Below are 53,182 nucleotides of genomic sequence, written 5' to 3'. Positions count from 1 at the left end.
GACCCTCGCGGTCGTGGGGGAGTCCGGCTCTGGGAAGTCGACGTTGGGCAGAACCCTCATAAGGCTCTTGAAGCCGACTGGCGGAGCGCTGTACTTCGACGGGAGGGACGTGACGAACGCCGAGGAGTCCGAGCTGAGGGGCTGGTTCAGGAGGAGGGTGTCTATAATCTTTCAAGACCCCTACTCGAGCCTGCACCCCTACCACAGCGTGGGCTTCATCCTCGAGGAGCCGTTGATAATACACAAGGTGCCCAAGGAGGAGAGGGCGGAGAGGGTTTACAAGGCCCTCGAGGAGGTCAAGCTGACGCCGCCCGAGGACTTCATAAACAAATACCCGCACATGCTCTCAGGCGGCCAGAGACAACGCGTGGCGATAGCGCGCGCCATAATCCTAGGCCCCGACTTCGTGGTGGCGGACGAGCCGGTCTCGATGTTGGACGTGTCGGTTAGGGTGGAGATCCTCAATCTGCTCAAGGAGGTCCAGAGAAGGCACAACGCGGCCTTCCTCTACATCACCCACGACATATCCACGGCCAAGTACTTCAGCGATAACATAGCGATAATGTACGCCGGCAAGTTAGTCGAATACGGCCCGTTCCGCTCCGTCATAGGTGAGCCGGCCCATCCCTACACGCAAGCGTTGATAGAGGCGATACCCGACCCCGACCCCAAGAACAGGTTGAGGACGAGGAAGGTGGCGCCCGGCGAGCCCCCCAATTTGGCCAACCCGCCTCCCGGCTGCCGTTTCCACCCTCGTTGCCCATTCGCCATGGATATATGTAAAAGGGAAGAGCCCCCCATGGTGGAGGTGAGGCCCGGCGTCTACACGGCGTGTTGGCTCTACGTCAAGCGCTGAATTGGCGGGGGCCGCGTATTGGGTTCAAGTGCGTTCTATGCGGCGAGTGCTGCCGCCTTTATTGGGTGCCCTTGACGCATAAGGACCTCTTAAGGATCAGCAAGATCGGCCTCGACCCCCGCGAGTACGCGACGCACGTCCCCAAGGACGCCGTGGGCGAGTGGGGAGTCCCCTCGTTTCTCCTCTCCGACGGGCGGGAGCACTACTTGGTGTTGAAGAAACGACTCGACGGCTTTTGCGTCTTCGTGAGGCTGAGGAACGGCCGCTTCGTCTGTTCTATATACGACGCGCGGCCGATTACCTGCCGCTTCTACCCCTACGTGTACGTCCCAGGCGACGTGATCAAGTTCGAGCTCGCCGAGGGGGCCGCGGAGTTCTGCCCGGGCATCGGCAAAGGCCCTGTCAACGACCTATCCGCCGAGGCCGAGGCGGCGCTTCTCAGAGAGGAGGAGCTTGAGGAGTATAAGGCCTTCGTGAAAGAGTGGAACTCCTTCGCTCAGTCTAGGCCCGAGGAGGCGTCGTTTAGGCGCTTCCTCGAGGAGGCGTTGAGGCGCGCCGGCGGCGAGGGGGCAACGCTTTAATCGAGCCCCGCTCGGCTGGGCGTGGTGAGGAGGGGCGAATGGGTCCTCTTAGTGGCTGAGGACGGCTACAAGCTCGTGGTGAGACACACTGGCAGGAGGATAGAGACCATAAAAGGCTTCGTGGAGGCCGCGGCGTTGGACTCGGCCGAATACGGTAGCGTGGTCCCCACGTCGTTGGGGCATAGGCTTTACGTCTTGAGGCCTACGCTGTACGACGTGCTGCCCCGCTTGAGGCACGCTACACAAGTCGTCTACCCGGCCGACGCCGAGTTCATATCCCTAGTAGCCGGCATAGGGCCCGGCTCCGAGGTCGCCGAGGCGGGGACCGGCTCCGGCTACCTCGCGTGCATGTTGGCGTGGAGGGTGGGCCCGCAAGGCAGAGTGCTCACCTACGAGGCGAGGGAGGACTTCGCCGAGATAGCTTGGGGCAACATAAAATCGCTGGGGCTCGAGGGAGTCGTCGACTTGGTGGTCTCCGACGTGACGAAGTCGGGCTTCGGCGCCGAGGGGCTAGACGCCGTGGTCCTCGACATGGGCGCTCCTTGGAATGCGCTGGACGCGGCCCTCGAGGCGTTGAGGCCCGGCGGCGTCTTGGTCGTGTTCAGCACGAGCGTGGACCACGCCCAGAAGAGCCTAGCCGCCATGAGATCCCGCGGCGTCCTCGACGTGAACATGGCCGAGCTGTTCGTGAGGCCTTGGAAGGCAACGCCCGGGGAGATGCGGCCTGAGACCAGGGCCGTGGTCTTCACGGGGTTCGTGATCTGGGGAAGGGCGCCGCCCGCTCGCGGACCACACACATTTTTAACCCGCTCGTGACGAAGTCCATGCAGTTGATCAGAGCCGCGAGGCCCCATCCCAGGGACAAGCTGAAGAGCAATCTGATGGAGTGGTTCCACTGGCTTCTGCGCGAGGCCGAGATCTACGATATAAGATACCCCGTCAAGGGCGCCTTCGTCTGGAGGCCTTACGGCATGAAGATAAGAAGGCTCGTCGAGTCCATAATAAGGGAGTTGCACGACTCGACGGGACATCAAGAGGTCCTCTTCCCCGTGTTTATCCCCTACGAGTTCTTCAGCAAGGAGTCCCAACACATAAGGGGCTTCGAGTCCGAGGTCTTCTGGGTCTCGAAAGGCGGCGAGGCTGGGGAGAGGCTGATATTGAGGCCCACGTCGGAGACCGCCATAATGCCCATGTTCAAGTTGTGGATACAAGACTACAAGGACCTCCCGTTGGCCGTGTACCAAATAGTCAGCGTCTTTAGGGCCGAGACCAAGATGACGAACCCCATGATAAGGGTCAGGGAGATAAGCATGTTCAAGGAGGCGCACACAGCGCATGCGGATAGGGAGGACGCGGAGAGGCAAGTCAAGCTGGCGGTCGAGATATACAAGAAGATATTCGACACGCTTTGCGTTCCCTATTTGATATCGCGGAGACCCGACTGGGATAAGTTCGCAGGCGCCGTCTACACCATAGCCTTCGATACCATATTGCCTGACGGCAGGACTCTGCAGATAGGCACCGTCCACTACTTGGGCACGAACTTCTCCAAAGTCTTCGAGGTCACTTACCTCAAGCCCGACGGGAGCCACGACTACGTCCACACCACGTCGTACGGGATAAGCGAAAGGAGCATAGCTGCTATGTTGATAATGCACGGCGATAACGCCGGCACGACGCTCCCGCCGGTCGTGGCGCCTATCCAGGTAGTGATCGTGCCGATAATATACGGCGAAGAGAGGAAAGTCGTCATGGACGCGGCGACGAGCGTCCTGGAGAGGCTGAAGGCCGCGGGAGTGAGGGCGCATCTGGACGACAGAGAGGACAAGACGCCCGGCTGGAAGTTCTACTATTGGGAGCTGAAAGGCGTGCCGCTGAGGATCGAGATAGGGAAGAAGGACTTGGAGACGAAATCCGTCGTGGTGGCCAGAAGGGACACGCTCGAGAAGTACTCGGTCGCGCTCGACGAGCTGGAAGACGCCGTGAGGAGGCTCTTGGCAGAAGTCGAGGAGAGCTTAAGGCGCTCTGCTTGGGAGAGGCTTAAGGCCTCTGTGGTCAAGGCCGAGGGGCTCGAGGACGCCAAGAAGGCGATAGAGGAGGGTAAAGTCGTCGAGGTGCCCTGGAGCGGCGATAACGACTGCGGCTTGAGGATATCCCAGACGCTGGGGGCCGACGCCTTGGGCGTTCCGGTCGACTCGCAAGCCGATGTGGGCGGCGGCGATCTGCGCGACTTGGCATGCCCCGACAAGAAGGCCAGCTTCTGGCTTAGGCTCTCGGAGCGCTACTAGTTATCCTCTTGGCCACATACACGGCGCAGGTCCAGCTCAAATACGGCAAAGGCCCTATCGAGACCCACTTGGCCTTGCCCCTCAAGAACTCCTCGTCCTCCCTCGACAAGCCGTCTTGGTCCCCGACTATTATCAACGAATCCCGGGTTATCTCGACCTCGTCTATATCGACGCCCGATTCGTGTAAGTAATAAACCGGCCCCCTCCAGCTCGCCACGAGCTCCCGCAACGACGATTTATACCGCTTCAGGCCGAGGAGCTCCTGCGCCAGCTCCCTAGCGCTTCTAGCCCGGGCCCTCTCTACCTCCACAACGACGTCGTCGCAGAAGAGGAGATAGACCTTGACGGCCCCGGCCCTCAACGCCTCCAAGGCGAAGTCCAAGAGCACGTCGGCTCTGCCCTTGACCAACGGCTCCGGCGGAAAATCCCGCCAACAAGCCGTATCAGACTTTATCAAGAAGCTCAAACCGCTAGCGGCGCCCTCTTCTTCCTCTCCTCCCTGGGCCTCACCTTGATCAAGCCGAAGAATATGGCGCAGTTTATGCAGTAAGTCCTCGTGATGTAGTACTTGGGTATTATCGCGCCTTGTTTTTCGAGCTCTTTCGCCAGGTCGGGAGGCACGGGGCTATAGGGGATCGTGACCCTCACGGCCTTGGATCTCGGCATCAGCTTTCCGCAGTTGTCGCAGTGCACTACGGGCTCGTGCCCTTTATCGCCCTTATGTCGACCTCGATTTTTCCTTTTCTTAGGCATACGGCGCCCAGACAGCTGGAGTTTTTTAAAACTTTCGGGCGCCAGATCGGCGTACTAGTATTAATAACTAAGTTCGAGGCGGTCCCGTGATCGAGAAGCTTAGGAAGTACGTGAATTTGGACAAAATCGGCTCGTATATACCGTTGCCTGCCGACCTCGTCACGGCGTTGTCCTTGGCCGTGGCGCTGGGGGGTCTGCCGCTTGTCTGGATATACGGAGTTCCGGCGTGGCTCTTGATAGGCGTAGTGGGCCTTCTCGACGTGCTGGACGGCGCCGTGGCGAGGGCCAAGGGCACCGCGGGGAGGCCGGGCGCTTTGTTGGACTCCGCCCTTGATCGTTACACGGACTCCGTGATATTGCTCTACTTCTACTGGGCCGTCCCCCCTCTTATAACCTACGCCTCGCTCGTGGGGACTTTTCTAATAAGCTACGTGAGGGCCAGGGCGGAGTCGCTGGGCCTCTCCATGCGCGGCGTCGGCTTCATGGAGAGGGCCGAGAGGCTGATCTACCTCATATGCGCGTCCCTCCTCGGCGTTTTCGACAAGGCCTTGTTGGTCTGGGCTCTCTACCTATACGCAGTCTTGGTCAACGTGGCGGCAGCCCTCCGAATCCTCTTAGCCTATAGAGCGCTTAGGCGATGAGCTTATTTACCGAGCTCATCGCCATCCTATGAGCTTGGTGGCGCGGATATCAAACGGCAAGGTCGTCGAGAAGAAGGTAGTGGAGGAGAAAGTCGTAGACGCCGTGAAGAGGGAGGGCGCCCAGCTGCTCAATAAGTGGAACCCCGCGCTCTCCGACTTCATAATATTGAGGGACTTCGTCACGTTGAGCTTCCAGGCGCCTATAACCAGGGAGTTGTTGGAGAAAATAAGGGAGTTCTCGCCGAAAAGAATAGGCGATAGGATAGAGGTCACCGTGCCGGTCTTCGAAGTGGTCTACAACAGCACGTGGACGGGCGACATCATGAAAATCGACGACGCGGTGGTGATAGCGCCCCATATCGACGACTCCTCCGACGAGCAGATCATAAACTCCGTACTGCAAGAGCTGGCGGAACCCGCCGAGGAGTAGCCGAGGCGCGTCTCGCCGACAAGGCTTGCTGGTCTTTCTTCAACCGCCGTTATCCGACCAGCTTGGTCACGCCTCTCAATTCCTCCATGGTGAAGCCGAGCGCCTCGAGCACTTGTTCTACTGTCGTCGCCATGAGGTCTATGTACTTCTTCTCGTCTATCTCGTCGATTCTAGCCAACTGCACCGGCTTCACGCCGAGCGCGTCGCGGGTCTTGATATAGGCAACGACGTCTCCTTTGCCCAACTTGATCCCTGCTACTTTGCTCAAGATCTCGGCGGCTTTCACGTGTTGGGGCTTGTTCTTCGTGTACTCGTCCAAGTCCTTGTTGAGCGATGTCTTAATGGTCAATTTATCGAGCGTTATCCTCCTCTCCCTGAGCCTCGTTTCGTAGTCCTTGACCAGCTCGGATATCTCCTCTCTGACCTTGAACAAGTCGTCCAAGCTGTTAACTGCCTTGAGCTTCTCCACTATCTCGTCCAAAAACTCCTTGACGAAGATAGGCGCGTTGCGCTTCTTCCCCACAAGCCCCTTTATCACCACTCCGCCGTCTGCCGTAACGCCCAGATAGTTCTTCTTCCTCCCGCTGAATAACACAAACCTATAGACCTTGTCTAGGTCTATATCTATGCCGAGCTTCGCGGCGTAGTCCATCAACCCCTTCACCTTCTCGTCGCTCGCCCCGAGGAGGAACAAGCTATCGGTATCGCCGTATATGGGCGCCATGCCCAGCTCTACCGCCCTCAACACAGTGCTGGTCATGACGTACCTCGCGAGGGCGGTCGTCAGCTCGGCCACGGGCGGGCAGTAGAGCGGGAACGTCTCAGCCCCGAAAACGCCGTAGGAGGCGTTTATGAACACCTTCATGGCGCTCTGGACCACGTCGTAAAGCGCTCTTTCTTGAGGCGAGGGGGCGCTCTTGGCCAGCTTCTTATACACGTGCACCCTCAAATCGCGTAGTATCCCCACGAGGAGGCTGGTTATCCCCCTCCGCTTCTTGCATATCCAATGCGGCAGCTCGGCTATGGGCCTCTCGGCGTTCTCGTCGTTTTGGCAATTCACGGTCTCGTACGAGAGGTTCCATTTGCTGATAACAGAGGGGTACAAGGACGCGAAGTCCAACACGTAGATGTTGAAGAAGACGCCCGAAGGCGGGTCCAAAACGACGGCGCCGGCGTATTTCTTGCCCTTTATGACCGCCTTGGTGTACGTCTTCCCCCTAGACGCCAAGATGTCCTCTTGGTTGGGTATCAGCCAGCCCCTCCTCCTGTGTTCGTAATACAGCATATTCCTGATCCACGCCGATACTTGAGACCTCGTCAAGTCCTCGGGAGGCAGCTTGGCTATTCTGGACAATAATACAATCAGCTTCATGACGAGCTCGTCGTTGTACAAAGTGAAGTAGAGCGTAATGAAGGCGTCGCGGAAGTTGTACTCGGCCAGCTCGTCCAACGGGAGCGAGGATATAACGCCTTGTCTTTCTACTTTGCCTACGCCTAGTATGGCCGAGGCTATTGCGTCCAGCCCTCTCTCCCCTCTGTAGACGCCGCCGAAGGCGTAGACCTCGACGGCCTTTATGGCGAAGAACTTATAGAGGTCTATGTGAATGCCGGGGGCGACCGTCACGTAGTCCCTCCTGGCGACTATGGGTATCTCCTCCTTCTTGAAGCCGAGTGCCAGAGCTCTGTTGTAGAGATACGGCAGATCGAAGTTGTCGCCATTGAAGGACACGACTAAGGGGTATTGGACCAATGTCTTGAACACCTCGGCGAGTAGGTCGTATTCGTTATCGAAGAAAATAACGTCGAAATCCGCGTCGACGAAAGCGCTCAAGTCGACCTCCACGCCGGGCCTCTTGAGGAGGAGGACTCTGCGCAAGCCGTCGCTACCCACGAGCGCGACGGAGACCACCTCGTACTGGGCGTCTTTGGGGTTCGGCACCTTGTTCTCCTGCGGAGTGAAGACCTCTATGTCTATCGCGACTCGTTTTATGTGGGGCACGGGGGCTTGGAAGAGCGGTATCCAGTTGGAGGCCTCGGCCCTCTCGTCGTCGGAGGAGAAGACCGAGGATAGGCTCTTGGCGACCTCTTGCGGTATCTCCACCTCCACGGGGACCAAGCCGTTGCCCTCGCCTCTATACCACATGCCAGGTATTATCCCCTTGTCGAAGAGGTAGCTGTGGTGGTACTTTATCTTGGACTCCCAAGTCTTGGGCAGTAGGTCTCTGATGGACTTCCTCCCGCCTCCGATGGACAAGGGGTCCTTGGCGTAGACCTTGCTGACGACTACTTTCCTGTCGGCCAACGCGTCGTACTTCTCTACTACTTCTATGTGGCTGAACCCTTGATGCTTCAACACCTCCGGGAACTTCTCGGCGATTACTTCGGGCGGCAGATCCGATATCAAGTAAGGCCTATGTCCCGTGTTGTCGTACCAATAATACACGACGTCGTTGGCTGGATCGTATAGCTTCACGAGCGCCTTGCCCTCAGCGCCGTCGTAGGTGACCGAAAGGACGATAGATGGAGGTATCGAGGAGGAGACAACGCCTTTTATCCTATACTCGGCCACTTCCTCCTCCTCGAATTCGCGAGTTTCCTCCTCCTCTTCGAGGAAGACCTCCTCTTCGCGCACTTATCCTACTACGAGACACGTTAAAAACTGAGCAACGGTATTATCGGCCAAGGCCGAGACATCGCGGTGAAAACATTTAAAGGGCTACGCAGAGCACCATATATGGTCATTTACGTTTCACCGCATAAGAACGACGCGAAGACGACCATGTCTACGGATCTCAAGAAGATCTTATTGACAGAAGTCATAGGCGAAGTTATACAAGGGGTTACTATATTGGACTCGCGAGGAGTGCCAGTAATACACCATTTACCTAACACCCTAACCGCTAAGACCTTGAGGCAAGTCTCTAACCTAATCGAGCTGGTCAACATCATCAAGCAGAATCAAGACGAAAGTCTCGGCGATTTCCAATACGTCATGGTGAAATATATGAACTATAAAGTTGGTATATTCGAGTTGCCCAATAAAAAAGGTTGGCTCATAGTTTTTATAAATCCGCTTTGGCATATAGAAAACGTAATCCCAAAAATAAGACAATTTTCTTACAAGATAGCACAAGTAATTACTTAGAACGGCCTAAGGCTTGATGGGCCCTCGCAAGCTCGTCTCTGGCTAGGGCCACTATCAAGTTCAACTCGCCGGCCAACACCGCCGACGCTACTATCTCGGCGAACTTCAACGCGTTCGTGCCCGGCGGATCTCCAGATCCCGCCACGCCCAATATCGACAACGCCTCGCGCTGCGTGGGCAGCCAAGTGCCCCCGCCGACGGTGCCCACCTCGAGGCTAGGCAACGTAACCGATATGTAGAGCCCCTCCTCCCTGGGCTCGGTCCAAGTTATGCCCATGCTAGACTCGACGACTTGCGCCACGTCTTGGCCCGTCGCTATGAATATAGCCGCTATTATGTTGGCGAAATGAGCGTTGAAGCCATACGAGTGCGCCAACGCCGAGCCGAGCAGGTTCTTCCTGACGTTGACCTCGTGGACCGCCTCCGGGGTGACGCCGAGCTTGGAGAGGACGTCGCGCCTCACGAGGGCCTCCGCGATCACGGTCTTCCCCCTCCCCATGAGGAAATTCACCGCGTTGGGCTTCTTGTCCACGCACATGTTGCCGCTGAGTGCCACGAGCTTGGCCTTGGGGAAGTTCTCTTGTATATACGTAGCGGCGGCCTCGGAGGCTATAGTGGCCATGTTCATCCCCATGGCGTCCCCAGTCTCGAAGACTAGCCTAAGCCACACGTTGTTGCCCACCACGAAGGGCTGGATATCCTTCAACTTGCCGTGCCTAGTCGTGGACTCAGCGGCCCTCTTTATCTCCTCCCTATGGGCGTTAACCCACTCTAAGAACTCCAAGGCGTCGGCGAGCGAGGGGAGCTTGAAGAGGGGGGCTCTCGCCATTCCGTCCCTCAGAACTCGGGCGCGAGCTCCGCCCGACTCCGTGACGAGCTTGGCGCCTCTATTGACCGAGGCCACGAGGGCGCCCTCGGTGGTTGCCAACGGTATGTAGTAAAGGCCGCGGGCGTAGGCGCCCTCGATTAGGAGAGGCCCCGCGATCCCTATTGGTATTTGGGCCGCCCCTATCGGGTTCTCTATGTTCCTCCCCACGGCCTTGTTGAAGTCGATGACCGTCGACCCTATTGCGTCGAGCTTCACGCCCAGCTTCCTCTCCAAGTACCTCCTCCTGTACTCGGCGGCCTTATTGGAATCGCCTAAGGCCTTGTCCAGCTCGTGTAGCTTCAGTTTCCCGTTATCGATCGCCTCGTAGACCTCCTCCACTCAACGTTTTAATACATTGTCTTATTACGTTTTCGATGCGAGACGTATGGATAAACGGCACGGCTATGGCCCAGACGGGCCGCCACTACGGGCTTAACGCCGACGAGATGGCCGCGCGGGTGTTGGATGAGGCCCTCAAGGACGCGGGCTATCCGGAGATCGAGGCCTTGTTCGTCGCCTCGGCGACTGCGGAGCAAGCCGATAAACAACAGATGTTGGGCGCCTATATAGCGTCCCGCCTAGGCCTCGACAAAATAGCCACGTACAGAGTCGAGAACGCGGACGGCTCGGGCGGGGCCGCCCTCATGGCGGCGGCCATGGCCATACGATCCGGCCTATACAGTTGCGTGGGCGTCGTCGGCGTAGATAAGCCCAACGACGTTTTGTCCAACCAACAACAAGATATATATTCAACTGCCACGGATACAGTCTACGAGAGGTATTTCGGCGCAACGCCGGCGGCCCAAGCCGCTATAATGGCCAAGGTGTACTTGGCCAAGTACGAGTACAAGTACGAGGACCTCGCCTTGTGGCCCGTGTTGATGCACAAGAACGGGGCCTCGAACCCGTACGCCTACATGAGGAAGCAAGCGAAGGTGGAGGACGTCCTGGAGAGCGAGCTCGTCAGCGATCCGCTGAGGCTCTACGACGTCGGCCCCATGGCCGACGGCGCTGCTGCCGTGGTGCTGTGCGATAAAAGGGGCGTCGCTAAACTGTTAGGCATGTGGACCGTCACCAACGCAATTCCCTTCAACAACAGGCCCGACTACGACGTGTTGTACTCGGCGAAGGAGGCCGCCGAGAGGGCCTACAGAATGGCCGGCATAACGCCGCGCGACGTAGCGACCGCCGAGGTGCACGACTCCTATTCCATATTCGGCGTGTTGGCCGCCGAGGCGCTCGGGCTGGCCCCCCGCGGCGGTCTGCTCGCGGCGCTTAAATCCGGCTCCGATCTGAAGGTTAACTTAAGCGGAGGGCTGAAGAGCAGAGGCAACGTCATGGGCGCGACGGGCGTATACCAAGCCGTGGAGGTGGTCTGGCAGCTCCTCGGCCGAAGCCCGTTCAAGAAAGCCGATGGATCCATAGGCGTGATCCACTCCATGGGCGGCGTCGACAAGGTGTCCACAGTGGTCGTGTTGGGGGTATAGGACGTCATGCTCGATATCGACTTCTGACGTTATGGAATATAGCAAAATATATAAATAAGGCGCGTACGGCAGTACATGGAACACGAGTCGGTGCCTCTGTATTGGCGCAACATCACAGCCTATTATAGGCTGGTCGCCAAGCGTTGTAAGAAATGCGGCGAGGTGTACTACCCGCCGGTCCTCAAATGCGCCAAGTGCGGCTCCGCGGAGCTCGAGGACTACCAGCTGCCCCACGAGGGCGAGCTGGTGGAGTTCACGGTGCTGAGGTCCGTCCCCACGGATTTCGTGAAGCAGAAGCCGCTCGTCATAGGGCTAGTGAAGCTGGGCCCCGTGAAGGTCTTGGGGCAAATAGTAGACGCTGTGCCCGAGAAGCTAAAGCCGGGCCAGAGGATTGAGGTGGTCTTCAGGCGAGTCGTCGTGGACGGCAAATACGGCCTAGTCATGTACGGCTATAAGTTCAGGCCGAGGCCATGAGGACCGGCATAGTGAGCTGGGGGGCATATATACCGAAGTACCGCATCAGGACAGAAGATATAGCGGCTACGTGGGGCGACGACCCGCAGAAGATAATCGACATGTATCTGGTCTACGAGAAGTCCGTGGAGGGATACGACGAAGACGCGGTCACTATAGCCGTGGAGGCCGCCAGGAGGGCTCTGAGGAGGGGCGGCGTGGACCCCAAAAGGATAGGGGCTGTGTACTCGGGCACGGAGTCTAAGCCGTACGCGGTCAAGCCCATATCGTCTATACTGATAGACGCCTTGGGCTTGCCCAACAACGCCTTCGCCGTCGATATGGAGTTCGCCTGCAAGGCGGCCTCGGACGGCATAGTGGCCATAACGGGGCTCGTGGAGTCGGGTAGGATAGAATACGGCTTAGCGGTCGGCACGGACACCTCGCAGGGGGAGCCCGGCGAACACCTCGACTACTCGGCCAGTAGCGGAGGAGTCGCCTACGTGATAGGCAAGGACGGCGTGGCGGCCGAGTTCGAGGCCATATACACCTACAACTCCGACACCCCGGACTTTTGGCGCAGAGAGGGCTCGCCGTATCCCATGCACGGGGAGGGCTTCACGGGGGAGCCCGCCTATTTCCGGCACGTAGTCGGCGCGGCCAAGGGGGTCATGGAGAAATACGGCTATAAGGTCTCGGACTTCGCCTATGCTGTCTTCCACCAGCCCAACGGCAGATTCCCCATGAGGGCCGCGGCTATGCTGGGCTTCCCCGCCGAGAAGGTAAAGCCGGGCGTAGTCGTGACCCACATAGGCAACACGTACAACGCCTCAGCCCTCATGGGGCTAGCGAGAGTCTTGGAACAAGCGAAACCGAACGACAAGATTCTGCTAGTGACCTTCGGCTCCGGCGCGGGCTCCAACGCCTTCGTGTTGAACGTAACCGATTTGATCCTCGAGAGGCAGAAATCCGACGTGCCCAAAGTCGACGAGATGATCGCGGATAAGATATACATAGACTACGCCATGTATTTAAAGAATAGAAAGATGATAAAGCTCTTCGAATAACTCCATCCCCCTTTTAATACAGAGGGCGTTGGCTGGAGGCGTGCAAGCGGCGGGCCTACGTCGTTTCTATTCCGAGAGGCCGACGGCCTTACGCAATACGTCGACGGCGAAGGCTGTTGAGCCGAACGCGGAGTTCTACGAGGACGAGCCGTGGCGTTTTCGGGCATCTAGAAGAATGCCAACACGACGAGCGGGCTCTCGTCGGCCGCGCCACAGCGCTGTGGACCCCTCTCGGCCTCGGATTTCCCCTTCCGAGATGTTAGCAGCTCGCCGAGGCGCTAGGGCTTGTGGACATATATCGGATATCCCCGCGGCCCAGCGACGCGCGGAGCCCTTCGCGCGCAGGGCGCGGGCGATAATATCGTTTTTATAGACTTTTAAGTTAAAAATTCGTGCGTAGAGTTGTCTATGCCCCGCAGGCCTACCGACAAGGTTTTACAGAGGAAGGACCAGATAGTGGAGTTGTTGAAAAAGCACGGAGAGCTCACGACCAGCGCTATAATGAGGCTCACGGGCATGAGCCACTCGCAGATCTTCTACGTCTTGAAGATACTAGAGCGCGAGGGGGTGATAAAGGAGGTGAGGCGCGGGAAGATAGCGTATTGGCGCCTCAATGTTGAGCAAGAAAGCGGACTTAAAGAACAGTGAGCTGATAGGCGTACTCGGGGCCTCTATTATCTGCGCGAAACAAGGCTGCGAGGCGGACGGCCCCGAGATCCGCATAGGGCCCCACACCATTAGGCTATACCAAGGCCCGCCCAAGGCGGAGGCTCCGAGGAGGGAGAGGGGAAAACAGTTGAGCTTGTTCGACCTCACCAAGAGCGCAACGCGCGGGGCGGTCGAGGCCCAAAGGCGACCCGGCGTGGGGGAAAGGCCGAGGAAGCCCGAGGCCAAGAGGGAGGAGGCGCCTCCCAACAAGGAAGAGCAACCTGCGGCCGCCGCGAAGCTCGAGCGGCGGGAGGCCTTGCGGGTCGAGGATGTCTCCGCGGTCCAAGCCCCCCAGCAAGAGTCGGGGGATCGGCTCGATCGGGCCAGGCTAGTGGAGAGCGTGGCGGGCGCCACGGGCCTCAGCCCCGTCGACGCGGAGCGCGTGCTGAACGCCATCATGACGTACCTCTCCAGCTACCCGAGCGTGGGCGTGTTGAGGCTTCTAGACGATATTAGGAGGAGCGCCAAGGTGGACCCCGATATTGTCAAACGTGTCTTAAACGTATTGAGGGCCTACGACGTAGTGGAGCTACACGAACTCGGGGTAGTGAACTTGAAGAAGAGGGTGGAGTTCAAAACGGAGACGAGGCTCTAGCTGGCTGCCCTGCGCGCAGGCACGTATGCCTCCGTTCTGTGCCCCTTGACCGCCAATACTAGATCGCCCCTCTCCTTCAACGCCCTGAGCGCTTTTTGGGCCACAGTCATCTTAACGCCGTATTTGTTAGCGACGTCGTACACAGTGACGACGGGCATCGACTGAACGTCCTTGGCCAACGCCTCCAGCAACTTGTCGAACGCGGATTGGGCTTGCCTCTTGGCGCCCCCCTCCTCCTTCTTCTTAGCCTTAGCTTGCGCTTGTTGTTGCTGTTGTTGGGCTTTTTCGGCCTTCTTGGCCAATTGGCTCAAAGTCGGCCTCTTCTTGCCGCCCATGAGGTATTGGGTATAGCCTATTTATAAGCTTAAGCCGTCAGCGTATACGTCGCCGACGTGTAGCCTTGAGTCCTCTAGGGTTTTTCACAACTACGTATTTAAATAGGGTTTAAAAAGTGGGTATGGAATCTTCTAAACGCCACGGCCCCTCTCACAAGATAGAGAACATCGTAGCCACGGTGAACCTCGGCGTCGAGCTGGACCTAGAACAACTGGCTGAGCGCTTGCCCGTGGCAGAATATAACCCCGACCAATTCCCCGGGCTAATCCTCAGGCTCACTAAGCCGAGGATCTCTGCTTTGATATTCCGGACGGGCAAAGTGGTGTGCACGGGGGCTAAGAACGAAAGCGACCTCAAAAACGCCGTCCACGCCTTAGTGAAGTTGTTGAACGATCACGGCGCGAACGTGCCGCTTAACCCCGAGGTCCAAGTACAGAACATAGTGGCCTCGGGCAGCCTCAACGCCGAGGTCGATCTAGAACAAGCAGCGCTCTTGCTGGAGAACGCTATGTACGAGCCAGAGCAGTTCCCCGGCCTCATATACAGGATGACTAATCCGAGAGTCGTGGTCCTCATATTCGGCTCCGGGAAGATAGTCTGCACCGGCGCGAAGTCTGAGGAGGACGTCGCGGTGGCCGTCCAACAGCTATACGACAAGCTGAAGGATATCGGCGTGTTGTACGTGGAGGAGGGCCGCGAGGTCGAAGAAGAGGTGGAGGAGGGCGAGGAGGAGTGATCGGGCTGTATGCGGATCGCGTAATAGAGACGGACCTTCCTCTACTCGTCCCCATCTGCGAGGCGGTTAGGCCTAACGTGGTGCCCTACGTCGGCGAGAGCTTGGGATGCGTCATGGCCGCCTTGAGGACCGCCTATTTCGCGATAGCTATTAGGACCAAGAACAAGGTATTGGTGAAGATGGCGCGCGAGATAAGGCCCGACCTAACCGTCCTAGTCGACGGCTTAGCGATAAGAAGCAAGAGGACGAGGCCTTTGTTGAGGCCCGGCGCGGGCTTAAGGGGCTACTACTTGGTGGAGGACGTCGCCCAGCTCAGTAGGCTTGACCCGGGACTCGTGGAGGGGCTTTTCGTGAACGCCGGCGCGTTCAGCCCGAAATGGGTAGAGGAGGTCTTGCGGGGGCGCCTCAAATGCGATAGGTGTACGCGTTGCACGCCCGTGGAGCTCTTGTCGTGCGACTCCTACAGGGAGCTAGAGGTGCTCTAGATCTTCAAGACCTCGCCCGGCTTCATGACGTAAACCTTGCTGTTGGACACGGCCTCGACTCTGTTCTTGAAGTCCTCGGGGTCTTGTTTAATGACTGGGAACGTGTTGTAGTGCATCGGCACCACCGACTTGGCCCTCAAGAGCTGGACGGCCCACGTCGCCTCGCGGGGGCCCATGGTGTAGAAGCCGCCTATGGGCAGAAGGGCCACGTCTATGTCGAACATCCTCCCTATCAACTCCATATCGCCGAAGACGCCCGTATCTCCGGCGTGATATATAGTCCCCTCGGGCGTGGAGATGACGAAGCCCGTGGGCGCGCCGCGATTGGCCGTATGTAGCGCCGGGGTCATGTAGACCTCGACGCCGTCGCCGAGCTTCACGGTGCCGCCTATGTTCATGCCTATGGTCTGGGCCTCCGGCACTCCCTTTTCGGCCACCTCGAGGGACAGCTCGTAGGTGCCCACTATCGGAGCGCCCGTCCTCTTGGATATGTCAACGGATTCGCCCAAGTGGTCTAGGTGGTCGTGCGTGACTAGTATATAATTGGGCCTCAGCCCCACTACCTCGTCTACCGTCGTGGGCGAGAGCGGGTGGGTCGCCCACGGATCCACGAGTATCTTGAGCGATCCGGCCTCCACTAGGAAGAACGCGTGTCCGAACCACTTCACTTGCATATGCGGTCGAAGCTGGCGTTTTATATCTCTACTTCCGGAGATCTAGGCGGATCGCCCGCGCGTGGGGCGCATATACGCTCACTTGATAGCCGCGAGCCTCGGCGGCGGCTGCGATCTCCCTAAGCGCCGAGAACGGCATGGGCTTTAACAAGACGAGCTTGAGCCTATACGTCTTGGTTTTTGGATCGTAGAGTATTTTCGCGTATTTCAACGGATCCCTCGCCTTGGCCTTGGCGAGCTCCAAGAGGGCGTTTAGGTCCTCTGCCACGCGTCTACCTGGGCGTTATATTAATTGTTTGTTGAAGATCGAGAGCAATAAGTGCTCCAACGCGGGCGCGTCGTCGTAGGCCTCGACGCTTATGTCTACGTCGCTCGGCTCGACCACCTCGAAGACCTTCCAAGGCCCTCTTCCGAACTTCACTAAGACATAGGCCTTGCCTCCCGACCGCGCGGCGAACTCGAGAAGCCCTTCTATTTTCTCCCTCTCCACTCTCACCTTAGTCCTCTTGGCCCTGTATTTGAGCTCCATAACGAGCACTTTGCCCGCGCATATCGCCACCACGTCGGGGACGAACCTCTTCCTGACGCCGCCGCCCGAGGAGCAACCGCGCAACACGGCGCATCCCCTCTCCCATAACGTATTCGCCACAGACCTCTCCTTGGATGCGCCCTTGGCCTTAGGGCTCGTCACAATGTAGGCGGGATCCGCGTTAATATCAGTAGCCTCCACATTTGTATCGGATTAAGGAGAATGCTTTAAATAGGAGAGGCGATGTGGGGGCATGTCGGAGCTCTACGATGTCGTCGTCGTCGGCGCGGGCACCGCCGGCGCTTATACTGCCTACAACCTCGCCAAGAGGGGCTTCAAGGTCGCCTTCATGGACTCCAAAAGCGGCGATAAGGTCGGCGTTAAGACGTGCGGCGACGCGTTGGGTAAACACCACGTCGATAGGATGTCCCGTTTCTTGACCCCAAACCCCAAGATATTTGTAAACGACATAAAGGGCGTTGAGCTCTTCAGCCCCGACATGAAGACGAGGTACCTCATAGCGGGGGAGGGCTATATGCTCGACCGCTTCAATTGGGGGAAGTGGCTCGTCAAGGAGGCCATCAACGCGGGCGCGACGTTTTTCGAAGGCCATACGGCCGTGGCGCCTGTGTTGGAGAACGGATATGTGGCGGGGGTCAAAGCCGTCGATAACAAACAAGGCGTCCACAAGGAGTTCAGGGCCAAGGTCGTTGTAGACGCCTCGGGCTCAGTCGGAGTGATAAGGACCAAGTTGCCCGACACGTGGCCCATCTCCGAGAGGCTACACCCCGAGGACGTATCCCACGCGTATAGGGAGGTCTTCTACATAGACGGCGCCGTCGAGAACCCCCAGTATATCAAGATATACTTGGACCAGTTGATATCCCCGGGCGGTTATTGGTGGGTCTTCCCCTACTCGTCCGACTTCCTCAATGTAGGGCTGGGGATATGGGGCGTCTTGAAGATAAACCCCAACGCCAACTACAAGAAGTACCTAGAGCCGAGGTACAAAATACGCGGGAAAGTCCACATGGGCGGAGGCTTTATACCGACTAGGCGCCCTCTGAAGTCCCTCGTGTGGAACGGGGTATTGGCCGTGGGCGACGCCGCCGCCGCCGTCAACCCCATACACGGCGGGGGTATAGGACAAGCGTTGTTGACGGGAGAGCTCGCCGCCAAGACAATAGAGAAGGCTTTCGCCGCCGGCGAGTTCGACGCCAAGGCCTTATGGAGCTATAACTTGGACTACATGAACGAATACGGCCATAAACAAGCCCAGCTGGACGTGTTGAGGCTGATGTTGCAGACCCTCGACAACGACGACTTGAACTTCGGCCTCTCGAGGAGGCTCTTGACCGAGGAGGAGGTCCTCGACATATCCTCCAAAGGCGTTAACTTGTCCCTCGTGGACAAGATGAGGATAGCCCTCCAGTTCGCGACGAGGCCCGGCCTCCTCATGAAGCTCTACACCGCTATGCAGTACGCGAGGAGGATAGGCGATCTCTACCTCGATTATCCCAGATCGCCCGAGGGCCTCGACAGATGGCACGAGAGGGTCATGGAAGCCTACGGCGAATACAGGAGGAAGATCGGCTTGGGCCCGATGCCGGCGTGATAGAGGAGGAGATCGTCGAGTACTACAGATTGCTCTACTTTAGAGGCCAGACGACGCTCTTGAGCGGCAATATAAGCGCTAGGGCGGGCCAATACATCGTGATAACCCCCTCGTCGATGCCCAAGCCCTTGCTCAAGCCATCAGACCTCGTGTATATAGACCTCGAGGGCCGCGTCGTCAAGGGCGATAGGGCTCCTTCCTCCGAGTGGCGCATGCACGTGGCAATATATCGCAAAAGGCCCGACGTGGCCGCCGTGGTGCACACCCACGCCGTAGCGCCCACTGTGTTGGCCGGGAACATAGACGTGGACCTGCTCGCCGAGAGCGAGTCGTATCTGGGCGGAGGCATAGCATTGGTCCCCTATATAAAGCCCGGCACTTGGGAGCTCGCCCACGCCGTCGCCGACGCGCTCAGCAAGGCCAACGTGGCCATCTTGAGCAGACACGGAGTGGTGGCGGTGGGGCCTAGCTTGGCAGAGGCGGTGAACCGGGCCGAGGTGGTGAACGATCTGGCTTGGGCCACTCTAATAAGGCTATGGACGAGCAAAGGCCCATAATCTTGGGGTACCTCTTGTATTTGGCCAAATCTGAGGGCTCCACGCCGGCTGAGGCCGCGAAGGCGCTCGGGATCTCTAGGCAAGGGCTCTACAAGGCCTTGAAGAGGCTCAGAGCCCTCGGCTACGTAGAGGAGGGGCCTCAGATAAGGCTGAGCGAGAGGGGCCGCGAGGTGCTCAGAGGCGCTCTCAGGGACTTGATGAGCTATTTCGGCATGTCGGCCATAAGGCTGGAGGGGTACGTGGCGAGGGGGCTGGGCGAGGGCGCATACTACATCTCGCTGGAGGGGTATAAGAAGCAGATAGAGGAGAAGCTGGGCTTCACGCCCTACCCCGGCACGTTGAACGTGGTGCTGACGCCCGACAGCCTCATATATCGGCGTTATCTAGAGGCCCTGCCCGGCATAACGATAAGCGGGTTCTCGGACGGCGTTAGGACCTACGGCAGCGTCAAGGCTTTTAGGTGCAAGATGCAGGGGATCGACTGCGCTCTTCTAGTGATAGAGAGGACGCACCACGGCCCCGAAGTAGTCGAGATAATAGCGCCGATTAGGCTCAGAAACGCGCTGGGCCTCAAGGACGGCGATTTCGTCTCCATCGAGGTCCAACTGCTTTAGGCGATAGGCTAATTAATACGTGGGCCTTGACCCTAGTGTCGTCCGTAGAGCTGGGCATCGTGGCCAGCGGCGCTACTATATCCTCAATACCCGTCCAGATATATAGACAAGCCGAGCGCTACGCACAGGAAGAGCAGATGGTGGCCGTTAGGGACCCGGCAGATCCCGACGTAGTAGTGTTGGGCTTCTTGAGACGGATCACCAAGCTGGAGCCCGTAGTGAGGGATAAGGTCAGAACTCCCTATGTGGACAGGCCCGATATGCTCGACTACGGCGTCCTGCTCCCCTACACGACGGCTATAGTGAAGCCCTACGCCGAGCTCGACCGCTCGGGGTCCTTGAGGGAAGTGGAGCACGTGCCCACGCCGGGATCGCGCGTCTACCTCATGAAGGGGGGCCCGCCCTTGAGGATCCCCGCGGAGAGGGCGGTACACGTCGGCGTGCACAAATACTCGGGCTGGGAGGTCCCGCTGGACCTCGCCTTTATATCCCACCACGTGGGGGTTTTCGGCGCTACGGGCATGGGCAAATCTAGGCTGATAAGGGCGCTTTTAGGCGAGTTGGCCAAGAGGAATATGAGGATCGTGGTCTTCGACCACACCGGCGTCGACTACGCGCCGTATTTCGACAATGTGGTGAGGTCCTCCGAAATAAGGATACCGCCGAACGTCCTCGCGTCGGTCATAGCCAAGCTGGCGGAGCTCCCGTGGCAGACTTACGGAGAGTACATAGAGATAGCCACTATGACCTTCGAGGGGCAATGGAGCAAGGAGGCCTTCCTCTCCCACGTCAGGAGGACCATGAAGAGGCTCAATGCTCGCGACACGACCACGGAGAGGGTGGAGCTCTTCATAAAACAGCTAGTGGATCCTGACTTCTTCGCGGCGTTGAACAACAGGACGAAGACCCCGGCCGACGTGTTGAGCTCAAAGCCCTACCCCGTCGTCGTCGACTTGAGCTACGACACGGAGCTCGCGGTGAAGCAAGCCATAGTGGCGTCGGTGATAGAGGAGGCTTGGGCCGAGGTCAGGAGGACGAGGGAGCCTAGACCGACTGTTTTCGTAGTAGACGAGGCGCAGAACTACGCCCCGTCTAATTGGGCCATCTCTAAGGACCCCATAGAGACCACTGCTAGAGAAGGGCGCAAATGGGGCCTCTCGTTGATATTGGCCAGCCAACGCATAGCGGGCGATATAGATCCCTCTATAAGGGCCAACTTAGGCACTGTGTTCTTTAGTAGATTAACGGCGCCTACAGATCTCAGGGAAATAGCCGCTTACTTGGACCTAGCCGACGTGAGCGAGGGCGTCTTGACTCAGTTGCAGCCCAGGGAGTTCTTCGTGGCGGGCCTCATGAACCCGCTCAGAAAGCCCATACTCTTGAGGATAAAGGAGGTCTAAAAAGAGGGCTTTAAGGCGTGTTCGACGACGGGCCGTTACGATGATTTCTCTTTCTTCTCCTCCTTCTTCGCCTTGCTAGGCGGCGTGCACATGCGAACACAGAAATATATACTTTTTAAAGGTTACTTCTCAATGTGCTTTTTGCATGCGCAATGCTTTTAAATAGACGCTAAGGCCCGGCCATGCAGGGGTGCCCGAATGTCTCCCTCACATCGAAAAGCTCATAAGAGAGGGCCGCTACGTAGCCGACGACAGCTCCGCCCGTTGTTTCTCGGGGATATTCTTGAGGGAGGTCAAACCCGGAGAGGAGCTGAGGATCGAGGAGCTCTACCCCGTCCCCGACTCATACAGAGTTTACGGATCTCCCCTGGAGTTGTTGACGAGGGGGTGGCCGACGCCCCTCCTCAAGGTCGGCGAGCCTCCCAAGGAGGCTTGGGCCAAGCTTGAGTGGTACAACCCCTTCAGCAGGAGCATCAAGGACAGGACCACTTACGCGCTGATTAGATCAATTAACGGCGATCGGCTCGTGGAGGTCTCCAGCGGCAATGTGGCCATAGCCCTCAGCGCCTTGGGCGTCCTGATGGGGAAAAGAGTTAAGATATATTTGCCCTCCGCTGCTAGGTACGTCGAGCCTGCCCTCGACGTCTTGGGCGTAGAGCACGAGGTCTTGGACGTGACCATGACGGTCGAGGCGCTGGAGCACATTAAGAGCGACGTGGCTAAGGGCGCGGTCCACACGAACCAGTTCGAGAACGACGCCAATTTCTTCATCCACATAAGGACCGCGGTCGAGATGGACTGGCAGCTCTCGTCTAGGGGGATAAGGCCTAGCTACGTGATAGCGGGGATCGGGACGTCGGGCCACTCGGCCGCCTTGGGTTTCTACTTCGGCGTCAAGTACGGGGCGAGGCTCATCGCGGTGCAGCCCAGCGACTGGATACCGGGCCTAAGGAGGATAGAGAGCGGCATGAAGTGGATAAAGTACGTGTCCGCGGAGCTTGTCGACATATCGTTCAAGGAGGCCCTCGAGGGGGTCAAGGCTCTTGCTAGAAAATACGGCGTGCTCGCCGGCTTGAGCTCCGGGGCCGTGTACTACGAGTATATAAGGCGCAAAGCCGAGGGGGTCTACCTCATGGTATTCCCCGACGATTTGTTCAAGTACTTGGGGCTTCTCGAGGTGGCGTAGGGCGGCACGAAGAGGACGTGCCTCCAGTAAAACTCGGCGAATCGTAAAGCCCAGGCGTCGCCTCTTCGCGCATAGAGCCGAGGGAGGGCCTTCGTATATGCCGCCTCCTAGACGCGACCCCTCCGATATCGTCGATCCCGATCGGCGGATAGGCTCCTAGCTTTTGAGCTCGGCCGCTCCCTGCCTTGCTCATTTCTCGAGCAACAACACGAACACCTCGCCCTCCTCTGAGCCCAATATCTTAACGTCGTTTAGCGCGGCGAGCCTCCTCAAGAATAAATAACACGTATAGTCGTCTGTCAATACCTTGAACTGTGCCCCTTGCGGGGCGGCGGCCAACTTAGCGGCGACTTCTTTTAAGGGATCCGGACAAGTCTTCCCCCTCACGTCTATTACCTCCATGGCCTAGAACGCGAGCTAGTTATTTACGCTTTTCAACTAGGATCTGCCGGAGTCGGGACCTCGACGCTCCCAGCCCTCAGGCGTCAGCCTTACACACTCTCCTCAAGCGCGCGTGGTAGCGACTCCGTCAGCGGCGAGTCATCGCTCAAGCGACACAACGGGGCCTCTCATCGGCCTAGACGCGGCCAGAGGAGCGGGGCTCAAAAGGCCTATCTCCCGGATAGGAGCTTGCCCAACTCGCTGAACGCCCTCCAGAACGGATCCTCACGTGGATGCGTTATGGGCTCGGCCGAGCCGTCCCTCTTCCTGAGCACCACCCCTGGGCCTCCGGCCTTGACCTCCCCTATTATGGCCGCTTCTATGCCCTCCCTCCTCAACGCCTCGACGACTTCATCGCCGCGGTCCGTGGCTATTATGAGGGTGCCCTCCGATATCAAAGTCCACGGATCTATACCCACGACTCTCGTCAGCTCGGCCACCGCCCTTTTCATGAACAGCCTCTCCTCGTACACCTCTATCCTCACGCCGCTCGCCTCAGCGATTTCGACAAGCGCGCCCCACACGCCGCCCTCGGTCGCGTCGTGCATGGCGTGTACTCCCACGTTAGACGCCACGAGGCCGTCTTTCCAACACGACATCTGCCAGTAGAGGTCGTAGGCTTCTTGGAAGACGTCGGGCTGTAACTTCTTCTTGAAGTAATCGGGATAGAAGTTGGCCAAAAGCGCCGTGGCCTCGATGGCCGGCCCCTTGGTCATGACCACTTGGTCGCCCGGCCTAGCGCCCTTGGTCGTAACGAGCCTCTCCTTGGGGCCTACGCCGAACATGGCGAAGCCCCCTAACATGGGGTAGTCCGTCCCCTCGTAACGCCCTGTGTGGCCCGCGACTACGGACACGCCTATCTCCTCCATGGCCTCGTGTAGCCCCTCCCACATCTCGGCGAATTGCTCGTCCGTCATTGAGACCGGCAAGTTGAGGTCGATGGCGGCGTATTGCGGCGGTATGCCCGACGTCATGACGTCGCTTGCCAGGATATGTACGGCGAACCAAGCCGCCTTCTTGAAGCCGAACTGGGGCACTATGAACACGGGGTCTGTCTTGACCACGAGGACTCTCCCGTCGCCGAGATCCACGGCGCCTACGTCTACGCCGTGTTGTGGAGGCACGACCACTTCCCGTCTCCTGGCGCCCAGCCTCGGGTATATCACCGAGCTGAACACGTCGCTGGTTATCTTCCCGAGCTTCATGAGCGCTCCTCGTTTACGCTTTTTAAGAAAACACATATATAAGCGGGGTAGGCACTGCGCCATGAACAAGCTGGCTATAATCATCGCGATAATCGCGGCGGCAGCGATAGGCGGAGCCCTCGCGTATTATCTAGCACGAGGCGGCCAAGGCGGCGGAGTCGGCATAGCCTATATCTGCGCCGGCTACTCGCCAGCCCCTCTTCAAGCCATAGGGCTGGTCGAACGCGGCGTCTTCCAGAACTCCATCGCGTACCAAGGCCAGACGCTCTGTATCGGTGTCAGGTTGTCGGAACAACAAGCCCAATATCTGAAGAACTTGACGTCTACCTCGTTCGTGGTCGGTTCGAGGAACGCGAAAGTGATCGTCATTGAGTACTTGGACCCCACGTGCCCGTACTGCGCGTTGTTTGAGGCCGACTACGGCCAAGCCCTGAGGCAATACGTGCAGAACGGCACCGTCCTATACGCGGTCAGATTCTTCCCGACCCACGTACTAGGATACCTACAAGGAGGTCCTCAACAGAGCTTCATGGCGGGCGTCGAGACGTGGCTAGGGCTGACGTGTATATACAACAAAACGGGGGCCGCCCAGTTCTACGACGCGCTCTCCTCCATCTACGATCTAGCCGTCGCGTACATAGCGGAGTATATCCAAACGCGCAACTCCACCCTACTCGACGTATATCCCCTCGCCCAGTTATCCTATATCCAATCAAGGTATCCGCAGTGCAGTATCAGCGCACAGCCCCAACAACTAATCGCCTTGACGCAGAGCGCGGTCAATGCAGTGTCGTCGGAGGCGAGAACGTTGGGCATACCCGACAACATGTTGGGGACGCCCCTCTTCGTTATATTCAGAGAATAGAGGGGAAAACGTATATCTAACCGTAAGTGATGCACGTTGTGTCCACCACTAGGCGGTTATATGCATATTCTACTGCCCAGAGCTTTGCTAATAATCTATACAGCCCCTTCGTGGGCTTCGTGGCGGCCTCTACCGGCGTCCCGCCTTTGATGTTGGGGCTAATCACATCCGCCGGCACGGTCTTCAACAACATCTCGGCCTTCCTCGTCTCGTTCAAGAGGTGGCGCCCGTTGAGGATGATCTTGGCGGCCAACCTCTCCTCGGCCGCGGCGCTTGTGTTGATGGCGGCCTTCGCAGAAGTCCACGCGGCCTATACGGCCCTCTACGTGGTAGTGACGGCCTCCCTCGGCATTTCGGGATACGGCTGGTCCCTCATAATGGAGCAATATAGCAGACGAAGAAGGGGCGTTTCGCTTGCGGAGTTCTCGTTTTACTCAACGCTGGGAGGCTTGGCGGCGACGCTTATAACAGGCTTCTTGATCAGAGATAACCCCTTGGCCATAAGGCTGGCGCTCGAGGCCGCCGCCGCGCTCACGGCCGCTAATACTGTGCAGCTCTACAAGCTCGGCGTCGAGTACGACGAGGGGCCAAAGCCTCCGCGGGGCAAAATCGACAAACGGCTCCTCAAATTCTACGCGGACAACTTCGCCTTCATGGTCACTTGGTCCTTCGCGTGGCCTCTATTTCCCCTCGCGCAAGTCTACGTGTTCCACATGACAGGCCTCCAAGTGGCTATAGTACAGATAATCACCGTGGCCTCCAATTTGGCCTTTCAGAGGGCCATGGGCAAGTTCGTGGATAAACACATGCGCCTATCCCTTTTCTTGGGGAGGGCCACCTTCACGTTGTGGCCTCTCATATACGGCGTTGCCACAAACGTCAACCAGATCTACGCCGCTTATCTCTTCTACGGGTTCGGCGGCTCTATATCCAACATAGCCTATTTCGCCTATTTGGTGGACAACGCAGAGGATAGGCGTAAGGCCTTGGGCTATTACAACTTAGTCAACGCGGCGGGGGCCCTCGTCGGCGCCGAGCTCTCGAGCGCTATTTTGGCCCACGCTGGCAATTACAGCGAGAGGTTCATACGCGAGATGATGATAGGCGCAGCCTTCGCGCGGTTGGGCACGTCTTTCTTGTTCTTGTTCTAGGTCTGCGCGAGCGCCACGGCCCTGGCCAAGAGCCCCCTCTCTACGACCTCGCCGACAGCCTCGAGGTATTCCTCCTCGGGCGGCACATCGGCGCAGGCCGCGCAGCAGAGATCCCCTATCGGGACGCCGCCGTAGATCCGGCAGACATCGGGCTCTAGGCCGGACCCCAAGCGCGCCGTCACGCAACATTCGAGGTCGCCCAGCCTTTGTCTACTCGAGGCGATGGCCTTGGCCAAGGCGTATGCCTCCCTCAACAAAACCCACGCCGACTCGGCGCTAGGACCCGACGCCAGTTTGCTGAGCACGTCCGCGCATCGCCAACAGTTGCCCAACAAGTAGGCCCTAGCCAAGATCCTCAGCACAGAGACGACCTTGTCCACGTCTAATTAACGATATTATGAACATATTTATCGTCGGGGCTTGCAGAAGGCCTGACGCGGCCATCACTGGTTTACCGTTCACGTAGCCTACTAGGGCCGGAACCCCCATTATCCCCAACTGTTTGATGTGGCCGGGCGCGTTGTCGGAGTACGCCTTTATGCAACAAATGCTGGAATAACCCTTGCATATCGCCTTGAGCATCTTCTCGAAGCTGATGCAGACAGCGCACTGACGGCCGCTGAAGAAGACGAGCGCGAGCTCGCACCCGGCCAGAGCGCGGTCCAGCGCGGCGTCGTCGTCGACTAGGACGAGCTCCACGCCGAGGGGCTACGCGGGCCTTATAAGATTTAAGGGCGTAGCGGACGGGCTGGCGTGAGGACCCGGATCAGTTTGCTTATAGCCCTAGCGGTCTTGGCCGTCGCGGCAACGCGGTATTTGGACAGACCGGCCGCGCTCGTCGTCGGCGTTGTGGACAAGGGGAGTTGCGGCGTGTTCTCGTACAGCTACGCCACGACGGGGGTTATGGGGCTTGCCCATATCGACGAGGCCGTCTTCCGCTCCATTGGCCCGAGCTCCCCAATAAACGTCATCTCGTTGCAGCTAAACGCCTTCGCCGAGTCGGGGGATGCCGAATATTGGGTCCAGGACATCCTCTTGATTACATACTTGAACGGGACCTACTACTTAGCGGCCGCCGATTACATCTTCAACATAAGCAATTACGGCGACATGAAGGCCAAGGGTAGCGGCAACATCGTGGTGTATCAAAAAAACGGGCGCGTCGTGGCGGCCTATCAGAGCTCTTCGACTATAGGCGAGGTCGAGCTCCCGGCGGATTTCGGCTTAACGATAGAGGCCAACGGCTCGGCCCTCTATTTCTACTACGAGGTGAACGGGGTGCGGCGCCTTTACGATGTCGTGGAGCTCCCCGGCGCCGTCTTCTTCTACGTGGCCCCGGGGCGCGAGCTGGAGTGGGTGGTCGCAGGGCCCCGCGAGGGCTACACGGCGTATGTGGCCAAGTGGAGGGGCTGGATGGCCCTCTATTATGAGGCGGAGGGCAAGTGGTACGCGTCGCCGTGCGCTTACTCTGGCTCCGAGTCGCCGGCGACGGCCGAGGGGATAAGCCCAGTGGAGGGCTTGGCCGAATACGCCGAGGGCGATAAGGCCGTTCAGATAGCAGGGAGATCCGACGCGATGCTCTTGTGGAGCCCCCAGGCGTCCGTGGCGCGGGCGGCTGGAGGCGTCTCGGTGATCTTAACGCCGCCGAATGGGCAGTGGACTGTCTTGGTCAACGGGACGAGGATCGGCGCGGGCTACGCGGCGTTGGCGCCGGGCGTCTATAACATAACAGCCGTGCTCAAGGCGAATGGCGCGGAGATCTATCGCCGTTATATCTTTGTGCGAATCTCCTCGTGATCAGCTTGAGGACGGCGTAGAGCACAGTCGCCGTGGAGAAGACGGCGAGCGCGGCGAGGACTATGCCTAAGAGCCCTCCGCCGACTGCGGCCAAGGAGCCCAACACGGCGCCTATGGCCATGCCGACGCCGAGGACTACGCTGTAGAGGCCCATGGCGGTTCCCCTCATGGTTATAAGGGCGCGGTCGCCCACGATGGCCAACACCGATGGGGCTATTGCGGAGGCCAAGAACACCAAGGGCGACGCGATGGCCACGGCCTTAAGCGGCGATATGTTGAGCGCTAAAAGCCCGGCGAGTACTATTAAGGCCGTCATGACGCCCATTATGCCCAAGTTCAAGGTCCTCTCCCTGCCCCATCTATCCGAGAGCCTCCCGAAGATGACTGCGCCGATGCCGACGACGATGAGCGCGCCCGCTAGCAAGACCCCCGACTGTAAATGGGCGAACCTCGAGGAGGACGACAAGGCGTTGGCTATGGCTCTGCCCGAGTATATCCCCATGCCTATGAACGTAGTTAGGGCAAACCAGAGCGGTATGGCGGGCCACGTGGCGGGCGGAAGGCCCTTGAACGGGTTGAGGGGTATCTCGAGCCCCCTCATAGGCGCCGTCTCTGCCATCGCGAGGACCGCCGGGGTCAAGACGGCGGTGAAGACCGTCAAGGCCGCGAAGGATCCGGCCCCGCCCAAGGCTTGGAACATCCCGGCGCCGGCCACGTAGCCGATGGCGTAGCCCCCCAAGTTGGCCAGCTCGAACGCCCCCATGCCCAGCCCTCTGTTGTGCACCTCGGTGAGGTCGGTCACCATGGCCAAGGAGGAGACCAAGATGAAGGACGTGAAGAAGCCGGCGGCCGCGTTTATGATGCCGACCTCTAGAGGGCCCCAGCCTCGTTCCAGCGCGAGGTACATGAACGCCATTGCGGCTAGCCTGGCCAAATAGCCGAGCACCATGGCCGGCCTCCTGCCGAACTTATCCGCGTACCTCCCAGCGACGAACGAGCCCAAGGCCTCCAGGAGCGGGTAGACGGCCAATATGGCGCCGACCGCGAGCTCTTGGCCGGGGAATAGGAATGAGGTCACCGCCGCGCCGGCCCCCGATCCGAACCTCGCGATTAAGACCGGCAAGTAAGACGCCGAGAGCCTCTTCATTGTGAGGAGTGAAAGACCTTCTAAAAATGCTTTCGTCAAAATTGAGAGGCTAAGGCCTCTAGGGCGGCGCCTAAGTCGGCTTTATAGCCCAGATCGGCCAAGGCCTTGGCCAAGGCCGTGAAGGCTACGGCTAGATGGGCGTAAGAGGCTTGGACTCCCATATGTCCTATTCTGAGGACCGAGCCCTCTAACTTGCCCCAGCTACCGCCTATCATGACTCCGTATTTCTCCCACGCAACACGCCGCACGTCCGACGGCTTGATCCCGCCCGGCGCCAAGAACGCCGACACTGAGGGACAAGTGCAAGAGACGTCTACCGGATAAGGCTCTAGCCCCATGGCCTCTAGAGCGGCCCTCGAGGCCCTCCTGGCGGCCTCGTGCCTCGCGAAGACAGAGTCGAGGCCCTCCTCGAACAGAGCCCTTAGCGATTCGTCCAGCGCGTAGAGGAGGACGTCGGAGAAGGTGTAGGGGAAAACGCCCCGTTCGTCCAACATCTCCTTCCAGAGGAAGGGGTTCTCGTAGAAGGAGCCGCGGGAGACTTTCTTGAACCTCTCCCAAGCCCTCTCGCTTATCGCCAAGATCGTGAGGCCCGCGGGTGCGTTGAGGGCCTTTTGGCTACCTCCTATCAACACGTCCACGCCCCAATCGTCGAACTTCACCTCGGCGGCGCCTATGCTGGACACGGCGTCCACCACCAAGATAGGCCCGAAGGACCTCACGATCCTCCCCACCTCCCTCAAGTCGTTGAATATGGCGGAGGGCGTGTCGCAGTGCACCAACGTGACCACCTCGACGTCCTTGTTTACCTCGAGGGCCCTCTCCAGAGCGTGTAGATCCACCGACCTCCTCCAGTCTAGGCCCAGCGCGATGGGCTTGCCGCCGTACAGCTTGACCAAATCGGCGAACCCCTCGCCGTAGACTCCGTTGTCAACCACCAACACCTTGGTGCCTTCCTTGACCGTGTTCGCCACGGCCGCGTCGAGGCCCAACATGGCCTCGCCGACCCACACGTAGAGGTCCGCCCTCTCGGCGCCTATGAGCTTCTTGAGCTTGGCCCTCGCCGAGTTGTAGAGCTCGAGGAATTGGGGATCGAGGTCAGGGTTCGTGGTCTCTTTAATGAGCGCGGAGCGGATTCTGTGCGGGATCTCCGTGGGGCCGGGCGTCATTATGAGCCTATCGGTGTACGGCCGCATGGACTACCGGGGAAGGCGTTATATATTTCATGCTCGCGTGTAATAGATGCTAAAAGGCATCCGCCCGAGCAAAACGTGAGGCGGGAGGTCCTCGACTGCGATATCATCGATTTCGATAAGTTCTCGGCTCTGCCCGAGGACGTCCAGCGGAAGGTGCTTGAGGCCTTTAGCTGCCCATGTGTCGACGCCTCTACCAAGCTCCTCCTCTTGCGCTTGGAGAAGATGGGGATCTTGAAGTGCCTATGATCTCGTTGATGGACGCCTTGAGCATGTTGAGGAGGTTCAAGGGCTATCTAGCAGGCGCCGGCGGGATCTCCGACATGGTCAACGCCTTGCACTGGAGCGTCTGGTATGCCGTGAAGTGGTGGGAGGAGGCCGTGGCTGCTGGGAAGACCGAGGCGCCGACGGCCAAGGCCCTTTATAGATCGTTGTTACATCATGGCTATATAGACGAGAAGGGGAGGGTGATCAAGAGGTTGGATATGCCGGAGACTCCCAGAGGTCCATACGCCCAGGAGTGGCTCGCCCTTCATAAGTCCTTCGACGCCGTTTTCCGCAAAGTGTTGGAGGGCGATTTAGAGGCCGCGAGGGCTTTGTTCGAGGCCATGCAAGCCCAAGGATGGTACAAGCTCTGGAGGGACGAGTTCCTCAAGGCGGCCGGCTTCAAGGGGAGGAGGGTCTTCGAGCCCAAGATGAGGGGCGGCCACAACGCCGTGGACATATACGCCAGCTATGCGCCCGAGCTGTACGCGGGCTACGAGGCCGAGGAGGGGGCGGTCGAGGCGCTCCTGGAGGTCGCCCCCAACGTGTCCGTGGGAAGTTGCCCCGGCTTCGGGATATGCGTCTTCGAGGCCGCTACCGCGTGCGAAGTGGCCGACGTGTTGGCCGGACTAGCGGTTGAGGAGGTGCTCCTCTTCAACGTCTTGCACTGGATGGAGGATCCCGTCGAGGAGCTCATCTGCATTAAACGCGCCGCCCCCAACGCCTTGATGTACGTGGGGCAACCAGTAGTGGAGACCATGCCGGGCTTCTTGGCCATAAACACGGCGGCGGGAGCGCTCCGCGTGTTTTCGAGGGAGGAAATAGAGGGGGTTCTCGAGGCGGCGGGGTTGAGGAGGAGGCGCTTGCTCCTGAGGGAGATGCCGTTCTACGCCTCTGTCTGGGCTTGAGCTAAACGCTCCAGCGCGTGCTCGGCCCCCCTTCTAAAGTGGGAGGCTATCCAAGGCTTCAGGGGGAGAAACAAGGGGTGTAGGAGGATATCCCAATCGCTGGCCAACACGCCGTTTTTCGCGGAATTTCTCACCACGCCGGTGAAGGGCCCTCTTATGTAATTAAGGAGGACCTCCCTAGCGGCCTCGTCCACGACGGCCTCGGCGTATCCCTCGTTCGAAGGGCCCGGGAAGGCGAACTTTATCCTCAAGGAGTAGATCCCCGAGTTGACCCCGATAACCTCGACGCGTTTGTGGCCGCCCCAGTACTTGGGCATATCCTCGAGCCTGGAGAGGCGACGCCACGCTGCTTCGCTATCGTCGACCCTGCGCTCTACCTTGAACTTTATCGCCCTCAGCACCGCCCAACGTATGCACGGGTAAAAAGGCTTTATGCCGACTAGAGGCGAGCGCCGGTGCCGACTCGACGATTACGCCCCGGCCCGCAAAGCGGGCGCTAAGGCGTTGCGGAAAAGCTTAAATTCCACTTATATTTTAACGGAAGGGGCCCGTAGCTTAGCTAGGTAGAGCGCCCTGGGACGTAGTCCCGGCCGTCCCGCGCAAGGCTCATAACCGGGAGGCCCCGGGTTCAAATCCCGGCGGGCCCACTATTTTCATCGAAATGTGGATCTGTCCCCGGCCTCCTCACGTCCATGAGGCGCATCGACAAACCGAGCCGCCAAGTCGGCCGACGTCGCGCACCGCATCGATATTTAAAATACTGGCCAATTCAAGCGTGTGTACATAGCCCTAGAGGGGCCCCAAGAGTTCGTGGGCAAGGACGGTAGGCGTTATGTCATCCGCGAGTTCAAAATGCAAGACCTCAACGCAGTGGTGTCGATAAACAGGAGGGTCCTCCCCGAGAATTACCCCGAGTGGTTCTTCGTGGAGCACCACATGTCCTTCCCGAGGGCCTTCATAGTGGCCGAGATGAACGGCGAGGTGGTGGGCTATATGATGAACAGGGTGGAGTACGGCTGGAGCTATATAAATAAGGGCAAAGCCGCCAGGAAGGGCCACGTGGTCTCCATAGGGGTGCTCCCCCACGCGAGGAGGCTCGGCATAGCCACTAACATGATGCTCAGGGGCATGAAGGCCATGAAGGTCTTCTACGAGGCCGAGGAGGTCTTCCTAGAAGTACGCGTGAGCAACACCCCGGCCATATCCCTCTACAAGAAGCTCGGCTACGAAATCGCCGGGAGGATACCGCGATATTACAGCGATGGCGAGGACGCGTATATAATGGCCAGATCGTTGGCGGACCTCTAGCGAAAAGCTTGAAATTATTTATTATTATTACTGGGCCGGACCGCCGCGCGTCGGCGCGGCTGAATGAAAGGCCCGCCCGCGGCCGAGCCGCATACTACTCGCCGAACTTCTCGCTCAGCCCCAAATAGCTGGCTATTGTGGGCATTACGTCGATCCCCCTTATTCTGCCCAAGGCGCCGCGCCAACAAGTGAGCTCGCCGAACTTCCCCACGTCGTCCCTCACCACGTCAGGGCCGTAGAGCATGATGGGCACAGGCTCTCCCGTGTGCTCCCTCACCAACACGGGCGTCGCGTGATCCGAGGTGACCACTACGTAGTTCTCCTCCAAGACCGCCTCGTAGGGCCTCAAGGCGGCGTCCAGCCTCTCTATCACGTCCACCTTCCCTCTGAAATCCCCGTCGTGGCTGGCGCTGTCCGTGCCCTTGATGTGTAGAAAGACCAAGTCGTATTTCTTGAGGAGCTCCACCGCGAGCTTTACGGCCTCCTCGAATTTGTCGAACTTAGTACCGGTGAGGCCCTCGGCGTTGTAGAGGTCCATGCCGACCGCCTTGGCCACGCCCCTTATGAGCGCGACGCCGGCTATGGCGGCCCCCCTTACGTTGTACCTCTTCCGCAAAGGCTCTATCTCCGGCATGTATCCTGCCCCCCTCGCCAACACGGCGTTTATGAGGGGCTCGCTCTTAGAGGCCCTCCTCTTGTTCGCCTCGAGCTCCTTCGACAGCTCTGTGAAGGCCCTCGTTATGTAGTTCACCACGTCGGCCGTGAGCTTCGCCTCGTTGGAGCCGTCCAAGGGCTGGGCCAGCCTAACGGCCTCGCCCACTACGTGCGGGTCAGTGTCGGAGACTTTGTGGGACACCGCGCCCCTCAACACGAGGACTCCTCTGTGCTCTACTGTCGACTTGTACACCACTGAGACCCCGAACTTCCTCTCGACGTCCTCGCCTATCTTGGCCATGAGCGATTCCACCTCCCTCGCCTCCTCTGGGGCTATGTACCTCCCCGCCCTCCTGTCGACGACGATCCCCCTAGCGTCTACTGTGGCGAGGTTTGTCCTAAACGCCACGTCGCCAGGCCTCAGCTCGAGCCCGGCGCCGAGGGCCTCGAAAGCCCCCCTGCCCGTGTAGTACCTATATGGGTCGTAGCCGAAGAGGGCCAAGTGCGAAGTGTCCGACCCGGGCCTAATGCCGGGGGATATCGGGTCCATGATACCGCAAGAGCCCAACGACGCAAGCTTGTCTATGACGGGCTTCAAAGCGACGAAGAAGGGCGTAACGCCGTTCTTGGGCCTATCCCCTCCTCCGTCGAACAATATCCACAACACCGAGGGCATGGCGTCTAGGCGTTCCGTATTTAAATATTGGTAGATTCATCGATCCACTTCAAGTACTCCGGATCGCCCTCGACTATCGGCACTGCGATTATCTCGGGGACTTTGTACGGATGTATAGATCTGACCTCGGCGATTAGCTCCTTCATTTTATCCCTCCTGGTCTTGACCACGAGCAAGACCTCCTCGTCCCTCTCCACGCGCCCCTCCCATCTATACACGGAGGTTACTTGTGTTATGTTCACGCACGCGGCCAGCCCCCTCTCCACTAGATATGCGGCGATCCTCTCGCCGTGTTCCCTCGGTGCTGTTATGTACACGACGACGCGCTCCATGCCCAATAGACCTCCCTTATTTATCTCCTCGCGCGAGCCCGCCTCTACGCGGCGCGGATTCTCCTAGAAAAGGAAAATTAATTTTATTTAAGAAATACTGGAAGTATAAATATTGAGAAAATTAAATTAAATAAAACAATTGAAGTTATAATAACATAGATATAATTCTTCTCGCGCGCAAACTGGGCGAGGCCCATGACTACTCTCAAGACCGGGGTGGCTATCAACACCACTAGGCCCAAGAGGATTATGTCGAGGCCGTTGAGGCCCTCCGAGCCGCTCGCCACACTCATGGGGCTGATCGACGACGTGTTGATTGACGATCTCGGGTTGGCCAGCTGTGATATCAGCCCAGGCTTGGGGGGCCTCACGACGAGGAGGACGAGCCCAGCTATTATGAGGGCCACGCTGACCAATACGCCGATTCTGAGGGTGTACCCGATAACGTCCTCGAGCTCCATATTAGTAAAAGCCTAGCCCCCTCAACAACATCTGGACGCCCAGCGCCGCCAGTATCGCCATGAATATATAGCGGATAGTGACGTTCCTGAGCCTGAGCAACACCTTGCTCCCTATAAAGGAGCCCATAAGCACGCCTATCGCTGTGGCGGCGGCGAAGAAGGGCTGGATGTAGCCGAAATGCCAGTATATGGAGCTGCCTGTGGCCGCCGTGACGCCTATCATGAAGTTGCTGGTGGACGTCGAGACCTTCATGGGCAAGTTCATGGCCCAGTCCATGCCGAGCACCTTCAACGCGCCGCTGCCGATGCCTAGGAGTCCTGATATAACCCCAGCGATGAACATTATCAATTCGCCGAGCCACCACCTAACGCCGTGGTATTCCACTTCCCTGCCCAGCGCCGGGTCGTAGTAACGCCCGTAGAGCTGAAGCCATTTGGTCCACCGATCGGGCGGTTTCGGATCGGGGAGCTCGAACTTGGACCTAGTTATCTGCGTATAGATAGAGCCCAGGAGGACTACGGCGAAGACCACGTAGATCACCCGCTGTAGGTGGTGCGCGTAGACCCAAGCCGCAGTGAGGGAGCCCACTATGGAGCCGCTCGTCGTGGCTATCTCCAAGGACATGCCGATCCTAACGTTAGTTACTCTATCCCTAACATAGGCCGAGCCTGCGCCGCTCGAGGTGGCTATGGTGGAGATCAAACTGGAGCCTGCCGCATATTGTATGGGTATGCCCAAGAAGAGCACGTATATAGGTATTAGGAATGTGGCGCCCCCCAGTCCCGTGAGCGATCCCATAAAACCTGCCGCGACGCTCGACGCAACTAAGAGCGCGAAGAGCGTAAGCGCGTCGATCACGTGGGAATACCTGGGCGTTTTTATAAACTTAATTACCTAGCAATTGTTTATATACCAGACGTGCTGGTGTGAGTGGTCGCGTTGGAACAACTCTACGAAGTCGGCGTAAAGCTGATAGACGAGGCTCTCCCTAAATACGACAAGGTCGTGAAGGCGTGGGAGCTCCTCACCTCTGACGAGGAGATAGAGGCCTACTTGGAGATGTCCAACGTCTTTGCCGTTAAGAGGCTCCACTACAACGACCACGGCCCCGTCCACAGCAGGATAGTCGCCGGCAGCGCCATGGCCATATACAAGGTGCTCTTAGACAAGGGCTTCCAGCCCAGCGTCGTGAAGGACGGAGTAGGCGATTTAGAGGACTCGCTCGTCGTGACGTTAATAGGGGCATACCTCCACGACATAGGCAACTCGGTACACAGGACCCATCACCCCATATACTCTGCTCTTTTGACCGATAGGCTGGCTTTCAAGATCCTAGAGCGCATATACGGCGCCGCGAAGAAGGCGTATATGCTCAAGCAAGAGGTTATGCATATTGTGTTCTGCCACGACGAGGCGTATACGTGTCTAACCTTCGAAGGCGCCGTGGCCAAGATAGCGGACGGCACCGATATGGCCGAGGGGAGGGCCAGAATGCCCTACGAGATAGGCAAGAACGATATACACGCCTTGTCGGCTCTCGCAATACGGCGCGTCTACGTGGGTAGAGGAATCGATAGGCCGTTGGCTATATACGTCCATATGGATTCGGAGACCGGCATATTCCAAGTGGACGAGGTGTTGGGGAAGAAAATAGCCACGTCGGGCTTGGCGCCATACGTCGAGGTCCGGACGTTTGTACAAGGAAGGCCTTGGATAGTCCGAACGTTCGAAACGACCCACGTAATAAGATAACACCGGGCCTCGCGCCTATTAATCGTCGTGGGCTTTCCGCCCTCTAGGCGCTCGGCGTCAAGGGCGCGCCGATGCTTGCCTAGACGAGGCTACGGCGACCGGCTTTTGGTCAAGGACAGCAGCCTTGAACCGCGCGGCGGTTTACGCCAACTTCATAATCCTGGAGGCCCTCTCTAGATCCGCCCTGATGACCTCGACGAAGGCCTTCGCATTATAACAAGGCGGTTGCCCCTCCAATATCGGTATGATCTTCATGTAGAACTCGTATTGCCCCTCTCCCGCCAAGCCCTCCAAGCTCTTGGAGACGTCCTTGAGCTTATCTATACGGCCGCCCTCCACCGGATCGGCCAACACGACGAGCCCCACCAACTTCCCCGTCCCTCTCACTAACACGTCGTAGAGGCCCTCCTTGACTTTAGCAAGAGTTAAATGTATCGGGAGTATCGATATGTCGAGCTTCTCGAATAGGTCAGAGGCGTCGTGTAAGGCCCTTTCGACTAACGCCTGCCCGCAAGCCGAGATCGACGCCTTGTCGACGCAGTTGAAGCTACAAGGCGTGCAGGGAGGGTGCACTAGCTTGATAAGCTCGGCCGTGTACTTGAGTTCATCGGATCTGGGGGATTTGCCGTAGCTCCTCAACGCCGACTCCACAACGCCGGCGAGGTCGTCGCACGATTCGCCTAGCTTCTCGATAATGTCGCGCAATACGCAGTTCTTGAGCGCGGCGGCGCGGAGCGCGGCCACTGCCTCGCCTCGCTTCCCCTCGTACACGAGGCGCCCCGCCTCCACCGCCAGCCTCGAGAACACGCCGTTTGTGGACAAGCCCAACGCGCTCAACGTCGGCGTTATGGTCCTCACGAGGCTTTTGCTCAAGCCCAGCCTTTCTAGATACTTTCCCACTACGAGGGCCACAGACACCTCGCCTTTGGAGTGGGAGAGGTAGGCCTCGGCCAATATCTCCAACAGCCTATCGGGAGGGATTCTGATGTACCAAGAGTTGTAGGAGCATCTATCCTCCAACGCGGCCCGGAGCTCTCTGCAAAACGCCTCCAGCTCTGCTTGGCTTTTGACCTCGTAGACCCTATCGCCGACCCTAACCTGCACGTTTTTATCAATGGGCTAAATTATAGAGCGTGAGGCAGGCAGGGGAATATATGGATATTGTCGCGAAGGTCTTGGCCGAGAAGGACGTCGAGGAGGCCAAGCGGTTGTTGTCGGAGATCCATAAAGAGAAGGCGTTTTTGTTAAGCGATTATTACCTAGGCGCCGACGTCTTGGGCGAGGCGGCTGGGCTCCACGCACTCCACATAGCGCTGATATCGTTAATATATGGCGAGGTCGAGGCGGGCGGCGTCACGGGGCTGGACCTATCCTTGGCGGCCTCGTTCTCGAGGGCCTACGCCAATTGCGGGCGCGTGGAGCTACCCGCCGTTCCCGACGAGTTGGCGGGCTTCTACAAACAGGTAGTGGAGGGGCTGAACGAGCTGGTGAGCCGCCTATGCTCGAGGAGCTGATTAAAAAAGCGGCGGAGATCGCCAAGAGGAGCGGCGGGCGCGGCTGGGCCTTAGTGAGGCTCTCCGACCTCTCCGTAGTGGGGTTCTTCAAGGCGCCCGCCGAGGCCAAAAAGGCCGCCCGGGAGCCTGGGCTGTATCTATTAATCGAGGTACAATAGCTTATAAGCCGTCTTAGCGGTTGTTTTATGATCTTCGTACGAGATGTGGATAAGCTGGTCGACGCGCAGGAGCTCGTGGAGGACATAGCGACGGCGTTGAGGGCGCGGAGGCAAGTCCTGCCGCGCAAAGCCCTGGAGATCGGCTCCGTCTGGTTCGCCCCCATGACCGCCTACGTGGAGGGGATGGGCATAGGGGCTAAGCTCGTCGGCATATATCCTCGCGGACGGCCCCCCGTCAAGGCCTTGGCAGCGCTTATAGATGTGGATACGGGTGAGCCCCTCGTCTTGGCCGACGGCACTAAGCTCACTGCTTGGAGGACCGCCGCCGCTAGCGCCTTGGCGGCGAAGCTGTTGGGAGCCTCGCCCGATACGCTCGGCGTTATTGGGGCCGGCCTACAAGCGGAATACCACATAAAGGTGTTCAAGGAGGTGTTCAAGCCGTCGCGGGTCCTCGTGTATAGCAGATCGCGCGCCCGGGAGCTGGCCGCCAAGATAGGCGCGGACGCCGCCAGTTTGGACGAGGCGTTGAGGGCCGACGTTGTAGTATCGGCGACGAACAGCCGCGAGCCCGTTGTGCGAGGCCAGTCTCTTAGACCGGGCGCCTTAGTGATATCGGTCGGAGCCCCTAGGCCTGTGCGGGAGCTCGACGACGTGGTCAAGGCGAGGGCCAAATGCGCCGTGGTAGATAGCCCCGAGGCCCCCGAGGAGACCGACGACGTGGCCGGCGTAGAGCTCGTGCTCCTCGAGGACTTAGTAGCGGGGAGGGGCTCGTGTCGTAGAGGCGACATCGCGCTCTACAAGTCGGTGGGCTACGCCCCCTTCGACGTAGCCGCCTTGTACCACATCTACAAGAGGCTCAGCCCGTCTCTTCCTGGCGTCATCGATCTATCCATCGACCCTGTCATCACCAATTATCGTGATTAGCGGCTATCTTAAATTAATTCCGATATATATTCGATATATAAAAATATAGTTTTTCTACTTTATAAACTTTTGAAGTTCCGCTATGGCCATAACGTTTATTAATAGGAAACCAAAAAAATTATAATGCCGTGGGAGTTCGTCCTCACGGCCGATAGGTCCTCTTTCACTGATTACGGCGGCAACTCCTCGATGGGCTACGTCGCGTGTATGCCCGCCAGGCTCGTCCCTCGTCTTTTCATGGACAAGTTCTTCACGCCGCCGATGAAGGCCGACAGAGACGGGAGGGCGCTCTACGCGCCGTACGCGCTCAGGAAAGTGGAGGCCGTGCTCATCAACGCGGGATATAAGGACGTCGCGGTGGTCCCGCCCGAGCGGCTGGAGCGCGCGGTGGGGCCCAAGACCAAGCTCCTCGGCGTCAGCGCTGGGCACGACCCCTACGGCCTTTCGCCCGTCAGCACCTTTCTGACGACCATCTTGGGCGGCGGGGAGACCTGGACGGCGCGATTCTTCAGAGAGCTCGGGGAGAGAGTGGAGAGGCTCAAGGAGAAGTACGGCTTCAAGGTAATACTCGGAGGCCCCGGCGTAGAGCAGTTGATGAGGGCCGGCAAGCCTAGATGGGCCGACGTTATATTCATAGAGGACGTGGAGGTCACGTTGCCCAAGTGGCTCCCCAAGATACTCGCCGGGGAGGAGGTCCCGCCCGTCATTAGGCCGGGCGTCGACGAGTACCCGGCGGCCGAGGACATACCGGCCATCGTCAACCCCGCGCGTCTGGGCGAGGTGCAGATAACAAGGGGCTGTCCAAGGGGTTGCCAGTTCTGCTCCATCACGCCCGTGACCTTCCGCTCTATACCTATATCAACCGTGGTCAAGGAGGTCGAGGTCAACTTGCGGGCGGGCTGGACGCAAGTCGACTTGATAACAGACGACGTTTTGTTGTACGGCACATCGCCTTACGGCCCGAACAGGCTTAAGGTGAACCACGAAGCGATAGTGAAGCTGTACGAGGCCATAAGGTCCGTCGAGGTAGGCGATATGAAGGTGCGGCACATATTCTTCAGCCACGTCTCGGCGGCGCCCGTCGTCGAGTCGCCCAAGACTGTCAAGGCCATCGCCGAGCTCGGCGGCTTCGGGCCCGACAAGGGCGACACGCCGGTCATAGGCCTCGAGACGGGCAGCTTGAGGATCCTCAACAAATACATGAGGAATAAAGCATACCCCTATCCGCCCGAGAAGTGGCACGACCTCATACTGGAGGCCACGGCGATCCTCAACGAGAACTACATCTACCCCGCGTACACCATGACCATAGGATATCCAGACGAGACCGAGGAGGATACGAGACAGACCCTCGAGCTCGTCGAGAAGATCATCGACCACGACTTCGTGGCTTGGGTCTTTCCGCTTCCCGTTATACCTATGTACACCTCGGCCTTGCGGCACTTAAGGCATCCCACCTTGGAGTACTTGCCGGAGGGCTTCTGGGACATCCTATACGTCAGCTGGCGGTATAACTTAAAGGTCACGAGGAGGTTGGCGCCTGTGCTGCTCCAGAACTCCCGTAGCAAAATAGTGAGCAAAATAGTGAGCTATATGATAGACAAGATATTCAACTCGATAGAGTGGATGTTTCAACAACTCAAGGAGACCAGGGGGAGGTCCTCGTTGGCGTTATCGTCGATTCATCTGGACAACGCGTTGGGCGTGCTCAAGGCCGTCTACTGGCTGACCAGGATATCCTTCGGCGCCAAGGAGTGATCAGAGGAACTCGTCGAGCCTCCTAGGCGTTTTGATCGATAACGGGTCCCTCCCCACCAACGCGACGTATTTGCGGTACTCCTCGTCGATGGGCCTCAGCTCGATGCGGCGGATGGTCTCCCTTATTTGCCAATTGCCGACAGACACGTAATAACGTTCGCCTATCCATCTAACTATGGAGACCATGCCGCTTCTGCCCATGGATGCCAGCTTCTCTAGCACGGCCAGCCTGGCCGCCTCGTAGCCTCCGTCCATGGTGCTCCTCTTGCCTCTGGGGTCCTCCACCACCTCTATCTCGGCGACCTTTCCGCCATACGTCCACCTCTCGACGTAGAAGAACCGCAGAGGGCCCGGCGCCACGACGACCAGATAGCGGTTGTCTAAATATTCTGCGTATCCGTACAAGACCTCGGAGACCTCCGGCATATGCCTAACCCTATCCGCTAAGAAGTCGCCTATGCGCACGTCGACCGCCGTTATGCTCCAACGCGTTGGAACGAGCCTCCTCCTATGCCGGGCGCCCAGCATGCCGAGGGCGAAGGCCCTCTGTATGATATACAAGTCGACGCCTTTTCTGTACAACTCCACCGCGGCCTCGCCGGCGTTCACGTCGTCGGACATCATCTTGTCCACAGCCCTAGGCACGGCGGGATTGCCGTCTATCCTCAAGGCCTCTAGAGGCGCTCTAGGGCCCATGGGCTTTTCCCTCAAGTCGAATTTGAGCGAATTCACGGGGGGTTTAGCCAAGCGCATCTCGACGTCCACGGGCCTCTCGGAGACGGCCAACAGAGGCAACTCGCCCAGCTCCCAAGGGCTGGAGGATTGCTTAAAGCCAAATGCCATATAGCTCCTGAGCCTCAGTATCTCCTCGAGCTCCCTCCCCCAGAGCAGTTTGGGGTCGTCGTATGCCCTCGCCTCATCGCCGACGACCTCGGGCGGCTCGCCTATGTATACCCTCACGCGCGGCCACCCGGCCTCCCCCACGACGGCGCTGGGCGGCGTAGCGCCGAACACTTCGCGTCCCCTGATCTTGAAAAGGGAGGACTTCACGGCCTTTATCCTCTCCACGATCGGGCATCTGGGCAAGCCGCACAACATCTTCCTGCCCTGGCACTTGGCGCAGATAGAGTACATCTCTCAACTACTGCCGCTTTGGATATAAACCTCTCGTTCCACTCACCACAAGTGAGTACGATATTTCTAGCCGAGCGAGCTAACTGGCATGTTCGAGGGTTTTCAACTAGCTTGGAGGGCGTTGTGGGAGAGGAGGGGGAGGACCGCGGGCGCGATAGCGGGCGTGGCGATAGCCTTCATAGCCTTGTCCGTGGCCTTGTCCGTCGGGAACTCCTTCCGCGCGTCTACTCAGTCGTTTTTCGCGAGTAGCTTCGGCGTGAACAACATCTACATCGTGGGGCAGAGCTTCACAGACGCCGACGTGGCCGCGATAGCTTCCTACATAGCTCCATACGCCACGGCGGTGGTCCCAGTGGCCTCGGCCCCGGCCATAGCCCAGCTGCCTGGCGGCAGCAGCGTAGCCGTGACGTTGTACGGGGTGCCGGCGCAGAACATATCGGCGCTGGTGCCCAACACCGCCCTCCTCTCCGGGACCAACGCCGTGGCGGGCCCCCTAGCGCTTATGGGCTATTATGTGGCGTTCGACGAGGCCACGGGGGCGCAACGGCTCTATTTGGGGATGCCTGTGGCGTTGAGCTATCGTGGCAAGACCTATACCTTGGTGACCGGCGGCATAATAGCGTCGGGCACGCCCAACCCTGCGTTGAACACGATGACGGCCGTGATAGTCGACGTGAACGAGTTCAGGACTATCACGGGCATCGACGCCTACCGCACCATCGTGGTGACCTTGAAGGACCAGAGCTACCTAACGCAAGTACAGAACATCCTCAAGGCCGCGTTCCCCAACGCAGAAGTCTTCTCGCCGCAGTCCATCGCCCAGACCATAACTGCGTTCTTCACCGGGCTTGAGCTCTTCCTGGGCCTAGTCTCGGGCGTGTCCACAGTCATCACGGCGCTTTGGCTCTACGACACCATGACCATATCAGTGATACAGAGGACCAAGGAGTTCGGCATATTGAGGGCGGTGGGCTTCAAGAGGAGGCAGATAACGGCCTTAATGCTCTACGAAGCGCTCATGGTGGCCGTCCTGGGCATAGCGGTGGGGGCCATCGCGATGGCTCCGTTGGGCTTTGTCAAGATAAACTTCTTCTCGTTGGCTGGGCAAAACGCTCAAGGCGTTGTCCAGACCACCACTACTACGGCGAGAGGGGCCTTCAGAGGCTTCGGCCCTCCCGGCGGGGTTAATACGTTCGGCTCCATCACGCTATCGCCGGATCCTCGAATAGCGGCGTTCACGGCCTTGGTAATACTCGCCGTGAACTTACTGGGCGCCTTGGCGCCCGCCGTTAGGGCCGGCAGGCTCAACATAGTGGACGCCTTGAGGTACGAGTAGGCCTCACTCATAGTGAGTTATTTTTTTAGATGCTCCCGCTCTAGCGCCCATGAAAAAGGTCGTCGTGATCGCGGCCCTCCTTTTGGTCGCCTACGGGGCACTAGCGGCCAGCCCCTCGTTGATACGGATAAGCTCGGCTGGCTCCTCGGGCGGGGACTGCTCGACGTTGCAGTTGACCCTCCTCAACGCCCAGTGGACCTCCCTTCCTCAATACAACGGCAGCTCGGCGGCCATAACCCTTACGTTCTACTCCTCTTGTACCTACCACGCCGTGACGTTTACCCTCCAGCCCCAGTGCCCCTACATAGCCCCCGGACAGCCCGCCTTCGTCCAGAGCATAGCGGCCAACTCGATATTCGCCGTGCAGATGCAGCTTTACGCGGAGCAGCTCAACGCCACTTGTCCTCTGGAAGTGGTCGCTAACGCCAAATACGGAGCGGATCTAAGCCGCGTCTTGAACGCGGCCGGCGCCTTCTTCCTCACAGTCTTCATCCCGCCGTATCCCGTGTTCTCCGCGTCGCTCCAGGGCGTAGCCTATGTGGGCATGCCGAGCAAGCTCTCGTTGCAGATATCGGATCCCTATTCTTTCCCGGCCCAGATATCCATCTCGGGCCAATCGGCGGCCGTGCTCTCGCCGGCAGCACCCGTCGTCTTGCAGGGGAGCTCCTCGGTGCCCATCGTCGTCGTGCCCTACTCCACATCGGCCGCCCTAGTGGTAACGATAAAGTCCCAGGACTACTTGGGCAATCCCGTTTCCTACACATACACGCTCCCGATACCCGCCGTGAGCCCGCCTCCTCCAACGATCTCTATATCGCCGAGCGTGTTGTACCAAGGCCAAGTCAACCAAGTGCTCCTCACTATCGCCGTCCCCTTCAACGCTAACGGCACCGCTGTTGTGTCCATATCCGGAGCCTCGGCGCCCTCAGCCCCAGTAATCGTGCCCATAAATAACGGCGTCGGCACAGCGGCGATCTCGGTAATCCCACTCCAACAAGCCGTCGTATTCCAAGCCTCGGTGAACTATTGGGTACAAGGCTTTCAACAATCAGCCCAGACGTCGGCCACAGTCGAGGCGGTCCAGCCCTCGTCTGCGCTCGCCTACCTCTCGATATCGCCCCAGATGCTCATAGCCAACGCGGCTAACAACGTCACGATAACGATAACGGCTCCCGGCAACTTCAGCGCTGCCATAACGGTGTCCGGCGCCTCGGCCAACGCGCCGATGCCAGTGTACATATCCGGCGTCGGCCGCGCCGCGTATTCGCTGGTGTTGTACCCCACGTCTCAACAAGTCGCCGTCTCGGCAACTATACAGACCTCGGCGGGCACGCAACAATACACTGCGAATATACCCGTAGTCTCGTCCAACATCTTCCTCGCAGTGCCGATACCTACATCCGTTGAGGCCGGAGGCAATAGAACTATCGTCGTGAGGCTGGTGAACCAAGGCGACGTGCCCGTAGAGAAGGGCGTGTTGGTAATAGCGCCCGCCTCGAGCTCGCCGGCGCTTATGGGGACTGTGGTGTATAACTTCTCCTCGTTGCCGCCTCTCGGCTACGTCGAGGTGCCCATAAGCTTCGTGGTGCCGGCAGGTCAGACGGGCTCTCTGCCGTTCCAGTACACCGTGTATTACGTGACGCCGCTCGGCTCAGGTCAAGCCCAAGGCGTTTTCTACGTCCAGTCCTTCCAACGGCCCTCTATATTGGTCTCGTCCGTCACAGTCACGCCCCAGAGGCCTCAGCTGGGCCAGCCCTTCTTCGTGTCGATAACCGTCGTCAACAACGGCTTCGTATCGATCAACAACCTACAAGTATCCTTGAGGGCGCCTCGAGGATTAACCCCCATAACGTCCACTTTGAACTACATCGGCAGCTTATTGCAACAACAATCGCAGACGGCCACCTTCTCGTTGAACGCCACGATGCCCGGCAGGTACAACGTGACGTTGGTCGTGTCGTACCAGGACCAATACGGGAACAACTACGTGCAGGATGTCCAACTGCCCGTGATCATCGGCGGCAACTTCACGCGCATTGCGAGGAGCTCCGCCGGAAGGACCACCGTGTCAAGTTCTAACTCCTCGGCCACAATCGCCGTTATCGCCATCGTCGTGGTGGCCGCCGTCTTGATAGCTATTGGCCTATGGCGGAGGAGGAGATAAGACTTGTAGACGTCCACAAATACTACGGGAGCTACCAAGCATTGAGGGGCATAACCTACGCCATCCCTAAAGGCATATTCCAATGCGTCGTGGGCCCCTCCGGCTCGGGCAAGACCACTTTGTTGCACATAATAGGCGGCATCGACAAGCCCACTAAGGGCGAGGTGTGGGTGGCAGGCGTGAGGCTAAACGACCTAAACGACGACCAGTTGGCCGAGTTCCGCAACAAGAACGTGGGCTTCGTCTTCCAGATGTTCTACTTAATACCCAGGATGACGGTCTTGGAGAACGTGGAGCTGCCCCTTATATTGAGGGGGGTGCCCAAGGCCAAGAGGAGGGAGATGGCCGTCGAGGCCCTCAAGCTAGCCGGGCTGGATCGGGCCGACCTCTACGGCAAGAAGCCGACGCAGCTCTCCGGCGGCGAGCAACAGAGAGTCGCCATAGCGCGAGCCATAGTGGCGAGGCCCCGTCTGCTCCTAGCCGATGAGCCCACCGGCAATCTCGACAGCGCTACTGCCGTGAAGGTCATGGAGACGTTCCTCTCGCTGAAGAAGGAGCTGGGCATCACAATTGTGATGGTCACCCACAACCTCGAGCTCTTGAAGTACTGCGATAGGGTCGTGCGCCTGAGGGACGGGATGATCGTCGAATAGCCGCTTGGACTCGACATAGCAGAGCCTTGGCCGAGATGCGTCAACGGACGCGATAGCTGTCAGCACTCGGCAAACTCCGCATACTACGGGCGAGGTCGCCCAGTCATCACCGCGAAGAGGGCGTTCGCTATGTTATAAACTTTCCTCGATCTAAAGTCCAGCGTTGCCTCGTAGCGCGCCCGCCTAGGGCGTGTTTTCACCCCTCCTCGTACCCGGCGCCATAGCTCTTATATACCGAATGGCCTATTACGTCGTGAAGTTGTTCGACAGATACAGCAGACAAGTAGCCGTTATAGGCGAGGAGGGGCAGAGGAGGGTGAGGGCAGCCTCCGCGGCCATCTTCGGCGTCGGAGGCCTCGGCACACATGTGGCCTACTACCTGGCCGCCGGGGGCTTCAAGAAACTATACCTAGTCGACTCCGACAAGGTGGCTCTCTCGGATCTACACAGACAAGTGCTCTATTCGACCTCCGACGTGGGCATGTACAAAGTCGAGGCGGCTGCGAGGCGGTTGCGCGACGTGAACCCAGAGGTGGAGGTGGAGCCCATAGCGGAGGAGATAAGCCCATCCCTCGCCGGCGAGTTGGCCGAGAAGGCCGACGTGTTGGTGGACGCCTTGGACAACTGGGCCACGAGACACGTGGTCAACAGGGCGGCAGTCAAGGCGCTGAAGCCGCTGGTCCACGGCGCCGTGCAGGAGTGGTACGGCCACGTGACGACGATAATACCCGGCGTTACGCCGTGCCTCGAGGAGCTCTTCGGGAGGCTGAAGTCGCCCCCCTCTTGCGCCCAAGGAATATGCCCCGTCTTGGGCCCCGTCGTGGGGGTGGTCGCCTCGATAATGGCGCTGGAGGTGGTCAAGACGGTCGTCGACGCGCCTTCGCTGGCCGGGAAGCTCTTAGTGGTGGACTTAAAGCATATGGCCTTCGACGAGATTAAGCTGGAGCGGGACGAGAGGTGCCCAGTCTGTGGCTATGTCAGACGTTAGGCTGACGCCCTCGCAGCGATTAGTGCTCTACTACATGGCGTTCGAGGCCCTCTACAATTCGAGGACTTGGCTGACCTTCGACGACATAAAAAGAGGAACAGGGCTCTCCACTAGGGCGTTGCGCTCGGCGTTGGTCAAGCTCCGCGAGTTGGGCTACATAGCCAGTATCATGGACCCCGCCAAGGGCAGGAGGCTCCTACACCGCGTCGTGTTGGATAAGCTCTACCCCGCGCCGGAGCTGGAGGGGCTGTACCTCATCGACGCGAGCGGCGACCTCACGCCCGAGGCAGTCAAGGTGTTGTCCAACGCGGATGTGGTGTTGTACACGGAGTCGGTCGACCCCAGGAAGCTGGAGGCGTACGTGAAGGCTCTGAGCCCCTTCAAGGGCGAGATCCCCCGCGCTAAGCTGGTCGCGATAGTCTTCAACCCCCTCCTGGACGATATGAACAAGCTCGGCGATGTCGTCAGCAAGGCGAGATATATATGTGCATCAAACGCCGTGGATAAAGCGTTGGGCACATGCCTAGCTTGCGGCATGGTGGATCTGGATTACGGCAAGTTCAAGATAAAGACCGTGGGGGATGAGAAAGAGCTGGCGGAACTCGTCGAGAAGTACGAGGTCAAGGGGACGTTGCTCCTCCAGAGGTGCGACGGCAAGAGGCTCGAGCTAGTGGTGTTGAAAAAACGGACGCCTCAGCCCGGAGCGGAGAGGGGGAACATTATTAAACCTGACTTTCCACAGCGTCTATGAGCACCAAGTATGTAGAGGTAGGCGAGCTCAAGGAGGGATCCTACATAGTAATAGACGGAGAGCCTTGCCGAGTTGTTGAGATCGAGAAGTCCAAGACGGGCAAACACGGCTCCGCTAAGGCCAGAGTCGTCGCCGTTGGGCTCTTCGACAACGTCAAGAGGACTTTGAGCGTCCCCGTGGACACCCAAGTAGAGGTGCCCATAATAGAGAAGTTCACGGCGCAAGTGCTATCGATGTCGGGCGACACGATCCAGCTCATGGACATGCGCGACTATAAGACCATCGAAATCCCCATGAAGTACGTCGAGGAGGAGGCCAAGGGCAAGCTGGCGCCCGGCGCCGAGGTCGAGGTTTGGCAGATCCTCGACCGGTATAAGATCACGAGGGTTAAGTAGATCAGCTTTAAGTAGATCAGCTGGCCTCCGCCGGCGGCGGGGCCGTGAATATATAATAGGGGTCTTTCCCCTGGAGCTCGGCCAAGATCCTGTTAACGATGAGCTCAGCCGGATCTATCCCCACTCTTTTCTTTATATCGTCGAAGCTCGAAAAGGGCCTCGCCCTCCTCTCGGCGAGGATCTCTTGTACTTTCTTCTTTCCGATGCCTTGCAACAGCTCGAGGGAGTGCATCTTGATTGTGAGGGGGCCTGCCTTGTTGAACCAGTCGACGAACTTCTGCTCTTGTGAGGAGACAATCTGTCGGACGATCTGGACCAACGCCTCCCGGGCCGGAGGCTGGAGGTCCTCGTACCTTATCCTGCGGACTATTTTGTCCACCTTATCCCTTTGGCCCGGCCCTATATAGACCCTCTCCCCTATTTCGACCCTCGCCCCTGGCTTGAGCGTGACCTCGAGGAGGGTGAAACGCTCCTCGCCCAAGACGTGGGCGTATGTTGAGTCCCTGGAGAACTCCCTACGGATCCTCGCGGGGAGCTTATACGCCGCCAGCTCGGGCGGTATCACGTCTATGACATATCCGTACTCCTCTCTGCGTTTCATGACCTAAGCACCTTCAACATCTCCTTGATCTCCTCGTCGGAGAACTCGCGACGTTCTAACATCTGGAGTAGGGCCTTCAGCTCGTCGATGCTCTCGGGCATCACGTTCACCAGCTGTATCGACGTTATGCGAGTGAACCCGAACTTGGACATCAACTCGTTCACCTTGGCCTCGGCCTCCTCGGCGCTCAACGTCACGGACTTCTCCAGGAAATCTATGGTCTTCCTCTGCATTTCGTTGAGTTCGAAGCTCTGCGCGAACTTCTTGAGTATCTCTAAGGCCTTTGCATTCGTCACGTCCTCCGACCGCTTGATCCTTTTGACGCTCACGTTGATGCGCTACGCGGGGGTTTTAAATTTCCCAAATCGCTTGGAGCCGACAAATTTTAAATAAGGCCCTGTCCAAGCGGCCATGCCCAAGAGGACTCATGGATACAGATATAAGAGTAGAAAGTTGTTGTCCAAGAAGCCGCGCGAGAGGGGGATGGGCGGGCTTTCGCGGCTGATGTATGAATACAAGGAAGGGGACAAGGTGGTCATAGATATAGATCCGACTTATGTGAAGTCGGCCCCCCACCGCAGATATCAAGGAAAGGTGGGCGTAGTCGCCGGGAGGCAAGGCGACGCCTACGTGGTCCTCGTGGAGGTGGGCTCTAAAACCAAGAAGCTGGTCGTGCCGCCGGAGCACTTGGTTCCGTTCAGGGGCTAAGGCGGCATTTGTTGGTCCTCCCCTCCCGTGTAGTGGAGCTGTATGGCGTAGTACAACTTGTCGAGGCCGGTCCCCGCGAGGGCCGACACGAAGACCAAGTCCCCTATCCCTCCCAAGCTCAGCGCCGCCCTCAACAACTCCCTCCCGAGCGGTTCCCCCTCCAACAAATCGACGAGGACCTCCGCGTCTGACGCCCATGTGGAGATCCTCTCTATCTGCTCGTCGCTGAGGAGGTCTGTTTTATTTACGGCGACTATCTGCGGCAACTTGAACTTGATCCTGCTGGACAGCGCGAGCAAGGCGGTAGTGGCGAAACCCTCGGGGCTCTGCATATACGTTGCATCGCCGACGTACACCACTACGTTGTGCGTGTCCGAGAGCCTCTTGACTAAATAAGATCCGCTCTCCCTAAAGGCGAAGAGCTCCATTTGCCCCGGCGTATCGACGAGAACGATGGGGGCGCCCACGGCGTTTATCTCCTCCTTGATCCTGTCGGCCTCGGCTACTGCCATATCCACAGAGGCGATGATCGAGGCGTTGGGCCCCAGCTTGAACTGCCTCATGATCTTGCGCGCGTTTACTCTCTCCCTCACGTCCACGTCGGGAGTGTAGGGCAAATACTCAGCGGCGGGGTCCAAGTTCACGACGGCCACGTCGTATCCCTGCTCGTCCATCCAGTTGTACAGCGCTGAGACCAACGTGGATTTGCCGCTGCCCGCAGTGCCGATGAAGAAGACGACCAACATCAGCCCCTGGACTTGGCGATCTCCTCGGCGACTTTTCTAGCGATCTCCTTCACGTCCTCGGCGTAGACGACGAAATACCCCGCGGCCCTTTCGTCGAACCAGAGAGCCGGGTATCTCTTCTCCTTGTAGACATCGTACTTTATCCCGAGCCTCTCCAACGCCCTCGCCACCTCCTCTATGGTGGGCTTGGGCACAGCCAACTTGCGCGGCAGTATTCTGCCTTTGGATCTAGGTATAGTCGAGTCCAGATAGACCAGCCAGAGTATCCTCCCTCCCCTCTTCTTCACGGAGGAGGCAACGGCGGTTTATATTAACTTATCAATACGGCGTTCACGACGCCGTGTTGGCTCGGGCGCGACGTGACGACGGCTCTGCCGATCTCGGTCTGTATCACGGCGCCCTTGACTATTTGGCCCTTCTTGGCGAAGTCGGGGTTCGAGGGCGTCGAGACGACCGAGATGATCTTGGCCTTGACGGTCTTCTTCTCCTTGGGGATGTACACGTTGGCGTACTGCGCCGATCTAAGCCTGACCTTCACGTTGCCGCCAGTGACTCTCTCCACCTCGACCCTCTGGGGGCCTAGAGTCGGAACTCTGGGAGGGCCGCCGCAGAGGGCCTTGCGCTTGACCTTAGCCACTCTGCCCTTCACTCCGCCGGTCGGCTTCCTCAAGTCGTTGCCTTGGTAGAACGAGGCCGACTTCACGACGTCGCGGTTGCGGAGCGGTTAAAAATTTTGAGCCGCCGTAAGACCCGCGGAATATCGAAGAACAGGGCCAATCTTTAATAACGGGTAGCCAACGCTGTATATGCTTAAGCGTATTGGCTATGCTCTTCACTATACTAAGATGAAGAATCTTGTCATAAAACTTTCTCAAATTCCCCCGTTATACATGCCCGTCTATACGTACACTATGAGAAAGGTCGGCGTGCTCTACGACGTCATAGGAAATGTGAACAACCCATACGGTTTGGTAAAGCCGATCTCCGTGGACAACTCGATCATAGGCCAAGCCTTGTACATAAACGAGGCGGATCTAAAAAAGAGACGAAGGGCGTCATGACTAGGCGCATTCTAGCCGGGATAGCCGATCAAGACCTAGTATGCCCAGTGTGCGGAGCGGTTAATAGGGTCCACGTCGATTACGAGCGGGGCGTCGTCGTGTGCACGGAGTGCGGCACGGTCATAAGGGAGGGCATAGTGGATTTGGGGCCCGAGTGGCGCAAGCCGGAGTCGTCGAGGGCACACGTAGGCGCTTCGGGGACCGAGCTGGGCGATATAGAGAGGGGGAACGTCAAGATATCTGACAAGCTAAGGGCCTTAAGGCTAAAGAGAGCGGCCAAGCCGATATCGTCGACCGAGGAGAGGCTCGAGGTGGATATGAGGGAGTTCTACGAATCCTTGCGGGATATCTTGGGCATACCCAAGGCCCTAGTGGACGAGGCCATTCTTTTGTACAAGAAGGCTTATGAAATGGGGTTCCGGGCCTCCAGAAGGGAGGGCTACGCCGCCGCGCTCTACTTCGCAGTTAAGCGTCACGGAATAGGCTCAGTCACCTACCGCTCGTTGATTGAGAAGGCAGGTCTAGACAGAGGCGAGTTCATGTCGGCCTATATGGAGTTCTTGCGATATATGGCTCAAGCGGGGGAGAAGATGCCCAAGGTGGATCCGAGGATCTATATACCTCGTATAGTCTCCGCGCTTGGGCTAGATGGCGAGCTCGCCGCTCAAGTGCAGAGAGTGGCGGCGCATTTGTTGAGCTATATAGTCAAATCGCCTCGGATCCGCAACGGCAGAAAGCCGCAAGTGCTCGCAGCCATATCGGTTTACTTCGCCTGTTTTATACTGGGCGTGGAGAAGACGCAGAAAGACATCGCCAGGGCGGCCGAGTCGACTGAAACCCCCATAAGGGACCTCCTCAACGAGTTGAGCGACCTCCTCTACATAGAGCTATACATCTAAGGCTTAGGACCAAGGAGGGCCAAATTTAATTAACTCCACCCAGGGGTCTAAGTGGGCGAGGCGCCTCAAGACGCGGAGGACACCTTGACCGAGATAGAGATCCAGATACTCCAAGGCCTCGAGAGGCTAGGTGGCAGCTACCAGCAGAGGAACCTCTGGAAGTATATAGGAATAGACAGCAAGACGGGCTTGCCCATATTAAGCAGGCTCGAGAAACGCGGTTTGATCAAGAAGGAGAGAGTAGGCGGGGAGAGGCGCGGCGTCTACGTGGTTAGGCTGACGGAAAGAGCCTATAAGGTGTTGGCGGAGCTCAGAGAGAAGGCCGAGGAGATCCCGGGATTCGACATGAATAAACTAAGCGATGAGCTACAGACCCTCCTCTCCATCCCTTGCACGTATTGCCCGTATATAGAGAGGTGCGGGTTCGGTTTTGTGGACCCCCTCCACTGCGAGCTCTTGACCAGGTGGTCTGTTTCGCAACTACAGCGGGAGGCGGAGGGCTCCTAGCTTATTAACAAGCGCGTTTAGATCCCGCATGAGCGAGCGGATAAGGTCCTTCATTGCCGTGGACGTCGCCGCAAAGGACGTAGTCGACGCCATCGAGGCGCTCCAGAGGGAGTTGTTAGCCATCGGGGCGGACCTAAAGCTCGTGGAGCCCTATAATCTGCACTTGACGCTTATATTTCTCGGCGAACAGCCCAAGCGCAACTTGGACGAGATAGCCAGAAGGCTCGAGGGGCTGGCGCACAAGCGGTTCGTCGTAGAGCTCAAGGGCGTCGGCACGTTCCCCAACCCCTCGAGCCCCAGGGTCATATGGATCGGCGTGGGGAAGGGCAAGGAGGAGCTCGTCAAGTTGGCCCAAGACGTGAGGGCGTTGGCCCGCGATTTCGCGCAAGAGGACGAGGAGTTCACGCCGCATTTGACCATAGCCAGAGTCAAGGGGCCCAGAAACCGCGATAGGCTAACGGCCTTCCTCGAGGCCCACCGCTCCGACTACTTCGGCGAGGTCGAAGTGGCCGAGGTCAAACTGAAGAGGTCCACGCTGACGCCTCGAGGTCCCATATACAGCGATATCTACGTCAAGAAGCTCGCCTAAGGCCCTGACGTCGGCCGTGCAGATCGAGGACGTCTTGAGGGAGGCCGCATCGATCGTCACGCCGTCCAGGGAGCTCGAGGAGAAGGTCGCTAGAATCTCGGCGCAGTTCAAGTCGTATATAACGGATATATTGGCCAAAC

At 58.5% G+C, this 53,182-nt stretch carries 68 protein-coding genes and 1 tRNA gene (2 of these 69 only partly in view); 43 read left to right on the top strand and 26 right to left on the bottom strand.

What is annotated here, in order from left to right:
* The 4 genes from ACZ5PA_RS06790 to proS all read left to right on the top strand — a co-directional run.
* Positions 1–856 carry the 3' portion of an ABC transporter ATP-binding protein gene (locus ACZ5PA_RS06790; protein ID WP_464929588.1) on the top strand. It extends 161 nt beyond the left edge of the window, so the window shows 856 of its 1,017 coding nt (coding positions 162–1,017); the start codon falls outside the window, past its left edge; it ends in the stop codon at positions 854–856.
* Positions 857–921: 65 nt separating this feature from the next.
* Positions 922–1,437, top strand: coding sequence for a YkgJ family cysteine cluster protein (locus ACZ5PA_RS06785; protein ID WP_464929587.1), 516 nt, complete (start codon positions 922–924; stop codon positions 1,435–1,437).
* A 21-nt stretch (positions 1,438–1,458) separates the two neighbouring features.
* Positions 1,459–2,253, top strand: a complete 795-nt coding sequence (locus ACZ5PA_RS06780) for a tRNA (adenine-N1)-methyltransferase (RefSeq protein ID WP_464929586.1) — start codon at positions 1,459–1,461, stop codon at positions 2,251–2,253.
* Between the two features lie 8 nt (positions 2,254–2,261).
* Positions 2,262–3,725: a proline--tRNA ligase gene (gene proS / locus ACZ5PA_RS06775; protein WP_464929585.1), complete on the top strand. Its 1,464-nt coding sequence runs from the start codon at positions 2,262–2,264 to the stop codon at positions 3,723–3,725.
* On the opposite strand, the gene ACZ5PA_RS06770 is transcribed toward proS, so the two are convergent.
* Together ACZ5PA_RS06770 and ACZ5PA_RS06765 are read right to left on the bottom strand one after the other, a co-directional pair.
* Positions 3,703–4,191 carry an RNA methyltransferase gene (locus ACZ5PA_RS06770; RefSeq protein WP_464929584.1) on the bottom strand — a complete coding sequence of 163 codons (489 nt, stop codon included), beginning with the start codon at positions 4,189–4,191 and terminating at the stop codon, positions 3,703–3,705. The genes proS and ACZ5PA_RS06770 overlap by 23 nt on opposite strands.
* A complete protein-coding gene (locus ACZ5PA_RS06765) occupies positions 4,188–4,478 on the bottom strand; it encodes a 30S ribosomal protein S26e (protein ID WP_464929583.1) in 291 nt (96 codons plus the stop codon). Before ACZ5PA_RS06765 ends, ACZ5PA_RS06770 begins: the two co-directional genes overlap by 4 nt.
* 86 nt (positions 4,479–4,564) lie before the next feature.
* Here ACZ5PA_RS06765 and ACZ5PA_RS06760 point away from each other — a divergent pair, with 86 nt between their 5' ends.
* Together ACZ5PA_RS06760 and ACZ5PA_RS06755 are read left to right on the top strand one after the other, a co-directional pair.
* On the top strand, positions 4,565–5,119 hold the full coding sequence (locus tag ACZ5PA_RS06760; protein ID WP_464929582.1) for a CDP-alcohol phosphatidyltransferase family protein: 555 nt from the start codon (positions 4,565–4,567) through the stop codon (positions 5,117–5,119).
* Between the two features lie 28 nt (positions 5,120–5,147).
* The gene (locus ACZ5PA_RS06755) at positions 5,148–5,549 is read left to right on the top strand and encodes a DUF2286 domain-containing protein (protein WP_464929581.1); all 402 of its coding nucleotides are present in this window, start codon (positions 5,148–5,150) and stop codon (positions 5,547–5,549) included.
* 49 nt (positions 5,550–5,598) lie between these two features.
* On the opposite strand, the gene ACZ5PA_RS06750 is transcribed toward ACZ5PA_RS06755, so the two are convergent.
* A complete protein-coding gene (locus ACZ5PA_RS06750; protein WP_464929580.1) occupies positions 5,599–8,181 on the bottom strand; it encodes a DNA-directed DNA polymerase I in 2,583 nt (860 codons plus the stop codon).
* A 102-nt stretch (positions 8,182–8,283) separates the two neighbouring features.
* Between ACZ5PA_RS06750 and ACZ5PA_RS06745 the strand changes: the two genes are divergently transcribed.
* On the top strand, positions 8,284–8,694 hold the full coding sequence (locus ACZ5PA_RS06745) for a hypothetical protein (protein ID WP_464929579.1): 411 nt from the start codon (positions 8,284–8,286) through the stop codon (positions 8,692–8,694).
* Here the strand turns inward: ACZ5PA_RS06745 and hmgA are convergent.
* Positions 8,687–9,901 (bottom strand): hydroxymethylglutaryl-CoA reductase (NADPH), encoded by a 1,215-nt coding sequence (gene hmgA, locus ACZ5PA_RS06740; protein WP_464929578.1) that lies wholly within the window; start codon positions 9,899–9,901, stop codon positions 8,687–8,689. The genes ACZ5PA_RS06745 and hmgA overlap by 8 nt on opposite strands.
* Positions 9,902–9,936: 35 nt before the next feature.
* Here hmgA and ACZ5PA_RS06735 point away from each other — a divergent pair, with 35 nt between their 5' ends.
* From ACZ5PA_RS06735 to ACZ5PA_RS06715, 5 genes are all read left to right on the top strand, one after another.
* A complete protein-coding gene (locus ACZ5PA_RS06735; protein ID WP_464929577.1) occupies positions 9,937–11,049 on the top strand; it encodes a thiolase C-terminal domain-containing protein in 1,113 nt (370 codons plus the stop codon).
* A 75-nt stretch (positions 11,050–11,124) separates the two neighbouring features.
* Positions 11,125–11,523: a Zn-ribbon domain-containing OB-fold protein gene (locus ACZ5PA_RS06730; protein WP_464929576.1), complete on the top strand. Its 399-nt coding sequence runs from the start codon at positions 11,125–11,127 to the stop codon at positions 11,521–11,523.
* A complete protein-coding gene (locus tag ACZ5PA_RS06725) occupies positions 11,520–12,569 on the top strand; it encodes a hydroxymethylglutaryl-CoA synthase (RefSeq protein ID WP_464929575.1) in 1,050 nt (349 codons plus the stop codon). The genes ACZ5PA_RS06730 and ACZ5PA_RS06725 overlap by 4 nt, the downstream gene beginning before the upstream one ends.
* 408 nt (positions 12,570–12,977) lie before the next feature.
* Positions 12,978–13,217: a FaeA/PapI family transcriptional regulator gene (locus ACZ5PA_RS06720; RefSeq protein WP_464929574.1), complete on the top strand. Its 240-nt coding sequence runs from the start codon at positions 12,978–12,980 to the stop codon at positions 13,215–13,217.
* On the top strand, positions 13,183–13,872 hold the full coding sequence (locus tag ACZ5PA_RS06715; RefSeq protein ID WP_464929573.1) for a hypothetical protein: 690 nt from the start codon (positions 13,183–13,185) through the stop codon (positions 13,870–13,872). Before ACZ5PA_RS06720 ends, ACZ5PA_RS06715 begins: the two co-directional genes overlap by 35 nt.
* On the opposite strand, the gene ACZ5PA_RS06710 is transcribed toward ACZ5PA_RS06715, so the two are convergent.
* Positions 13,869–14,207: a 30S ribosomal protein S25e gene (locus ACZ5PA_RS06710; RefSeq protein ID WP_464929572.1), complete on the bottom strand. Its 339-nt coding sequence runs from the start codon at positions 14,205–14,207 to the stop codon at positions 13,869–13,871. The genes ACZ5PA_RS06715 and ACZ5PA_RS06710 overlap by 4 nt on opposite strands.
* 122 nt (positions 14,208–14,329) lie before the next feature.
* On the opposite strand from ACZ5PA_RS06710, the gene ACZ5PA_RS06705 reads away from it, so the two are divergent.
* Complete coding sequence (locus ACZ5PA_RS06705) at positions 14,330–14,944, top strand: TATA-box-binding protein (RefSeq protein ID WP_464929571.1); 615 nt, start codon at positions 14,330–14,332, stop codon at positions 14,942–14,944.
* Entirely contained in the window at positions 14,941–15,429 is a 489-nt protein-coding gene (locus ACZ5PA_RS06700) for a hypothetical protein (protein WP_464929570.1), read from the top strand. Before ACZ5PA_RS06705 ends, ACZ5PA_RS06700 begins: the two co-directional genes overlap by 4 nt.
* Here the strand turns inward: ACZ5PA_RS06700 and ACZ5PA_RS06695 are convergent.
* Genes ACZ5PA_RS06695 through ACZ5PA_RS06685 form a run of 3 tightly spaced genes read right to left on the bottom strand, consistent with a single transcriptional unit; the run spans position 15,426 to position 16,794 of the window.
* Complete coding sequence (locus ACZ5PA_RS06695) at positions 15,426–16,103, bottom strand: metal-dependent hydrolase (RefSeq protein WP_464929569.1); 678 nt, start codon at positions 16,101–16,103, stop codon at positions 15,426–15,428. The genes ACZ5PA_RS06700 and ACZ5PA_RS06695 overlap by 4 nt on opposite strands.
* A gap of 28 nt (positions 16,104–16,131) precedes the next feature.
* The gene (locus ACZ5PA_RS06690) at positions 16,132–16,371 is read right to left on the bottom strand and encodes a hypothetical protein (protein WP_464929568.1); all 240 of its coding nucleotides are present in this window, start codon (positions 16,369–16,371) and stop codon (positions 16,132–16,134) included.
* Positions 16,372–16,386: 15 nt separating this feature from the next.
* A complete protein-coding gene (locus tag ACZ5PA_RS06685; RefSeq protein WP_464929567.1) occupies positions 16,387–16,794 on the bottom strand; it encodes a Holliday junction resolvase in 408 nt (135 codons plus the stop codon).
* A 91-nt stretch (positions 16,795–16,885) separates the two neighbouring features.
* Between ACZ5PA_RS06685 and ACZ5PA_RS06680 the strand changes: the two genes are divergently transcribed.
* From ACZ5PA_RS06680 to ACZ5PA_RS06660, 5 genes are all read left to right on the top strand, one after another.
* Complete coding sequence (locus ACZ5PA_RS06680; RefSeq protein ID WP_464929566.1) at positions 16,886–18,247, top strand: digeranylgeranylglycerophospholipid reductase; 1,362 nt, start codon at positions 16,886–16,888, stop codon at positions 18,245–18,247.
* Positions 18,244–18,804 carry a class II aldolase/adducin family protein gene (locus ACZ5PA_RS06675; protein WP_464929565.1) on the top strand — a complete coding sequence of 187 codons (561 nt, stop codon included), beginning with the start codon at positions 18,244–18,246 and terminating at the stop codon, positions 18,802–18,804. The genes ACZ5PA_RS06680 and ACZ5PA_RS06675 overlap by 4 nt, the downstream gene beginning before the upstream one ends.
* Positions 18,783–19,418, top strand: coding sequence for a DUF120 domain-containing protein (locus ACZ5PA_RS06670; RefSeq protein WP_464929564.1), 636 nt, complete (start codon positions 18,783–18,785; stop codon positions 19,416–19,418). Before ACZ5PA_RS06675 ends, ACZ5PA_RS06670 begins: the two co-directional genes overlap by 22 nt.
* Positions 19,419–19,453: 35 nt before the next feature.
* Entirely contained in the window at positions 19,454–20,818 is a 1,365-nt protein-coding gene (locus ACZ5PA_RS06665; protein WP_464929563.1) for an ATP-binding protein, read from the top strand.
* A 190-nt stretch (positions 20,819–21,008) separates the two neighbouring features.
* Positions 21,009–22,004 (top strand): pyridoxal-phosphate dependent enzyme, encoded by a 996-nt coding sequence (locus ACZ5PA_RS06660; RefSeq protein ID WP_464929562.1) that lies wholly within the window; start codon positions 21,009–21,011, stop codon positions 22,002–22,004.
* 189 nt (positions 22,005–22,193) lie between these two features.
* On the opposite strand, the gene ACZ5PA_RS06655 is transcribed toward ACZ5PA_RS06660, so the two are convergent.
* Together ACZ5PA_RS06655 and ACZ5PA_RS06650 are read right to left on the bottom strand one after the other, a co-directional pair.
* A complete protein-coding gene (locus tag ACZ5PA_RS06655; protein WP_464929561.1) occupies positions 22,194–22,406 on the bottom strand; it encodes a sulfurtransferase TusA family protein in 213 nt (70 codons plus the stop codon).
* Between the two features lie 209 nt (positions 22,407–22,615).
* Positions 22,616–23,686, bottom strand: coding sequence for an AIR synthase family protein (locus ACZ5PA_RS06650; protein ID WP_464931231.1), 1,071 nt, complete (start codon positions 23,684–23,686; stop codon positions 22,616–22,618).
* Positions 23,687–23,711: 25 nt separating this feature from the next.
* Between ACZ5PA_RS06650 and ACZ5PA_RS06645 the strand changes: the two genes are divergently transcribed.
* Positions 23,712–24,515: a DsbA family protein gene (locus ACZ5PA_RS06645; RefSeq protein WP_464929560.1), complete on the top strand. Its 804-nt coding sequence runs from the start codon at positions 23,712–23,714 to the stop codon at positions 24,513–24,515.
* 38 nt (positions 24,516–24,553) lie between these two features.
* Positions 24,554–25,666, top strand: a complete 1,113-nt coding sequence (locus ACZ5PA_RS06640) for an MFS transporter (protein ID WP_464929559.1) — start codon at positions 24,554–24,556, stop codon at positions 25,664–25,666.
* Here the strand turns inward: ACZ5PA_RS06640 and ACZ5PA_RS06635 are convergent.
* Both ACZ5PA_RS06635 and ACZ5PA_RS06630 read right to left on the bottom strand, forming a co-directional pair.
* The gene (locus tag ACZ5PA_RS06635) at positions 25,663–26,046 is read right to left on the bottom strand and encodes a hypothetical protein (protein WP_464929558.1); all 384 of its coding nucleotides are present in this window, start codon (positions 26,044–26,046) and stop codon (positions 25,663–25,665) included. The genes ACZ5PA_RS06640 and ACZ5PA_RS06635 overlap by 4 nt on opposite strands.
* A complete protein-coding gene (locus ACZ5PA_RS06630; protein WP_464929557.1) occupies positions 26,009–26,365 on the bottom strand; it encodes a thioredoxin family protein in 357 nt (118 codons plus the stop codon). The genes ACZ5PA_RS06635 and ACZ5PA_RS06630 overlap by 38 nt, the downstream gene beginning before the upstream one ends.
* Positions 26,366–26,419: 54 nt before the next feature.
* Between ACZ5PA_RS06630 and ACZ5PA_RS06625 the strand changes: the two genes are divergently transcribed.
* Positions 26,420–27,463, top strand: a complete 1,044-nt coding sequence (locus tag ACZ5PA_RS06625) for a thermopsin family protease (RefSeq protein WP_464929556.1) — start codon at positions 26,420–26,422, stop codon at positions 27,461–27,463.
* On the opposite strand, the gene ACZ5PA_RS06620 is transcribed toward ACZ5PA_RS06625, so the two are convergent.
* Positions 27,405–28,610 (bottom strand): MFS transporter, encoded by a 1,206-nt coding sequence (locus tag ACZ5PA_RS06620; protein WP_464929555.1) that lies wholly within the window; start codon positions 28,608–28,610, stop codon positions 27,405–27,407. The genes ACZ5PA_RS06625 and ACZ5PA_RS06620 overlap by 59 nt on opposite strands.
* 35 nt (positions 28,611–28,645) lie before the next feature.
* Complete coding sequence (locus ACZ5PA_RS06615; RefSeq protein ID WP_464929554.1) at positions 28,646–29,803, bottom strand: pyridoxal-phosphate-dependent aminotransferase family protein; 1,158 nt, start codon at positions 29,801–29,803, stop codon at positions 28,646–28,648.
* A 75-nt stretch (positions 29,804–29,878) separates the two neighbouring features.
* Here ACZ5PA_RS06615 and ACZ5PA_RS06610 point away from each other — a divergent pair, with 75 nt between their 5' ends.
* Together ACZ5PA_RS06610 and ACZ5PA_RS06605 are read left to right on the top strand one after the other, a co-directional pair.
* Positions 29,879–30,049 carry a hypothetical protein gene (locus ACZ5PA_RS06610; RefSeq protein WP_464929553.1) on the top strand — a complete coding sequence of 57 codons (171 nt, stop codon included), beginning with the start codon at positions 29,879–29,881 and terminating at the stop codon, positions 30,047–30,049.
* Positions 30,046–30,972 carry a hypothetical protein gene (locus ACZ5PA_RS06605; RefSeq protein WP_464929552.1) on the top strand — a complete coding sequence of 309 codons (927 nt, stop codon included), beginning with the start codon at positions 30,046–30,048 and terminating at the stop codon, positions 30,970–30,972. The genes ACZ5PA_RS06610 and ACZ5PA_RS06605 overlap by 4 nt, the downstream gene beginning before the upstream one ends.
* On the opposite strand, the gene ACZ5PA_RS06600 is transcribed toward ACZ5PA_RS06605, so the two are convergent.
* On the bottom strand, positions 30,951–31,373 hold the full coding sequence (locus ACZ5PA_RS06600) for an SRPBCC family protein (RefSeq protein WP_464929551.1): 423 nt from the start codon (positions 31,371–31,373) through the stop codon (positions 30,951–30,953). The genes ACZ5PA_RS06605 and ACZ5PA_RS06600 overlap by 22 nt on opposite strands.
* Positions 31,374–31,516: 143 nt before the next feature.
* On the opposite strand from ACZ5PA_RS06600, the gene ACZ5PA_RS06595 reads away from it, so the two are divergent.
* Positions 31,517–31,619: transfer RNA gene (locus ACZ5PA_RS06595), tRNA-Ile, on the top strand.
* Between the two features lie 130 nt (positions 31,620–31,749).
* Entirely contained in the window at positions 31,750–32,280 is a 531-nt protein-coding gene (locus ACZ5PA_RS06590) for a GNAT family N-acetyltransferase (protein ID WP_464929550.1), read from the top strand.
* Between the two features lie 94 nt (positions 32,281–32,374).
* Here ACZ5PA_RS06590 and ACZ5PA_RS06585 read toward each other — a convergent pair whose 3' ends face one another.
* From ACZ5PA_RS06585 to ACZ5PA_RS06570, 4 genes are all read right to left on the bottom strand, one after another.
* A complete protein-coding gene (locus ACZ5PA_RS06585; RefSeq protein ID WP_464929549.1) occupies positions 32,375–33,610 on the bottom strand; it encodes a 2,3-bisphosphoglycerate-independent phosphoglycerate mutase in 1,236 nt (411 codons plus the stop codon).
* 20 nt (positions 33,611–33,630) lie between these two features.
* Positions 33,631–33,942 (bottom strand): divalent-cation tolerance protein CutA, encoded by a 312-nt coding sequence (cutA, locus tag ACZ5PA_RS06580; RefSeq protein ID WP_464929548.1) that lies wholly within the window; start codon positions 33,940–33,942, stop codon positions 33,631–33,633.
* Positions 33,943–34,025: 83 nt separating this feature from the next.
* Positions 34,026–34,403 carry a DUF1634 domain-containing protein gene (locus ACZ5PA_RS06575; protein WP_464929547.1) on the bottom strand — a complete coding sequence of 126 codons (378 nt, stop codon included), beginning with the start codon at positions 34,401–34,403 and terminating at the stop codon, positions 34,026–34,028.
* Position 34,404: 1 nt separating this feature from the next.
* A complete protein-coding gene (locus ACZ5PA_RS06570) occupies positions 34,405–35,202 on the bottom strand; it encodes a sulfite exporter TauE/SafE family protein (protein WP_464931230.1) in 798 nt (265 codons plus the stop codon).
* A 132-nt stretch (positions 35,203–35,334) separates the two neighbouring features.
* On the opposite strand from ACZ5PA_RS06570, the gene ACZ5PA_RS06565 reads away from it, so the two are divergent.
* Positions 35,335–36,156 carry an HD domain-containing protein gene (locus ACZ5PA_RS06565; RefSeq protein WP_464929546.1) on the top strand — a complete coding sequence of 274 codons (822 nt, stop codon included), beginning with the start codon at positions 35,335–35,337 and terminating at the stop codon, positions 36,154–36,156.
* A 141-nt stretch (positions 36,157–36,297) separates the two neighbouring features.
* Here ACZ5PA_RS06565 and ACZ5PA_RS06560 read toward each other — a convergent pair whose 3' ends face one another.
* Positions 36,298–37,260 carry a hypothetical protein gene (locus tag ACZ5PA_RS06560; RefSeq protein WP_464929545.1) on the bottom strand — a complete coding sequence of 321 codons (963 nt, stop codon included), beginning with the start codon at positions 37,258–37,260 and terminating at the stop codon, positions 36,298–36,300.
* A gap of 29 nt (positions 37,261–37,289) precedes the next feature.
* Here ACZ5PA_RS06560 and ACZ5PA_RS06555 point away from each other — a divergent pair, with 29 nt between their 5' ends.
* The 4 genes from ACZ5PA_RS06555 (at position 37,290) to ACZ5PA_RS06540 (ending at position 40,510) form a co-directional block, all read left to right on the top strand.
* A complete protein-coding gene (locus ACZ5PA_RS06555) occupies positions 37,290–37,670 on the top strand; it encodes a hypothetical protein (protein WP_464929544.1) in 381 nt (126 codons plus the stop codon).
* Positions 37,655–37,828, top strand: coding sequence for a hypothetical protein (locus ACZ5PA_RS06550; RefSeq protein WP_464929543.1), 174 nt, complete (start codon positions 37,655–37,657; stop codon positions 37,826–37,828). The genes ACZ5PA_RS06555 and ACZ5PA_RS06550 overlap by 16 nt, the downstream gene beginning before the upstream one ends.
* Positions 37,829–37,855: 27 nt before the next feature.
* Positions 37,856–38,752, top strand: a complete 897-nt coding sequence (locus ACZ5PA_RS06545) for an ornithine cyclodeaminase family protein (RefSeq protein ID WP_464929542.1) — start codon at positions 37,856–37,858, stop codon at positions 38,750–38,752.
* Between the two features lie 123 nt (positions 38,753–38,875).
* Entirely contained in the window at positions 38,876–40,510 is a 1,635-nt protein-coding gene (locus ACZ5PA_RS06540) for a B12-binding domain-containing radical SAM protein (protein ID WP_464929541.1), read from the top strand.
* Here ACZ5PA_RS06540 and ACZ5PA_RS06535 read toward each other — a convergent pair whose 3' ends face one another.
* Positions 40,511–41,644, bottom strand: coding sequence for an Nre family DNA repair protein (locus ACZ5PA_RS06535; RefSeq protein ID WP_464929540.1), 1,134 nt, complete (start codon positions 41,642–41,644; stop codon positions 40,511–40,513).
* Between the two features lie 88 nt (positions 41,645–41,732).
* Between ACZ5PA_RS06535 and ACZ5PA_RS06530 the strand changes: the two genes are divergently transcribed.
* From ACZ5PA_RS06530 to ACZ5PA_RS06505, 6 genes are all read left to right on the top strand, one after another.
* Positions 41,733–42,980 carry an ABC transporter permease gene (locus tag ACZ5PA_RS06530; protein ID WP_464929539.1) on the top strand — a complete coding sequence of 416 codons (1,248 nt, stop codon included), beginning with the start codon at positions 41,733–41,735 and terminating at the stop codon, positions 42,978–42,980.
* A 49-nt stretch (positions 42,981–43,029) separates the two neighbouring features.
* Positions 43,030–45,144, top strand: a complete 2,115-nt coding sequence (locus ACZ5PA_RS06525) for a COG1361 family protein (protein ID WP_464929538.1) — start codon at positions 43,030–43,032, stop codon at positions 45,142–45,144.
* On the top strand, positions 45,126–45,797 hold the full coding sequence (locus tag ACZ5PA_RS06520; protein ID WP_464929537.1) for an ABC transporter ATP-binding protein: 672 nt from the start codon (positions 45,126–45,128) through the stop codon (positions 45,795–45,797). The genes ACZ5PA_RS06525 and ACZ5PA_RS06520 overlap by 19 nt, the downstream gene beginning before the upstream one ends.
* A 253-nt stretch (positions 45,798–46,050) precedes the next feature.
* Positions 46,051–46,785, top strand: a complete 735-nt coding sequence (locus ACZ5PA_RS06515; protein ID WP_464929536.1) for a HesA/MoeB/ThiF family protein — start codon at positions 46,051–46,053, stop codon at positions 46,783–46,785.
* Positions 46,772–47,536 carry a helix-turn-helix domain-containing protein gene (locus ACZ5PA_RS06510; RefSeq protein WP_464929535.1) on the top strand — a complete coding sequence of 255 codons (765 nt, stop codon included), beginning with the start codon at positions 46,772–46,774 and terminating at the stop codon, positions 47,534–47,536. Before ACZ5PA_RS06515 ends, ACZ5PA_RS06510 begins: the two co-directional genes overlap by 14 nt.
* On the top strand, positions 47,533–47,931 hold the full coding sequence (locus tag ACZ5PA_RS06505; protein ID WP_464929534.1) for a translation initiation factor IF-5A: 399 nt from the start codon (positions 47,533–47,535) through the stop codon (positions 47,929–47,931). The genes ACZ5PA_RS06510 and ACZ5PA_RS06505 overlap by 4 nt, the downstream gene beginning before the upstream one ends.
* Before the next feature lie 16 nt (positions 47,932–47,947).
* On the opposite strand, the gene ACZ5PA_RS06500 is transcribed toward ACZ5PA_RS06505, so the two are convergent.
* Together ACZ5PA_RS06500 and ACZ5PA_RS06495 are read right to left on the bottom strand one after the other, a co-directional pair.
* Positions 47,948–48,532, bottom strand: a complete 585-nt coding sequence (locus ACZ5PA_RS06500) for a DUF655 domain-containing protein (RefSeq protein ID WP_464929533.1) — start codon at positions 48,530–48,532, stop codon at positions 47,948–47,950.
* Entirely contained in the window at positions 48,529–48,861 is a 333-nt protein-coding gene (locus ACZ5PA_RS06495; protein ID WP_464929532.1) for an RNA polymerase Rpb4 family protein, read from the bottom strand. Before ACZ5PA_RS06495 ends, ACZ5PA_RS06500 begins: the two co-directional genes overlap by 4 nt.
* 82 nt (positions 48,862–48,943) lie before the next feature.
* Here ACZ5PA_RS06495 and ACZ5PA_RS06490 point away from each other — a divergent pair, with 82 nt between their 5' ends.
* Entirely contained in the window at positions 48,944–49,240 is a 297-nt protein-coding gene (locus ACZ5PA_RS06490; RefSeq protein WP_464929531.1) for a 50S ribosomal protein L21e, read from the top strand.
* Here ACZ5PA_RS06490 and ACZ5PA_RS06485 read toward each other — a convergent pair.
* The 3 genes from ACZ5PA_RS06485 to ACZ5PA_RS06475 are packed head-to-tail and all read right to left on the bottom strand — an operon-like array spanning position 49,237 to position 50,689.
* On the bottom strand, positions 49,237–49,986 hold the full coding sequence (locus ACZ5PA_RS06485; RefSeq protein WP_464929530.1) for an ATP/GTP-binding protein: 750 nt from the start codon (positions 49,984–49,986) through the stop codon (positions 49,237–49,239). The genes ACZ5PA_RS06490 and ACZ5PA_RS06485 overlap by 4 nt on opposite strands.
* The gene (locus ACZ5PA_RS06480; protein WP_464929529.1) at positions 49,986–50,273 is read right to left on the bottom strand and encodes a signal recognition particle subunit SRP19/SEC65 family protein; all 288 of its coding nucleotides are present in this window, start codon (positions 50,271–50,273) and stop codon (positions 49,986–49,988) included. Before ACZ5PA_RS06480 ends, ACZ5PA_RS06485 begins: the two co-directional genes overlap by 1 nt.
* A gap of 23 nt (positions 50,274–50,296) precedes the next feature.
* Positions 50,297–50,689 (bottom strand): 30S ribosomal protein S8e, encoded by a 393-nt coding sequence (locus ACZ5PA_RS06475; protein WP_464929528.1) that lies wholly within the window; start codon positions 50,687–50,689, stop codon positions 50,297–50,299.
* A gap of 208 nt (positions 50,690–50,897) precedes the next feature.
* Here ACZ5PA_RS06475 and ACZ5PA_RS06470 point away from each other — a divergent pair, with 208 nt between their 5' ends.
* The 5 genes in view from ACZ5PA_RS06470 to cca are tightly spaced (at most 51 nt apart) and all read left to right on the top strand, a layout consistent with a single transcriptional unit that may run on beyond the window.
* Positions 50,898–51,047, top strand: a complete 150-nt coding sequence (locus tag ACZ5PA_RS06470; RefSeq protein WP_464929527.1) for an H/ACA ribonucleoprotein complex subunit GAR1/NAF1 — start codon at positions 50,898–50,900, stop codon at positions 51,045–51,047.
* Positions 51,044–51,946, top strand: coding sequence for a TFIIB-type zinc ribbon-containing protein (locus ACZ5PA_RS06465; RefSeq protein WP_464929526.1), 903 nt, complete (start codon positions 51,044–51,046; stop codon positions 51,944–51,946). The genes ACZ5PA_RS06470 and ACZ5PA_RS06465 overlap by 4 nt, the downstream gene beginning before the upstream one ends.
* A 51-nt stretch (positions 51,947–51,997) precedes the next feature.
* On the top strand, positions 51,998–52,453 hold the full coding sequence (locus ACZ5PA_RS06460) for a helix-turn-helix transcriptional regulator (protein ID WP_464929525.1): 456 nt from the start codon (positions 51,998–52,000) through the stop codon (positions 52,451–52,453).
* Positions 52,454–52,481: 28 nt separating this feature from the next.
* The gene (thpR, locus tag ACZ5PA_RS06455) at positions 52,482–53,042 is read left to right on the top strand and encodes an RNA 2',3'-cyclic phosphodiesterase (RefSeq protein ID WP_464929524.1); all 561 of its coding nucleotides are present in this window, start codon (positions 52,482–52,484) and stop codon (positions 53,040–53,042) included.
* A 16-nt stretch (positions 53,043–53,058) separates the two neighbouring features.
* A protein-coding gene (gene cca / locus ACZ5PA_RS06450; RefSeq protein ID WP_464929523.1) for a CCA tRNA nucleotidyltransferase crosses the window boundary here: on the top strand, positions 53,059–53,182 show its beginning. Its footprint extends 1,166 nt past the window's final position; the window shows 124 of its 1,290 coding nt (coding positions 1–124); the start codon lies at positions 53,059–53,061; its stop codon lies off the right edge, out of view.

The sequence above is a fragment of the Thermoproteus thermophilus genome, assembly GCF_055392855.1.
The sequence above is the reverse complement of the archived record's forward strand: the minus strand, read 5'-3'. Positions and strand labels throughout refer to the sequence as shown.

Bases quoted from the DNA above. Each gene is read 5' to 3' on its own strand.
- ACZ5PA_RS06645 (WP_464929560.1), top strand. From the start codon at position 23,712: ATGAACAAGCTGGCTATAATCATCGCGATAATCGCGGCGGCAGCGATA.
- ACZ5PA_RS06550 (WP_464929543.1), top strand. From the start codon at position 37,655: ATGCTCGAGGAGCTGATTAAAAAAGCGGCGGAGATCGCCAAGAGGAGC.
- ACZ5PA_RS06620 (WP_464929555.1), bottom strand. From the start codon at position 28,610: ATGAAGAGGCTCTCGGCGTCTTACTTGCCGGTCTTAATCGCGAGGTTC.
- ACZ5PA_RS06755 (WP_464929581.1), top strand. From the start codon at position 5,148: ATGAGCTTGGTGGCGCGGATATCAAACGGCAAGGTCGTCGAGAAGAAG.
- thpR (WP_464929524.1), top strand. From the start codon at position 52,482: ATGAGCGAGCGGATAAGGTCCTTCATTGCCGTGGACGTCGCCGCAAAG.
- ACZ5PA_RS06735 (WP_464929577.1), top strand. From the start codon at position 9,937: ATGCGAGACGTATGGATAAACGGCACGGCTATGGCCCAGACGGGCCGC.
- ACZ5PA_RS06525 (WP_464929538.1), top strand. From the start codon at position 43,030: ATGAAAAAGGTCGTCGTGATCGCGGCCCTCCTTTTGGTCGCCTACGGG.
- ACZ5PA_RS06540 (WP_464929541.1), top strand. From the start codon at position 38,876: ATGCCGTGGGAGTTCGTCCTCACGGCCGATAGGTCCTCTTTCACTGAT.
- ACZ5PA_RS06655 (WP_464929561.1), bottom strand. From the start codon at position 22,406: ATGGAGGTAATAGACGTGAGGGGGAAGACTTGTCCGGATCCCTTAAAA.
- ACZ5PA_RS06650 (WP_464931231.1), bottom strand. From the start codon at position 23,686: ATGTGTTTTCTTAAAAAGCGTAAACGAGGAGCGCTCATGAAGCTCGGG.
- ACZ5PA_RS06615 (WP_464929554.1), bottom strand. From the start codon at position 29,803: ATGCGGCCGTACACCGATAGGCTCATAATGACGCCCGGCCCCACGGAG.
- ACZ5PA_RS06570 (WP_464931230.1), bottom strand. From the start codon at position 35,202: ATGGGATCGCTCACGGGACTGGGGGGCGCCACATTCCTAATACCTATA.
- ACZ5PA_RS06465 (WP_464929526.1), top strand. From the start codon at position 51,044: ATGACTAGGCGCATTCTAGCCGGGATAGCCGATCAAGACCTAGTATGC.
- ACZ5PA_RS06510 (WP_464929535.1), top strand. From the start codon at position 46,772: ATGTCAGACGTTAGGCTGACGCCCTCGCAGCGATTAGTGCTCTACTAC.
- ACZ5PA_RS06520 (WP_464929537.1), top strand. From the start codon at position 45,126: ATGGCGGAGGAGGAGATAAGACTTGTAGACGTCCACAAATACTACGGG.
- proS (WP_464929585.1), top strand. From the start codon at position 2,262: ATGCAGTTGATCAGAGCCGCGAGGCCCCATCCCAGGGACAAGCTGAAG.
- ACZ5PA_RS06535 (WP_464929540.1), bottom strand. From the start codon at position 41,644: ATGTACTCTATCTGCGCCAAGTGCCAGGGCAGGAAGATGTTGTGCGGC.
- ACZ5PA_RS06530 (WP_464929539.1), top strand. From the start codon at position 41,733: ATGTTCGAGGGTTTTCAACTAGCTTGGAGGGCGTTGTGGGAGAGGAGG.
- ACZ5PA_RS06745 (WP_464929579.1), top strand. From the start codon at position 8,284: ATGGTCATTTACGTTTCACCGCATAAGAACGACGCGAAGACGACCATG.
- ACZ5PA_RS06725 (WP_464929575.1), top strand. From the start codon at position 11,520: ATGAGGACCGGCATAGTGAGCTGGGGGGCATATATACCGAAGTACCGC.
- ACZ5PA_RS06730 (WP_464929576.1), top strand. From the start codon at position 11,125: ATGGAACACGAGTCGGTGCCTCTGTATTGGCGCAACATCACAGCCTAT.
- ACZ5PA_RS06545 (WP_464929542.1), top strand. From the start codon at position 37,856: ATGATCTTCGTACGAGATGTGGATAAGCTGGTCGACGCGCAGGAGCTC.
- ACZ5PA_RS06670 (WP_464929564.1), top strand. From the start codon at position 18,783: ATGGACGAGCAAAGGCCCATAATCTTGGGGTACCTCTTGTATTTGGCC.
- ACZ5PA_RS06485 (WP_464929530.1), bottom strand. From the start codon at position 49,986: ATGTTGGTCGTCTTCTTCATCGGCACTGCGGGCAGCGGCAAATCCACG.
- ACZ5PA_RS06720 (WP_464929574.1), top strand. From the start codon at position 12,978: ATGCCCCGCAGGCCTACCGACAAGGTTTTACAGAGGAAGGACCAGATA.
- cutA (WP_464929548.1), bottom strand. From the start codon at position 33,942: ATGGAGCGCGTCGTCGTGTACATAACAGCACCGAGGGAACACGGCGAG.
- ACZ5PA_RS06575 (WP_464929547.1), bottom strand. From the start codon at position 34,403: ATGGAGCTCGAGGACGTTATCGGGTACACCCTCAGAATCGGCGTATTG.
- ACZ5PA_RS06710 (WP_464929572.1), bottom strand. From the start codon at position 14,207: ATGGGCGGCAAGAAGAGGCCGACTTTGAGCCAATTGGCCAAGAAGGCC.
- ACZ5PA_RS06605 (WP_464929552.1), top strand. From the start codon at position 30,046: ATGATCTCGTTGATGGACGCCTTGAGCATGTTGAGGAGGTTCAAGGGC.
- ACZ5PA_RS06705 (WP_464929571.1), top strand. From the start codon at position 14,330: ATGGAATCTTCTAAACGCCACGGCCCCTCTCACAAGATAGAGAACATC.
- ACZ5PA_RS06715 (WP_464929573.1), top strand. From the start codon at position 13,183: ATGTTGAGCAAGAAAGCGGACTTAAAGAACAGTGAGCTGATAGGCGTA.
- ACZ5PA_RS06695 (WP_464929569.1), bottom strand. From the start codon at position 16,103: ATGCAAGTGAAGTGGTTCGGACACGCGTTCTTCCTAGTGGAGGCCGGA.
- ACZ5PA_RS06765 (WP_464929583.1), bottom strand. From the start codon at position 4,478: ATGCCTAAGAAAAGGAAAAATCGAGGTCGACATAAGGGCGATAAAGGG.
- ACZ5PA_RS06505 (WP_464929534.1), top strand. From the start codon at position 47,533: ATGAGCACCAAGTATGTAGAGGTAGGCGAGCTCAAGGAGGGATCCTAC.
- ACZ5PA_RS06470 (WP_464929527.1), top strand. From the start codon at position 50,898: ATGAGAAAGGTCGGCGTGCTCTACGACGTCATAGGAAATGTGAACAAC.
- ACZ5PA_RS06680 (WP_464929566.1), top strand. From the start codon at position 16,886: ATGTCGGAGCTCTACGATGTCGTCGTCGTCGGCGCGGGCACCGCCGGC.
- ACZ5PA_RS06500 (WP_464929533.1), bottom strand. From the start codon at position 48,532: ATGAAACGCAGAGAGGAGTACGGATATGTCATAGACGTGATACCGCCC.
- ACZ5PA_RS06490 (WP_464929531.1), top strand. From the start codon at position 48,944: ATGCCCAAGAGGACTCATGGATACAGATATAAGAGTAGAAAGTTGTTG.
- ACZ5PA_RS06585 (WP_464929549.1), bottom strand. From the start codon at position 33,610: ATGCCCTCGGTGTTGTGGATATTGTTCGACGGAGGAGGGGATAGGCCC.